Source organism: Vibrio sp. R10-SG-ISO4 (genome assembly GCF_059834135.1).
Map to the genome: position 1 here is coordinate 112,665 of NZ_JCBDHJ010000018.1, position 57,494 is coordinate 170,158.

Here is a 57,494-nt window from a genome sequence, read left to right on the forward strand (position 1 = left end):
CTTGGATATTCACTCGCGCTTCCTTCAATTCTCGGGAATTGGTTGGGTATGCATTCAATTTCGGCGAGCAGATGGGCATCTTGCTGCGCATAATATCCGTGGGGATAGGGTGAATGCATATCTCGATCTAGTTCATAAATTGGCGCACATAATAACAACTTTATCGCGGCGCTTATAGGGACTTAATTGGGAAATTTTCTACTTTTCAGCGCGAACTTGTTACTATTGCCGCAATCTCAACGTACTGGATGCAAAACCATGGCTCAATCCCTGTCAGACGCAGCGCTGTTGCCAGCGCAAATGAAAGCTAATTTGGATAACTTCATGCATAAAATTCGCGATTTAAGCGAGTTGCTGCATTTGGATTTGAGTCCTTACCAGGCGGATCACATCGCAATGCGCATCAATGACAATGCGTTGGCTGAACTTGCCCATCAGGCCTGGCGTGAAGAGGGTAAGGAAATCTCGACAGCGCGTATTAATGGCCGTCCCATCGTTGTGCTTGAGTTTCATCAACCTCTTGAAAGCTTGGGCTGGTCGATTGAGTGCTTAGAGCTCCCTTATCCGGCGCCCGGAAAAGTGTATCCAGAGCAAAGTTGGGAACATGTTGAATTTGTGGTTCCCTCACAGGCACAAGATGCCGAGGCTTACCTTGAAGAGATCAAGCATCGTTTTCCGCTATTGAAAGCGCATTGGGGGAAGCTGGATGAGATGGGAGTGAAAGTGAAATTGTCGAGTCCGAAAGGAGAGGGCGAGCGGCTCAGCAACCCGACGGTCGCCTTTAAATATCAAGGGGTGTGCATCAAGCTCCACCCCCATTCGTTAAAGGCCATTGTGGCGTCTGAGTTAGCCTAGTTCGACATCTTTAGGTCGGAGTTGGAACTGTTCGATAGATCCAATCTCTAGACCTAAATTGAGCGGCGGGGCATCACTGTGTGCGTTGCCTTGAGTGTGCATGATCAAACGATCGGCGGTGCGCGGTTTGAGTTTATTGACCACGAAGCGAATCATGTCCGTTCTGGTCAGGCTCTTAAGTTCACGCAGTACCACTTCTTTCTGATTAAACTCTTTGTCTTTATTACCAATCGCGACCCAAAGACGCTGCGCGCGGCCGCGCAATGTGGTGTCTGGGGTGGCGATTTGGTTCCAAAGCCCTTTCTTACTGCTGTGCCATTGGTACTCGTTCAGTTCAAGCAATACCATGTAAAAAGCATTAAGGAACTCGTCAATCGACGCAATTAAATCAATCGGAGCGGCATTGGGCGACTGTACGTACAACACAATACCGGGGTGTTTGTTGAGGGGCAGATTGCCGGTGCCCACCATATACCCCAGTTGCTGTTTGGTGCGAATTTCATGGAAAAATGTCGCCGACATCAAATGGTTTGCTAACAAGTAGAGGGCGATGTTTCTTGGCGAGGAATCCTCGCATTGGTAATAAAGCACCACCGCTGAGTCTTCTTGGTTGCAGTGCACTTCTCGTTGGAAGGTGCCGTTTTCGCCAAGCATGACCAATGGACGCAATGCTTCTTCATACTGCTGATTTTTAACGCGTAACGCATGTTTCAATGTCTCACCGAGGGCGAGCGCATCGCGTTTGGTCCAGTCACCATAGACGAACATCTCAACGTGCAACTCGGCTAAAATAGCATCGACAAAACGTGCTAGCTCGTCGACGTTAATGGTATCTAGCGCGTCAAGTAACGTCGCATACGGTGGGTTATTGGGTTGGAGTATGCCTGTTAGTGCATTGAACAACTGCGATATAGGGCGATCTTGCGCCGAGTTTTGCCAATTTCGTTTCAACTGCGCTTTGATGGTCTCAAAACGTTGAGCACTGAACTCTCGCGCTGCAAATCGTTTCAGGATCATCGCCATCAACTCGGGTTGTTTCTGGCTAAAACCGGAGAGGGTGAGCGTCACGCCCCCTTGATGTGCGTACATGTTGTAGCCAAGACCAGCGATTTCAGCTTGGTAGGTCTCTTTGGCCAGCGAGTCTAAAAACATCTCCACGCACAGACGCGTCATGACAATATTGCGCGGATTGGCGACCGCATGTGGGCTATCAATCGCCACATAGACAACGCCTTTTGGCACCCGAAACTCGCTGTCTTGCATGTGCCAGAGAGTAAATCCAGGCAAATTCTCAAGGATTTCAGGGACAAGCTGATGCTCAGCAATAGGCTGAGGATCGAGATCGTAGGCGATAAACGGGTTTTTCTCTGGCAGAGCAAACGTCAGCGTTGATGGCGCGTGATAGAACGCCATCTGTTCATCACTGAGTGGCTTAACCGAGTAGGGCGTGAAGTACCATTTGGCTTGCTGGTCACACGGCAAGTTTTTGGCAATCACGGTGATGCGCAGGTTCTGCGGCGTGAAATAGCCCATCAATTCGCGTAATAAAGCCTCATCGTAGCCCGCCATCATAAAGTCGCCGTAGACGATGTCTTGCGCATGATAATGCTGCATGTTGACGACCAAATGGCTGACTAAATCGAGGGGGCGAGTCGGCTCTTGAAAACGAAACGCTGACTCCAACACGGCGCGTTTTTCCATGTAGCGCCATTCGTCAAAACCGTGCGCTTTGATTAAGGTCAGGTAACTAAACACCGCCTGAACCAGTTCATCAATGTGCTCAAGCCCTTCTGGAGTCAGTGCGCAGCTGACGGTAAATTCGCGGTAGTTGCTGCCACTGGTGCCGCCCCCTGCGGACAACGAAGTGATCCACCCAGCGTCTTTGAGTGCCAACATCAAGCTGCCTTCGCCTTCATAGCCAAGCAAATGAGCGAAATAAGAGAGAGGCTTGGTTTGATAATGACTATCCATGCTTGGCATGGGGAAGGTGAGGATGATTTTTCGCAGATCTTTAACCGGTTCGACATTAACACGGATAGCGGTGGAACCCGGATGAGTGTAGGGCGCCTCGATCTGCTTGCCCGCCAAGCGCTGATTGCGCACTGTGGTGAATTTCTCTCGCACCCATTCCTCAAGTTGAGACAACGTTTGTGGGCCGACCACTGTGAGTGTCATGAGATCCGCTGAGTAGTGATCACGGTGAAAGGCAACGATTTCGTCGCGGATCGATTGGCCTTCTCGGTCGCCTAAGGTGTCGATATTACCCACTGAAAACTTGCTAAACGGGTGAGCAGGATTCACCAACTCTTTGTGGACTTGGTACAGTCGGCGCGAGTCATCATTGAGTTTCAGTTTGTATTCAGAGTCGACCGCTTGGCGTTCTTTATCGAGTGCTTCGGAGTTAAACAGTGGTGCGGTGAAGAACTGACTAAAACGATCTAGGCCAGATTCAAATGCCGTGGGAGAGACATCGAAAAAGAAGCAGGTATGTTCAGTGCCCGTCCAAGCGTTATTTGACCCGCCGTGTTGACTAATAAAACTTTGGAACTCGCCCACTTTAGGGTATTTATCTGTGCCGAGAAATAGCATGTGCTCAAGGTAATGGGCTAACCCTTGACGATCTTCAGGGTCGTCGAAGTGACCGACATTCACCGCCAATGCCGCAGCGGATTTCTGTGCGTTTTTATCGTGAATCAACAATACCCTCAAGCCATTGTCCAACTCGAGATAATGGTATTGATTGGTATCATTTGGGCTAATGTGCACGATGTTCTCCAAAAAGTGGGCGAGTGATGTGAATGGCGATTAGGGTAATGCAAATAGTCGTCGTTCTTTTTAACAATTATGAACGCGATGTGCCTGTCTGCAAACCATATCGTTAAGAAAAGTCATTGATTTTATAAAACGCTCGTCGGAACCTGCCCGAGATTGCGATCGTTTCGTCAACAATACATTAATAAAATCGGTGTCTTTAGCCACGCTCTTGATATACTTGAGAGTAAAAATGGCCAGCAGGACTGGCACGATAATAAATTCGCCACGTCGAATGGGCGCTGGCAGGGTAGTGTAGGATTTAGCCATGAAAATTTTTATTATGCGCCATGGGGAAGCAGAGCATTTTGCCGACAGTGATGCCCAGCGTGAGTTAACCGCGAATGGTCGCCAAGCGTCTCTAGCGGTCGCAAAAGCGTGTGTCGAGCAGGGCTATCGCTCTTTTGATAAGGTTCTTGTCAGCCCTTATATCCGTGCTCAGCAGACATGGCAGGAGATCGCTCACTGCTTTGACGCCAATAAAGTAGAGACACTGGATGACATCACGCCCTATGGGGACTCTGAGCAAGTCGCGCAGTATATTGACGCCTTGATTGATGTTGAGCAGCTAGAGTCTGTGTTGCTCGTCTCTCACTTACCTCTGGTCGGATATTTGACCGCGGAGTTTGTGGTGGATATGGCGCCGCCACTGTTCCCTACCTCAGGGTTGGCTTGTGTCGATTACCAACCTCAGACCAAACAAGGCGAGTTGCTGTTTAACCTCAGACCCTAACGCCGTCAGCAATATCCAGGCGTGAACGTCAGTCGTGCTACAGGTGTCACTTCGAAAGATGGGTCGCCTAGTTCTTGTCTCTAGCCAGTTTTTTGACAACATCACTGGACTAAAAATTGCATAAACAGCTGACGTTGACTCTTTTTCCATAGATTCTCATTACTTACCTATGAAGTTTTCTTTGCCGTTTGCAGATAAGCTGCCACCGATACCTCAGCGAGCCTTACCCGCGATAGGCGCGCCTGTCATGGTGCTGTCGACATTGGCGATGATCGTATTGCCGATCCCGCCTTTTTTGCTCGATTTGTCTTTTACCTTCAACATCGCTTTGGCGATGGTGGTGCTGCTCGTCACGGTTTACACACGCCGCCCGCTTGATTTTGCGGCTTTCCCCACGGTACTGCTGATTGCGACCTTGCTGCGTTTGGCGCTCAACGTTGCTTCAACGCGTGTGGTACTGCTGTACGGTCATGAAGGACCTGAAGCGGCAGGTTCGGTGATTGAAGCCTTCGGTAACGTGGTGATTGGTGGTAACTACGCTGTCGGTTTGGTGGTCTTTCTCATCTTGATGATCATCAACTTTATGGTCGTGACCAAAGGTGCAGGGCGTATCTCTGAGGTGAGTGCTCGCTTTACCTTGGACGCTTTACCCGGTAAGCAAATGGCGATTGACGCAGACTTGAACGCGGGACTGATCGACCAAGATCAAGCGCGTACTCGACGTCAAGAAGTGACCAAAGAAGCCGATTTCTATGGTTCGATGGACGGTGCGTCAAAATTTGTTAAAGGTGACGCCATCGCCGGTATCTTGATTCTGTTTATCAACATTATCGGCGGCTTATCGATCGGTATGGCGCAATACGGCCTCGGCTTTGGTGAAGCGATTCAAATCTATACCTTGCTGACCATTGGTGATGGTTTGGTCGCCCAGATCCCATCATTGCTGTTGTCGATTGGCGCCGCGATCATGGTGACGCGTCAAAATACAGACGAGGATATGGGACAGCAGGTTGTCTTTCAGATGTTTGACAACCCCAAGGCGCTGATGATCACCGCCGCGATTTTGTTTGTCATGGGCATCGTTCCGGGTATGCCTCATTTTGCGTTTTTGCTCCTCGCTCTGTTGGCGGGCGGCGGCGCGTACCTCATTCAACGCAAGCAGAAAAAACAGGCCGAGAGCAAGAACCTGCCCGCCACGCAAGAGACAGAAGCTCCCACGCCGAAAGAGCTCTCTTGGGATGATGTTCAGCCGGTCGATACCATTGGTCTTGAGGTGGGATACCGCCTGATCCCATTGGTGGATAAAGACCAAGGGGGTGAACTGCTTGAGCGAGTGAAAGGGGTGCGTAAAAAGCTCTCTCAAGATTTTGGCTTCCTCATTCCAGCTGTGCACATTCGCGATAACCTGGAATTGACGCCAAATAGCTACCGCATCACTTTAATGGGCGTTGCGGTAGGCGAGGCGGAGATTCGCCCAGATATGGAGCTGGCAATCAACCCAGGCCAAGTGTACGGGATGATTGAGGGTGAACCGACCATTGACCCCGCGTTTGGGCTTGAAGCGGTGTGGATTCGCGAAGAGCAGCGCGAGCATGCTCAGGCGTTAGGCTACACCGTCGTTGACTCGTCCACGGTGTTGGCGACGCACTTAAGCCAGCTGTTGACCAACAACGCCTCTCAATTGCTCGGTCATGAAGAAGTACAAAATCTCCTTGAAATGTTGGGTCGCAGCGCGCCGAAGTTGGTGGAAAACTTTGTACCCGATCAGCTGCAACTTGGCGTCGTGGTGAAAGTTCTGCAAAACTTACTCAACGAAGCCGTGCCCATTCGAGACATTCGTACCATCGTTCAGACCTTGTCGGAATACTCATCAAAGAGTCAAGAACCCGACATCCTAACGGCCGCTGCACGAATCTCATTGAAGCGCTTAATCGTTCAGGAAATCAACGGTATAGAGCCAGAGTTGCCGGTTATTACCTTGATTCCTGAACTGGAACAAATATTGCATCAGACAATGCAAGCTTCGGGAGGAGAGTCCGCAGGGATAGAACCTGGTTTGGCAGAGCGATTGCAATCATCACTGAGCCATGCCACACAAGAACAAGAGCTCAAAGGTGAGCCTGCTGTGCTCCTGACATCAGGGGTGTTGCGTTCAACCTTAGCCAAGTTCGTGAAGAATACGATTCCATCACTGCGTGTGCTGTCATACCAAGAAATACCTGACGAAAAACAAATCCGCATTGTTCAAGCTGTCGGTAACTAGAACAGAGTCGGTAAAACACGGTATCTAATTTGAAAATTAAACGATTTTTTGCAAAAGACATGCGTGGCGCTCTGCTTCAAGTGAAAGCAGAGTTAGGCGATGACGCAGTAATCATGTCGAACAAAAAAGTCGCTGGTGGCGTAGAAATCGTGGCGGCTGTTGACGGAGATTCCGCAGCGAAGCGAGCGGCGCCAAGTCACAGCTACAACTCCAACCCACGACATGTCCCTGCCTCTCAGTCCGCTAGCCAGCATAGCCAAGCCAGCCAGCATAGCCAAGCCAGTGCGAGCTTAGCCTCATCAAATCAGCGTCGCCTTGATGATGACAAGGTGAGCCTACAATCACAAGGTGATTCTGGACGTTCGATGACCAAACGTTTTGCCAATATGCTGGCCCAATATCGTGGCGGGACTCCGCCTCGTGATGAGGAAGAAGAAGACTCGCTGGCGGCGTTGTTGAAGCGTCAAAATACCTCTTATAAATCAGGTCAGGATAACGATGTTCGCGTACGTGAAGATTCGCCTTTGGCCAAGCTGATTGCAGAAGACCGCCGTATTGAAAAACCGGCTGCGCGCTTGGATCCTTCTCGTTATGAGCGTGGTCGCGCGCAAGAATCAGCGATGCCCAACGAAGATTTTGAAGAGATGAAAGAGGAAATGTCCTCGATTCGTCGTCTGCTTGAGCATCAAGTATCGGGGTTAATGTGGCAAGAAGTGGAGCGAAGAGAGCCCCTTAGAGCCATGTTAATTAAGCGCCTTGAGCGGATGGGCGTCTCTTCGGATTTGGCCGATCAATTAGCGTGTTACATACCTGAAGACACGCCGCCTACCAAAGCATGGAAAGCATTGCTGGGTTTAGTCTCAGACCAGATCCCTATCTCCAAACAAGACATCCTTAAACGCGGTGGCGTGGTCGCATTACTTGGCCCAACCGGTGTGGGGAAAACCACGACAGTGGCCAAATTAGCCGCACGCGCTGCCATGGAGTTTGGCGCGGACAACGTGGCGCTTGTGACCACAGATACTTATCGAATTGGTGCTCATGAACAGTTGGCTATTTATGGTCGAATTATGGGGTGCCCAGTAAAAGTTGCTAAAGATTCCAATGAATTAGCCGATGTTATTTATCAGTTGAGAAATCGTCGCCTAATTTTGGTCGATACTGCCGGCATGGGACAGCGCGATGTCCGATTGTCAGAGCAGCTTGACACCCTAATGCACGAAATTGGTGAAGTGATTCATAGCTACTTGGTACTGCCTGCCACGGCGCAGCGCAAAGTATTACAAGAGACCATTGATCACTTTAAACGTATTCCACTTTCTGGATGTATTTTGACCAAGCTCGATGAGTCACTGAGTTTGGGAGAGTTTGTCAGTGTTGTAGTGCAAAACGCATTGCCCGTCGCGTATATCGCGAACGGACAACGTGTACCAGAAGACATTGTGATTGCTCAGCCAAAATACATGGTAGCGAAAGCAAATGAGTTGCTAGAGAAGTCGACAGATAACGAACCTCACTATTGGAATAGTGACGCAGACAGGTTCTAGGCGGCGGACGATTATGACGAAGAATATGATTCAAGACCAAGCTAGCGGGCTACGCCGCTTAACCCAACCCTCGTTGACTAAAGTTATTTCGGTAACCGGAGGCAAAGGCGGAGTTGGTAAGTCAAACGTAACCTTAGGCATGGCGATTTGTATGGCGCGCCAAGGCAAAAAAGTCATGGTGCTCGATGCAGACTTAGGTCTGGCCAACGTGGACGTGATGCTCGGCATTCGACCTAAACGCAATTTAGGCCATGTATTGGCCGGAGAGTGTGACCTGCAAGACGCCATCGTTGAAGGGCCACACGGTATTCGCATCATTCCTGCAACATCAGGGACACAGTCGATGACTGAACTCTCCCACGCGCAACATGTGGGCTTGATTCGCGCTTTTGGCAGTCTCGAAGACGAAATGGATGTGCTGTTGATTGATACAGCGGCAGGCATTTCTGATATGGTAGTGAGTTTTTCGCGCGCGGCCCAAGATGTGGTTGTCGTCGTGTGTGATGAACCTACGTCAATTACCGATGCGTATGCTTTAATTAAACTATTGAACAAGGACCACCAAGTGCAGCGATTCAAAATTGTTGCAAATATGGTCAGAAGCTATCGAGAAGGCCGAGAATTGTTCGCAAAGTTGACCTTGGTCACAGAGCGATTCTTGAATGTGAGTCTTGAGCTCGTAGCATGTATTCCTTTAGATGATAAAGTTCGACAAGCTGTTAAAAAGCAAAAGATTGTTGTGGACGCCTTCCCGCGCTCCCCTGCTGCTCTCGCCATCGGTTCATTGGCCAGTAAAGCGCTAACTTGGCCAATTCCGAAAGTGCCGAGTGGACATCTTGAGTTTTTTGTAGAACGCTTAGTAAATAAGAATGAGATGCTAGAGGAACCGTTTGGTGAATAAGGCCCTGACCTACGACCAATATGCCAATCACGATAGCCAGCGAGCGTTTTTAGAAAAATACTCGGTGCTGGTGAAGCGTATTGCTCACCATTTGCTTGGACGTTTGCCTCCGAGTGTGCAGGTAGAAGATCTTATTCAGGCGGGCATGATTGGTCTGCTAGAGGCACAAAAAAACTACGATGGTAGTAAAGGCGCCAGCTTTGAAACGTATGCGGGCATACGGATTCGAGGCGCGATGTTGGATGACATCCGACGTGGAGACTGGGTTCCTCGCTCTGTGCATAAGAACAATCGAGAAATCAGTCAAGCTATCGCCTCGTTGGAAGGGCAACTGAATCGAGATCCAACCGATGCGGAAGTGGCGCAGTTTATGGGCATCAGCCTGGATCAGTACCACACGATACTAACGGACATTAACTGTTCACGTTTGGTTGGGATAGAGGATTTAGGTGTCTCGGAAGATTCGATTTCTCCTGAGGACCAAGAGGAAGACAATGTCCCTTTTAAAGGGGTGGCAGATGAGTATTTTCGCACCGCACTTGTCGACTCGATCAAATCTCTACCAGAACGAGAGGCACTAGTACTTTCGCTTTATTACGATGAAGAGTTAAACTTGAAAGAAATCGGTGAGGTAATAGGGGTTAGCGAGTCACGCGTTAGCCAGATACTAAGCCAATCAATGCAACGTCTACGCACAAAGTTGAGTGCTTGGACAAATAATGACTAACATCACTGATATCAAACTCAGTGGAGGCAATTTTGAATAAAAACATGAAAATCCTAATTGTTGATGACTTTTCAACAATGCGCCGAATCGTTAAGAACTTACTTCGTGACTTGGGTTTTAATAACACTCAAGAAGCCGACGATGGTTTGACTGCGTTACCTATGCTGAAAAAAGGTGATTTCGACTTTGTCGTGACCGACTGGAACATGCCAGGCATGCAAGGTATTGACCTGCTCAAACACATTCGCGCCGATGCTGAGCTTAAGCACCTTCCTGTTTTGATGATTACTGCGGAAGCAAAGCGTGAACAGATCATTGAGGCGGCACAAGCGGGTGTGAACGGCTACATCGTTAAGCCATTTACCGCGGCAACACTAAAAGAAAAACTAGACAAAATTTTTGAGCGTTTATAAGTCAAGGAATTGACGACGTGGCGCAATAGGCCAAATTCAGAATGATTTCATTAGAACAGGCAAAACAACTTGTCGAACTATTAGAAAACGGTCAACAGCAGGAAGCAGACCTTCTTGTTAAAGACATTCATGAATCAAATGCCAATCCGATGCTTCAAGAGATTGGCGAGTTAACCCGTGATCTGCACGAGTCTATCAAGCAGTTTACGCTCAGCGAACGAGTTAACGAAATCGCGAATGACGAAATTCCTGATGCAAGGGATCGCCTCCAATACGTCATTGACAAGACAGAAGTCGCCGCGAACAAAACCATGGATGCCGTCGACCGTTGTATGCCGATTGCAGACAATCTGCACGAAGGGCTACTCAAGGTACGTCCTCAGTGGAACGAATTGATGCACGGGCGCATTGACCTTGCAGAGTTCAAAGCCTTGTGCCATCGCATTGATGACCTCCTCGGTCAAGTCGAAGGCGACAGTTCAGAGTTACGCGGTCAGTTGACGGAAATACTGATGGCTCAAGATTTCCAAGATTTGACCGGACAAATTATTAGACGCGTGATTACTTTGGTTAGTGAAGTTGAAGCACGATTAGTTGAGATTCTCACTGCGTTTGGCGCAAGCCAGTTGGAAGGCAGCACAGATAACAAGAATAAAGCATCTACGGATCCGGAAGGGCCAATCCTTAACCCTCATGAAAGGGATGATGCCGTTTCATCACAAGACGAAGTGGACGACTTGCTCTCTAGTCTTGGGTTTTAGAGGTAACATATGAGCTTTGATTTAGACGAAGATATTCTTCAGGACTTTTTGGTAGAAGCGGGTGAGATTCTAGAACTACTGTCTGAGCAGTTGGTAGAATTGGAAAACAACCCAGATGACAGAGATTTGCTCAACGCCATTTTCCGTGGTTTCCACACGGTGAAAGGGGGCGCAGGGTTTCTCTCTTTGACTGAGCTTGTTGACACATGTCACGGCGCAGAGAATGTGTTTGATACGCTGCGTAATGGCCAGCGTCAGGTCGATTCTGGCTTGATGGATACCATGCTGCAAGCACTCGACACCGTCAATGAACAGTTTCAGGCTGTCCAAGACAGAGACCCGTTAACGCCTGCTGACCCTGCGCTTCTTGAGGAACTCCATCGTCTAAGCAAACCGGCTTCAGAAGATGAGGTGCCCCAAGCCGAAGCGCCCGTTGAGCCTGAGCCTGTCGTCGAAGAGCCGGTTGTTGTCGAAGAACCTGTAGTCGAAGAACCTATCGGGGAAGCGCCAACTGCAGATGCAGCCCCGTCAGGCTCTGGCGGTTCTATCGACGAAATCACCCAAGACGAATTTGAAAAGCTACTTGATGAGCTTCACGGCAAGGGCAGTGCACCTGGTAAAGAAGCCGAAGCGCAGTCATCAGCTGCTCCAGCGCCAAGTGCAGACATGAGCGGTGATATCACCGATGATGAATTTGAAAAGCTGCTTGATGAACTTCACGGGGTCGGCAAAGGACCAGGTGAAAATGAAGCGGCAGCGGCGTCTGCTCCGCCGCCACCTCCACCACCGAGCCCTGCGGCTGGTGATGGCGATTTAATGACTGATGAAGAGTTCGAGAAGCTGTTGGACAACCTGCATGGTGCAGGTAAAGGTCCATCAGTGGAAGAACTCGAAGCGGCCACGAAGCCAGTGCCACCTAAACCTGCTGCGACGCCATCTTCTGCACCAAGTCAACCGGCTCCAGCGGCGGCTCCGAAAGCGCAGCCTGCTGCAAAACCAGCCCCTGCCGAGAAGGCAGAGGCAGCGCCACCTCCAGCGAAGAAAGAGGCGTCTGCTCCGGCCAAGAAACCTCAAGCGGAAGCCACGGTCCGTGTGGATACTTCAACCCTCGATGTCATCATGAACATGGTGGGCGAGCTAGTGTTGGTGCGAAACCGCTTACTCAGTTTGGGGCTTAATAGCAACGATGAAGAGATGTCTAAAGCGGTCGCAAACCTAGACGTTGTCACTGCGGACTTGCAAGGCGCGGTCATGAAAACGCGCATGCAGCCGATTAAGAAAGTGTTTGGACGTTTCCCGCGAGTAGTTCGAGACTTGGCGCGTAGCCTGAACAAAGACATCACGCTGGAAATGCGCGGTGAAGAGACAGACTTAGATAAAAACCTAGTTGAGGCGCTTGCCGATCCATTGATCCACTTGGTTCGAAACTCGGTGGATCACGGTGTAGAAATGCCCGACGATCGCGTTGCCGCTGGCAAGCCGCGCACGGGTAAAGTGATTCTGTCTGCCTCGCAAGAAGGTGATCATATTGAACTGGCTATTGTCGATGACGGTGGCGGTATGGACCCAGATAAGCTCCGTGCGATTGCCGTTAAACGTGGCATGATGGATGAAGACGCAGCGTCTCGCCTCACAGACAAAGAGTGTTTCAACCTGATCTTCATGCCAGGTTTCTCAAGTAAAGAGAAGATTTCTGACATCTCTGGTCGCGGTGTGGGTATGGACGTGGTGAAAACGGCCATCAATACCTTAAACGGCTCGATCGATATTGACTCAGAGCTCGGTAAAGGCACCAAGATTACGATCAAAGTACCTCTGACACTGGCGATTTTGCCAACCTTGATGGTTGGGGTGGCCGGGCATCCATTTGCGTTGCCTTTGGCAAGTGTCAACGAGATCTTCCATTTGGATTTGAGCCGCACTAACGTCGTCGACGGCCAATTGACCATCATCGTTCGAGACAAATCCATTCCGCTATTCTATCTGCAAAACTGGCTAGCGCCGAGTGCGGGGAAAGTCGAGCTACGTAAAGGGCATGGTCATGTGGTTATCGTTCAACTAGGAAGCCAGCGTGTTGGCTTTGTTGTGGATACCTTGATTGGACAAGAAGAAGTCGTCATCAAGCCGCTTGATAAGTTGTTGCAAGGGACGCCGGGTATGGCAGGGGCAACGATTACCAGTGATGGTCACATTGCTTTGATTCTTGATGTGCCTGATCTGCTGAAACAGTACGCAGCGGCATCACGCATCTAACGGTGCGTAAATAGAAGGATTTATATGGCAATCAAAGTATTAGTTGTTGACGATTCGAGCTTCTTTCGCCGTCGTGTTAGCGAGATCATTAACTCTGAGCCTAAGCTTGAAGTGATGGATGTCGCAACCAACGGCAAAGAGGCGGTGCAAAAAGCACTGTCGCTTAAGCCTGACGTCATCACTATGGACATCGAAATGCCTATTATGGACGGCATCACTGCCGTCCGCGAAATTATGGCGCAAAGTCCTGTTCCGATTTTGATGTTTTCATCATTGACACACGATGGTGCGAAAGCGACCCTCGATGCGCTGGAAGCCGGAGCGTTGGACTTTTTGCCGAAAAAGTTTGAAGACATCGCGCGCAATCGAGATGAAGCGGTGACGTTACTGCAACAAAGAGTGTTGCAAATCGCTTCGCGTCGAACCTTTATGCGCCGTCCGGTGGCAAAACCGGCGACGCCCGCGCCAAGAAGTACGCCGACCTCATCTGCGCTTCGATCGACCTCAACAGCAAGAACGGCACCAAGCGCCGCCACACCGTCGCGTCCGGCGGTGAATGCGACGCGCTTTAAAGCCAGTGGTAAAAAATATCAGTTAACGGCTATCGGAACCTCCACCGGTGGCCCGGTCGCCTTGCAAAAAATTCTCACCAAATTGCCTGCAAACTATCCGCATCCTATTGTGCTTATTCAGCATATGCCTGCGACGTTTACCGCGGCGTTTGCTAGTCGCTTAAACTCGCTGTGTAAAATCACCGTAAAAGAAGCAGAAGATGGCGATATGCTAAGACCAGGTGTGGCGTATCTCGCTCCAGGTGGCATGCAGATGATGATTGATGGCCGCCCAGGCAGCGCTAAATTGCGTGTGATTGATGGCGGTGAGCGGATGAACTACAAACCTTGTGTCGACGTCACCTTTGGCAGTGCAGCCAAAGTGTATGGTGACCAAGTGTTGTCGATGGTACTGACGGGTATGGGGGCGGATGGTCGTGAAGGCGCACGAATGCTGAAAAATGCCGGCGCAACGATTTGGGCGCAGGATGAAGAGAGCTGTGTGGTGTATGGCATGCCTCAAGCTGTGGCTAAAGCCGGACTCTCCAGTGAAGATCTACCTCTAGACCGCATTTCAGAGCGAATGTTGGTTGAGCTTGGACTCGCGTAGAGGTGGCGACATGATAGTTTGGAGTATTGCAAACCAAAAAGGCGGCGTAGGCAAAACCACCACCACCATTACGCTGGCGGGCTTATTAAGCCAGCAAGGTAAACGGGTGTTATTGGTCGATACCGATCCGCATGCCTCTTTGACGACCTATCTTGGTTATGATTCCGACAGCGTACCTGCCAGTTTGTTTGATCTTTTTCAGCTCAAGGATTATACCCCAAGCACCGTCAACCCTTTGATCATGAACTCGGACATTGAAGGCATTGATCTGATTCCGGCGCACATGTCTTTAGCGACGCTAGATCGCGTGATGGGTAATCGCAGCGGTATGGGGTTGATTCTAAAGCGCGCCTTGCTCGCGATTCGAGATCAATACGATTATGTGTTGATTGATTGCCCGCCTATCTTAGGGGTGATGATGGTCAATGCTTTGGCGGCGAGCGATCGAATTTTGATTCCGGTTCAGACCGAGTTTTTGGCCATGAAAGGCTTAGAGCGCATGGTTCGCACGTTGGCGATCATGCAGAAGTCTCGTAATCGTGCATTCAAAGTGACGATAGTCCCCACCATGTACGACAAGCGGACTCGCGCGTCGCTGCAAACCCTGCAGCAGCTTAAGAAAGATTACCCGAATCAGGTGTGGTCTTCGGCCATACCGATTGATACCAAATTTCGTGATGCGAGCTTAAAGCATTTACCTGTCTCACACTTTGCGGCAGGCAGTCGCGGTGTGTTTGCCTACAAGCAGCTGTTGATTCATTTAGAGAGGTTAGCGCTCAATGAGTAACAACGCGTTGCTGTCAGGTGAACAGGCACTGGATGATTATTTTGCCGCTTTGCTCGACGAAGAGGTGGAGCTAGAAGAGACTCAGGTCGCCGCGCCACAAGATGAATCGTCGGACACAGTCGAGCCAATGCATGCGGTTGAAGCATCATGGGAGCCAGAGCCACAAGTGCAGCCCGTGGCTGAAAACAGCTACATCTTACAGTCGACGGTCGATTTGGAAGTGCCCAATCTTGAGGACGTAGAAAGACTGCTTAAACAGCTCGAGTCGACGAATCCTGTTGCTGACTTACAATTAGAAGAGGTCATGGAGCAGAATACGGCGGCGATTGCTCAGGTTGAACCTGACATTGTGAAGCCAGAAGTCGAAGAGATTCAAGATTGGGTGATCGATGAACCCCTAGCCCCAACACAAGAGGCGGAGGCGTTTGTCGAAGAGGACGTTGTGACGTTCGAACCGTCGCTGACTGAGGTGGTCGATGAGGCGCCCATCGCTGAGTTTCCTGTCGCAGAGGTGCCGATTGCTGAAGTACCTATTGCTGAAGTTGAGCAGCATATTGAATCCACGGTCGAGGTGCAGAGCGAACTCGAGACATCCAGTGGCAATGCGCTAGACAGCTGGCAAAGTACCGAGCGTCACGTATCGTTTCAGGTACTCTACTTTGAGGTGAATGGCGTGACCTTTGCGGTGCCACTCGATGAGCTTGGCGGCATTCACCGTATTGGCGATCTGAATCATTTAATTGGTCGACCAAGTTGGTATTTGGGTTTACAAACCAATCGGGATTCTCAGCTTGATGTGGTGGATACCGCGAAATGGGTGATGGCCGAAAAGCTGGAAGATGATAGCCATAAAGACGAATATCAATACATTGTCATGCTTGGTGAGAGCCTTTGGGGACTAGCAAGCACGCAATTGCTGGGTACTGAGTCGCTCAGCCCTGAAAAGGTCCGCTGGCGTGTGACGGCCGGGAAGCGTCCGTGGCTTGCGGGTATGGTAAAAGAAAAAATGTGTGCTTTGGTTCACGTTGAGGCATTGATAGCTATGCTTAATGCAGGACTTGATGTTAAAGCACTAGATAAATAAGTTCATTTAAGGCCAATTTGGGCAGAGAGGAATAGGTATGTCTCAAACGAATGAAGTCGAAGTAAGAAAAGACCAGTCCAATGACGAAGTACTTCAGTGGGTGACGTTCCAACTAGAAGAAGAAACTTACGGTATTAACGTAATGCAAGTGCGTGAAGTGCTGCGTTACACCGAAATCGCACCAGTACCGGGTGCGCCAGACTATGTACTGGGTATTATCAACCTTCGTGGTAACGTCGTCACTGTCATCGATACGCGTTCACGTTTTGGTCTCATGGAAGGTGAGATCACCGACAACACTCGCATCATTGTGATTGAGTCTGAGCACCAAGTGATCGGTATTCTGGTTGATAGTGTGGCTGAAGTGGTTTACCTCCGTTCTTCTGAAATCGATACAACTCCAAGTGTCGGCACTGACGAAAGCGCCAAGTTCATTCAGGGTGTGAGCAACCGTGATGGTAAGCTGCTTATCCTTGTGGACTTGAACAAGCTGTTGACTGACGAAGAATGGGATGAGATGGCTCACCTATAATGGATATCTTCGCTGTAGCTCCCGCACCTGTGTTAGCAGGGGCGGTGGCGTTCGTCTTTTTGTTTCTTTTGCTTGCGCTGTTTCGCCTCAAGCGAGGTCAAGTGAGAACGGCCGATCATTTTCGCCAGCAGCAACGGCATTTTGATAAAGAGCTGCAAAAGGCCAATAAGCAGCTTTTAGAAGTGCGCTCGGTTGTTGTTGGGCTTGGACAAAGGATCAGCGAGCAGCAGGACATCATTCAGCACCTCAATGAACGCGTGACAGAACTTGAGCAAGAGGACAGTGATGGGCGTCTCTATTCACGAGCGACCAAAATGGTTCAACTCGGGGCTGATTTGGATGAGTTGATTGAGCAGTGTGAGCTTCCCAAGGCGGAAGCGGAGCTGATGATGTCATTACAGAAGAAATTAGCGGGAGAGGAGAAGATTCCTCCACTCCAGAGCACACCAAGACGTCAAGAGGCGCGCAAACGCCCGGTACGAAAGTGACATTATCAAATTAACAGTGTCGCAAATAGTGAGGATGCCCATTCAGGCATCCTTTTTTCTTTCACCCTATCCATAAGGGGTAGAGTGTGAAATTCACATCGCTGTAAATCACAATTTTCACGCCGAAAGCATAAACATAATCAATTATTAACAGAATCTTACGTAGTTTCGTGAGCCTAGGTCAGTGTTGGTAGTTTTGTCGTGAAAAGGCTGTGGTAAACTAGCGGCTCGAAAATGGTTGATTGGTCATACATGTTACAAGTCTCGCAACTGACGGCGATCCGAGATGAAAGAGTGTTGTTTGAATCGCTCTCTTTCGATATAGAGCCAGGTGAATTAGTACAAATTGAAGGGCGCAACGGCACAGGCAAAACGACGTTGCTGCGTATTATTACGGGTCTTGGTGATAAAGAGTGCGGAAACATTACTTGGCGTGGTGAATCTGTGCTTTCCAATCGTGAAGCTTTCCATCAAGACTTGCTGTTTCTCGGCCACCAGACCGGTATCAAGCGCGAACTCACCGCGTACGAAAATTTGCGTTTTTATCTGGGCCTGCACAGTCAGCAAGCGCTCACGAAAACCGATATCTATAACGCTCTGGTCAAAGTTGGATTGGCAGGGCGAGAAGATGTCCCAGTGGGGCAGCTGTCTGCGGGGCAGCAGCGGCGCGTAGCATTGGCAAGGTTGTGGCTCAGTGAGCATAAATTGTGGATTTTAGATGAGCCTCTCACGGCCATCGATAAGCAAGGCGTCAAGGTGTTGGAAGCGCTCTTTCTGCAACATGCAGAGCAAGGGGGCATAGTGATTTTGACGACACACCAAGACATGTTTGCCGACAATCCCATCCTTAGAAAAATTAAGTTAGGTGACTAGCCATGCTCGCAGCTATGAACACGATAATTCGCCGTGAGTTGCTGATCGCGTTTCGCCGTCAAGCGGATATTTTTAACCCATTGTGGTTCTTTATTATTGTCATCACGCTCTTTCCGCTCAGCATCGGGCCTGAGCCCAATTTGTTGGCTCGCATTGCTGCAGGCATCGTTTGGGTCGCGGCACTGTTGTCGGCGCTGCTCTCCTTAGAGCGCCTGTTTAGGGATGACTTCCAAGACGGTTCACTTGAGCAGATGATGCTAATGCCCATTCCATTGCCGCTGGTGGTGATGTCAAAGGTGTTGGCACACTGGCTGTTAACGGGATTGCCGCTCATTCTGATTAGCCCGCTGCTCGCCATATTACTATCGCTGGATTTTAATACTTGGCTTGGTGTCGTGCTGACACTCTTGATTGGTACACCCACGCTGAGCTTTATTGGAGCGATAGGCGTTGCGCTGACCGTTGGTCTGCAGAAAGGTGGCGTTCTGCTGAGTTTATTGGTGCTGCCGCTCTATATACCTATTTTGATTTTTGCGACCTCCGCGATTGATGCGGCATCGCTTGGCATGGCGTATAACGGACAGTTAGCGATACTCGGTGCCATGCTGGTGGGATCGATGACGTTAACGCCATTTGCGATCAGTGCAGCACTTAGGGTAAGCGTGACTTGATTGTTTTGAATCAAGCACGAAAAATTCCCTTTCTATACATGACATAATGGTCATAAATAAAAAACATAACGACAATAAATAAACCGACCGAATGACCCGTTGATGAATTTTGCGGGACGGTGCCCAGAAGTAAGAGTGAGTAAAACGATGTGGAAATGGCTCCATCCTTATGCCAAGCCAGAAGCCGCTTACCGATTGTGCGGTAAGTGCTTACCTTGGTTTTCCGTTTTAGCCTTGGTGTGTCTCGTCGCCGGAACCTTGTGGGGGCTGGCCTTTGCGCCTTCAGACTACCAACAAGGCGACAGTTTTAGAATCATCTATATCCATGTGCCCTCTGCGATCTGGTCGATGGGCGTCTACATGTCGATGGCGATTGCCGCGTTTATCGGATTGGTGTGGCAAGTACGCTTATCAGATATGGCAGCCTCTGCGATGGCGCCCATTGGCGCGGTGTACACCTTCATTGCCTTATTAACGGGGGCCGTGTGGGGCAAACCGATGTGGGGTACATGGTGGGTATGGGACGCTCGCCTAACATCCGAGCTGATTCTGTTGTTTCTCTACCTTGGCGTGATTGCTCTGTATCACGCGTTTGATGATCAAAAAACCGCCGCCAAAGCAGCCGGTATTTTAGCGATTGTTGGTGTGGTTAATTTGCCTATCATTCACTTCTCAGTGGAATGGTGGAACACCTTGCATCAGGGCGCCACCATTACCAAGTTCGAAAAGCCTTCTATCTCGGCGAACATGCTGTGGCCTTTACTCTTGAACATCTTTGGTTTTGCGTTTTTCTTTGCCAGCCTGACCATGGTTCGCTTGAGAAATGAAATTTTGGCTAAAGAGAGCCACCGCCCGTGGGTGGTTCAACTCGCCACAGAACAGTCCGCCACAGAACCATCCGCCAAAAAAGAATCCAAGCAGGAGGCCTAACCATGCATTTTGATAGCTTAAGTGATTTTTGGGCAATGGGCGGTTATGCCGGCTATGTGTGGAGTGCGTTTGGAATCACGTTTTTGTCGATGTGGATACTCTGGGTGGTCAGTGTGAAGCGGGGCAAAGGCATCTTGCGCGATGTGAAAGCAAAAGTAGACCGCCAAGCACGAATCGAAGCGGCGAAAAATTTGGAGAACACCTTATGAACCCAAGACGTAAAAAGAGACTCAGTATTGTCCTCGCTATTTTTGTCGGCATCTCTGCGACCGTGGGTTTGATGCTCTATGCCCTAAACCAAAACATGGATCTTTTCTATACACCAACCGAGCTGGTCAACGGTAAGCCTGATGGCACCAAACCAGAAGTGGGTCAACGCCTTCGCATTGGTGGCATGGTGGTAGAAGGGTCAGTTAAGCGCGATCCGCAATCTTTGCGTGTGTCGTTCGATTTACATGATATCGGCCCGAAAGTGACTATTTACTACGATGGCATTTTGCCTGACCTATTTCGCGAGGGGCAAGGGATCGTGGCGCAAGGCGTACTAAAAAACGCGACCACCATTGAGGCGTTTGAAGTGTTAGCGAAGCACGACGAAGAGTACATGCCGCCTGAAGTGGCCGAAGCGATGAAGAAGACCCACGAACCGCTTCAGTACACTCAAGAGCAAAAACAAGGAAGTGACCAATGATTGCTGAGATTGGCCATTTTGCGCTGATTATTTCTCTCGCCATGGCAGTGCTCTTGAGCATTTTGCCACTGGTCGGTGCATCGCGTAACAATACGCTTTTGATGAACACTGCAAGACCACTCTCTTGGGGGATGTTCTTGCTGCTGTTGGTCTCGTTTGCTATCTTGTTGTGGGCGTTTTATACCAACGATTTCACCTTGAACTATGTGGCAAGCAACTCCAACACGCAATTGCCTTGGTACTATCGACTGACCGCGGTTTGGGGTGCCCATGAAGGATCATTGCTGCTGTGGGTTCTTATCCAAGCGGGGTGGACGGTTGCAGTGGCGAGCTTTAGTCGAGGTATGCCACAAGAATCGGTCGCACGCGTATTGGCGGTGATGGGCCTTATCACGGTAGGCTTTTTGCTGTTTATCATCGTCACCTCGAACCCATTTTTGCGTACATTGCCATACTTCCCAGTCGATGGCCGCGATTTAAACCCGTTACTGCAAGACCCGGGCTTGATCATTCACCCACCCATGCTCTACATGGGGTACGTAGGCTTTTCGGTTGCTTTCTCATTTGCGATCGCCTCACTGATGACCGGCCGACTTGATACGGCATGGGCGCGTTGGTCTCGTCCTTGGACAACCGCCGCTTGGCTCTTTCTCACACTGGGTATTGCGTTAGGCTCATGGTGGGCTTACTACGAGTTAGGTTGGGGAGGCTGGTGGTTCTGGGATCCAGTTGAAAACGCCTCTTTCATGCCTTGGCTTGCCGGTACTGCGCTGATGCATTCACTCGCTGTGACCGAAAAACGCGGCACGTTCAAAGCGTGGACGGTGCTACTGGCCATATCGGCATTCTCGCTCAGCTTATTGGGCACCTTCTTAGTGCGCTCCGGCATTCTGGTCTCGGTGCACGCTTTCGCCTCCGATCCTTCGCGTGGGATGTTTATCCTTGGCTTCTTGGTGTTTGTCATCGGCGGCTCGCTGCTGCTGTTTGCGCTCAAAGGCGCGTCGGTTCGTGTGCGTGGCAACTTCGAGTTGGTATCACGCGAAAATGCGCTGTTGGTTAACAACGTGTTGCTGATTGCGGCGTTAGTGGTGGTGTTGGTTGGGACCTTATTGCCTCTGGTGCACAAGCAAATCGGGTTAGGCTCTGTCTCCATTGGTGCGCCATTCTTTGACATGCTGTTTGCCTGGTTGATGGTGCCGTTTGCCTTCTTCCTCGGTATTGGACCGCTGATCCGCTGGAAGCGAGACAACCTCAAAACCGTCAAAATGCCGATGCTTATCTCTGGCGTGGCTTCTTTGTTGCTCGCTGCCTTGTTCACTGTGTGGTTGGCCGATCAGTTCTTAGTGATGGCGTATATCGGTTGGGTGATGGCACTGTGGATCATCTTGCTGCATGGGTTTGAGCTCTACCAAAGGGCGACGCACCGTCACCCTTTCTGGAGTGGTGTGAAAAAACTTCAGCGCAGTCACTGGGCAATGATGTTGGGCCACATCGGTCTTGCAGTTTCGATTATCGGTATTGCCATGGTGCAAAACTACAGTATCGAACGTGATGTCCGTTTGGCACCTGGCGAGCATTTCCAAATTCAAGGTTATGACTTCTATTTTGAAGGCTTACGAGACAAAGATGGCCCCAACTATGATGGCTATATTGCGGATTTTGAAATTACCCTTAACGGCAAATACATCAATACCTTGCATGCAGAGAAACGCTTCTACCGCACGGCGCGCTCTATGATGACCGAAGCGGCGATCGATCGAGGGATAACGCGCGATCTCTATATTGCGATGGGCGAGCAACTCGACGACAACAAATCGTGGGCCGTACGTATTTACTACAAACCGTTTGTGCGTTGGATTTGGGCGGGGGCTCTGTTGATGTCTCTCGGCGGTGCGATTGCCATCAGCGATAAGCGTTACCGATTTAGAAAGAATACCCAGCAGGAGGCATCATGAGTAAGAAGCTACTGTTTATTCCCTTGGTGGCCTTTTTAGGATTAGTCAGCGTTTTTGCCACCCAGCTCATCAAAAACCAACATGGTGATGATCCCACAAAGTTGGAGTCGGTCTTGGTCGGTAAAACGGTGCCAGAGTTTCGCTTAGAAGATTTAGCGGAACCGGGCAAACTGTACGATCAACAGATTTTTGTTGGCGAGCCTTTGCTACTCAATGTCTGGGCAACGTGGTGCCCTACGTGCTATGCCGAGCATCAGTATCTTAATGAGTTGGCTAGCCAAGGCGTTAAAATCATCGGACTGAACTACAAAGACGATCGCACTAAGGCAGTCGGCTGGCTCAACGACCTCGGTAACCCGTATCTCATCAGCCTGTTTGATGGCAATGGTATGTTGGGCCTAGATCTTGGTGTTTATGGCGCGCCAGAGACGTTCCTCATTGATGCAAATGGCGTGATTCAGTACCGCCATGTGGGTGATGTGAACGCACGCAACTGGGCAGAGAAGCTAGAGCCTATGTACCAACGTATGGTTGAGGAAGCAGTACAATGATTCGAAAGAGCGTTTCCCCCTTTCTGCTTTTAACTTTGATGTTAATGACGGCATTGACGCTCTCAATGGCAGCGAAAGCGGCCATCGAGGTGTATGAATTTGACTCACTCGAGCAAGAGCAGCAGTTTAAGGAGCTCGGGCACACCTTGCGCTGTCCGAAATGTCAAAACAACACCATTGCGGACTCTAACGCGGAACTTGCGGTCGATTTGCGCCAAAAAGTGTACGAAATGACCAAAGACGGCAAATCGAAGCAAGAGATTGTTGATTACATGATCGCGCGCTACGGCAATTTTGTGACTTACAAACCGCCGTTCACATTGGCCACCTCGATTCTGTGGCTTGGCCCGCTGTGTGTGGTGGTCTTGGGCTTTGCGCTGATTGTTCTTCGCAGCAGAAAAAGCAAAGTAAAGAGTGTGCCCGATGAGCAATGGAGCGCCGATAAGGAAGCGCGACTGAAAGCCCTTCTTGATGAACAAAATGATGGAGATAAACACAAATGACACTATTTTGGGTAGCCTCAGTCATTTTAATCGTCATGAGCTGCTTGCTGGTTGCTTTGCCTTTCATTCGCCGCACAGAGAACCAAGATGTCCGTCTGCGTGACGAGCTTAATAAAGCGTTTTACAAAGACCGTCTCTCGGAACTCGCTGAAGAAACCGATGAAGGCTTGGTGGAGAACCAACAAGAGCTCATCGACGATCTTAAGCAGTCCCTGCTTGATGACATCCCAACCAAAGAGGGCGGTGCTGATAGCGCAGCTATCAAGCCGGTATGGGTGCTAGTACCATCATTTTTGCTGGTCATTGCGCTCTCTTATGCGATGTATTTCCAGTTTGGTGGTGCTAATCAAGTCAACGAATGGCAGCAAGTGAGTGCAAACTTACCCGCGCTATCGAAAAAGCTCATGTCGCCGGAAGGCGCCAGCTTGAGCGACGACGAGATGAAAGACTTAACCTTGGCGCTGAGAACCCGCCTTCATTATCAACCGGATGATTCAACGGGCTGGTTGCTACTCGGTCGTATCGGCCTCGCTAATCGCGATGTGGATACGGCGATCGGTGCAATGAAAAAAGCCTATCGTCTAGAGCCTGAGAACACCGATGTTCAACTGGGCTATGCCCAAGCCTTGATGCTCTCTCAAGATGAGTTTGATCAAAACCGCGCTCGTACCTTGCTTTCCGAGTTGGTTCAGCAAGAGTATGTCGACTTGCGTGTGTTCTCTTTGCTCGCGTTTGATGCTTACGAGCGTCAGGACTTCCCAGCGGCGATTCGTTATTGGGGCGTGATGCAGCAGATGATCGGCCCTGAGGATAGTCGCTATGAGATGCTCTCGCGCAGTATTGACAACGCACGCAAGCAGATGGGGCAAGCGATAGGTAACGGCCAATCTGTGGCGGTGACGATTGCGCTTGACCCTAGTGTACAAGCCGATCCGAATGCTTCGCTCATTGTGTCAGTGCACAGCGCCGATGGCGCGCCTATGCCAGTCGCAGCAGCGCGCTACCCTGTGGGGAGCTTCCCGCGCACTGTGGTGTTGGATGACAGCAACAGCATGTTGGAAGCACGCAAACTCTCCTCGCTCGATGCGTTGATGGTGCGTGTGCGCATCGACAGCGATGGCAATGTTGCCACTAAAGCAGGGGACTGGTTTGGCGAGAGCGAAGCGGTTAAGATAGGGGAACCAGTTGAAGTGCTAATAGATAAGCAATACTAATTCCCAATGCTTATGGATTAACAAAAAGCCGGTCACGACCGGCTTTTTTCATGGAAAGAGATAATAATGATAGATAAAACGTCTCGAACCGGACTGTTACTTTGCTCAGCGTTAGTGATGTCAGGGTGTGCTAGCCAGCCTGATGCTTCCTCGGCTTATGACGACTCTGGTCCGTACGATCCCATCGAAGGGTTTAACCGAACCATGTGGACCCTTAATTACGATTACTTAGATCCTTACTTGGTTCGACCCGTATCGCTCGCCTACGTTGGTTATGTTCCGACGCCGATTCGTTCTGGTATAGGGAACTTCTTAGGCAACTTAGATGAGCCATCTAGCGTGATCAACAACCTTGTTATGGGCAATGGCGAAAAAGCGCTCGACCACTTTAATCGATTCCTGATCAACAGTACGTTGGGTTTGCTGGGTTTGATTGACGTGGCATCTGCGGCGGGTATCACCGACCACAACGAAAAAACGTTCAGTGATGCGGTGGGTCACTACGGGGTCGGAAATGGACCCTATGTCATGGTGCCGGGCTATGGCCCTTGGACAGTGCGAGAGACCGCCGATTTTGTCGACAGTGCTTACGTACCACTTTCGTTGCTGAATTTTTGGGGCGCGTTAGGTAAATGGGCCCTGGAAGGGATGGAAACCCGTGCAGCGCTGGTGAATCAAGAAGTGATGTTGGAAAACTCTCCTGACCCTTACGCACTGACGCGTGATGCGTATCTTCAACGCCAAGACTTTAACGCCGAGATAGAAAAAGAAGCGTTCAATGAGGAAGAAGAAGCTTATCTTGATGAATATCTACAAGATTTCTGACTACTTGACGTTGAGAAAGTAAAAGGGCTTGGTCACTGACCAAGCCCTTTTCGTATAAAGGAGAAGTATTTAAGGGTATGCGTTAGAAGGTGTAGTTCGCTTGTACACCGACGATGATTACGTGTCCCGATGTCTCGCCGACAAATTCGCCGCCAATGACCTCTGCTGCTTCATCAGATGGGTACCCGCGTGACTCTGTGATAGGTGCATCTTTTGCGAACACGTAAGTGAAGCCACCATCCAACGTGAACTGCTTGGTAAACGCGTAACTTGCTCCCACACTCAGCCAAGTACGGTCTGTTTCTGGAATAGTAATGGTGCGGTTTTTGTCACTCACCGCTGACATGTCATACGCGACACCCGCTCGTAGTGCCAACTTAGAATCCCATTGGTAGGTGGTACCGAGCGCAAAACGGTAGTTGTCTTCCCAGTTTTCCTCTTTGACCATCTTGGTGCCGTAGGTCTCAAGTTCTGCCTCGAGTTTTTCGAAGCTGCTCCAATCTGTCCAGTTAATACTCGCATGTATAGCGAGTTTGTCGTTCAACTGGTGGTAGCTGGCGATCTCTGCGGTAGCGGGTAGTTGAAGGTTCATGTAGCCATTGTCTCGATCAGCTGCGAGTGCAACATCGAACCCTAGTCCAGTGGCATAACCTTGAAGTTTAAGATCGACCGCTGATTTATAGGCAACACCGATACGATGACTTTGGTTAATCTGCCAAGCAGCACCAAGTTGCCAGCCCCAAGCGGTGTCATCGCCTTCCATATATTTGAGGGTCGTGCCTTGCGGGAGGCCATAAACATTGTTTGTTGGCGCCGTTGCGCCAAAGCTTCCTTCGCCCATCACGTAACGTAGGCCACCACCGATGCTCACCGCATCATTGATTTGATACGCAGCGTTTAGGTTGGCTTCCATCGTGATCACACTCGCTTCATTACCAAAGTGAGAAGCGGCGAAATCGGTACCCAGATCAGTCTCCATGCCGTAGTTGGTGCCGAATGCGGCGCCAACAAAGAACTGCTCAGAATACTGGTGAGAAACGTAAAAGTTAGGGATAACGGCATCGTGAGCAAAGTCAGACGACGTGGCATTCGAACTCGGTAACGTTGGATTAGCCGATGTTGAACCATCTACGGTACCGCTAACATCCACATTAGGGTCTACATACACAGCGCCCACGGAGAGCTGCGTCCCCTTCAGATAAGTCAGCATCGCTGGGTTGCGCCATTGCGCACTGGCGTTGTCTGCCATCGCCGCTTCACCGGCGTACGCTCGACCTAGGCCTGTTGCGGAGTACTCGGCGAGCTGAAAGCCAGCCGCAGACACGTGTGTGGCGCTGGTCATCAGAGTGCCAGCCACTGCAAGAGAAAGAAGTGTTTTATTGGTTTTCATTTTTATGTTCGCTGATTGTCGTTGACTTTGGTCGTGTGATGATAAAGTTAGAGCAAACACTTTAAAAATAAAAAACGAGCCATTGATGGTTTTTGGAATAAAAAACTAATCATTATAAAAATATATAGTTTAAATGTTGTTTGTTAATGGTGTGTTTCTAAAGTTGAGCGTACATCTGTAGGGTCAATCAGAGGGTTCAGGTTACACGTGTAGCCTGAATGGGAAGCGAAGTGATTGAATAAAAAATTAAAAAAGGCCGCGAGGGCGGCCTTTTAAGATATAGCGTGTTCGCTGTGCTTAGAAGCTACGGCTGTATTGTAGGCCGACCAGAATCGCGTCTGCGTGTGTTGTGCCGCTTACTGCTGAAACCGTCGTTCCATTGATGACAGTTGTTTCTTCGACTTTTACGTCATCACCTAACAAGTACGTAAATCCGAAGTCAACATTTGACTTGTTGTCGATATGGTAAGTAAAACCAGCGGATAACCAGTTTCTGTCCGAGTCTGGCACTGAGATTGAAGTAATCTCATCTTGAGCACTGGTATCATGCATATAGCCTGCACGGAGTGTCCAATCTTTGTTCATATAATAAGTACCACCAATGGAGTAGTGCATACCATTCTGCCACTCGTAGGTGTTCAGTACACCAGCGTTATCAGCTTCGAGTTTATCGAATGCACTCCAACCGATCCATTGAACAGAGTAGTGGACTGCGAATTTTTCGTCTAAGCGATGGTAACCAGAGAACTCAATAATGTCAGGTAAGGGCATGTTGAGCGTATCATTCTTATATGTAACGTTTACGAACTCACCTGTAGAAGGGTTAACTCCAAGGCCGGTAATATCACCTTTGGCTTCAAGTTTAGGGCTGTAGCGGTATGAAAGACCAAAACGATTTTCATCGTCTAACTCGAATACAGTACCGAGGTTAAATCCAACAGCCCATCCATCAGCTTTTGTATCTAACGCAGTGTAAGTATCTATACCTGTTACCAATGCGTCAACTGCATTGTTTGGCAGTGTTATAGAACGCTTAAGTTCGCCTTTTCCATATATTAGATCTATCCCAGCGCCAAAACTCCATTGGCTAGTTGCGCGATATGAACCAGCTAGACCCAAGTTGAAGCTCTTAACATCCGTCAAACCACCGTATTCTGAAGCTGAGTAGTCATCTGAAAATTCCGTTTTTGTGCCAAAGTTGGTGTAGGCATTAACACCCCATGCAAACTTTTCGTTTACAGGTACGATCAAGTGAATATTAGGAGCGATTGATGTATCGCCCGCATCGTCATAATTTGCACTAGTACCAGTAGGCGCAGAAGTTCCTGAATACACAGCGTCTTTAACTTCAATCATTGAGGTGATTGATACAAAGCCTAGAGATAACGATGTTTCATCAAACAGCGCCATCGCGGCAGGGTTTCGTGCCATTACAGATGCGTTATCAGCAATAACCGCATCACCTGCGAACGCTCGGCCAAGGCCGGTAGCAGATTGTGCGTTAAGTTGGAAACCGGCGGCCATCGCTTGCTGTGAAGCCATTGCCGTTGATGCGATAGTCACTGCTAACAGTGATTTTTTAAACAGACGCGTCTTGTTCATTTGTGCTTTTTCCTTTTTGTTCGTCTCTTTCGGACGTTATATTTGAGCAAAAGCTCAGTGGTGGCTGATCCTAGAGGCAATTATAGGAGATACATATCCGACCATTGCGTAGTTGGCGGATAAAATTAGCGAAATGACGGTTATCTGGCAGGAAAATCCTACAAAATGGCTGTTTTTAGAGTGTAAGCTCTAATTTTATGCTAAAAAAATGGCCCGAGAGGGAATCTCGGGCCATGATCTTGCTCACAAAATGTTATCAGGTTGTTAACTTATCGGCTTGATGATATCCATCAAAGTTTGCGCGATGTTCGCCACATCTTCGCCTTTGTCTCCAACCAGAATCAGACTGTTATTCCCAATCGGCTCAACAATGCCCGCCATACCTTGTTTCTCAAACGTAAAGGCGTTCTCACTGGCGATACCGGTTAAGAACAGTGTCACTTTGCCTTGCGTGCCTTTAAAGACCATATGCACCGCATTGGCATCGCCAAAGCCACAGTGGTTAAGATAGTAGACATGGTAAGGGAACTGCTCAATCAAGTGTTTTTTAAACGGCACCATTTTGGCATTGATTTGCGACGATTGGACTTGTTCATCCAACACAAACACGAAGCCTTTTTCATCAAACACATGTTGAATGGCGGTGTCCGCTAAATTGGCGTTCGCGGGTGATACCACTAAATTGCCCCAGTTGACTTGGCCAACCAGTAGACCAGCGACAAAGGCGACCGAAGCTGCCATTGCCATGGCACGTTTAACGAATGTCGGGCGAACGACATTGTCTTCTTTGATTGCCGCGGATTGATTAAACAAAATGCGGTCAGCGAGCCCATCGGGTACATCGACCTTCATGGCATTGGCAATGAGGGTATCGAGTTCAAGAATATCATCGGCAAACTTGGCATTCTTGCTGTCGGCTTTGATCGCTTCGTTGATTTGTGAGTCACGCTGTTTTGGGTCGGACATAATACGACGACGGAATTCTAACTCATCCATTTTTTTGCCCCCTTGCGCTGTCATCAGAATCTAACATCTCTTTAAGTTGGTTGCGCGCTCGAAAAAGCCGTGTCATGACGGTGTTTTTGTTCAAAGACAAAATCTCGCCTATCTCTTCACCACTGAACCCTCCTACCACTTGGAGGAAAAGGGGCTCACGGTATTCTTCTTCTAGCTTCATGATTTGCGCTTGGATCCACTGGGTTTGATGATGTGGGTCATCGCTCACTTTGGCTTCGCCGCTGTAATCATCGATATCCACGAGATCAAACTGCTTACGCTCAAAACGACGCGCGTTCTCACGGCGCAAGATGGTGATCAGCCAAGACTTGGCGGCTTTTTCATCTTGCAAACTGTCCAGTGACTTCCAAGCCCTTAGGCAGGTTTCCTGCACCAAATCTTCCGCGATGGTTGGGTCTTTGCAGAGCCAATACGCATAGCGGTAGAGATCTCGGTGATAGGCACGAACCAGCGCTTCATATTTTCTTTGTCTGTCCATATCCGAGTTGACCGGAGTGTCGGACTTTTTCTTTCCAAAAAACGAAATTATTGACACACGAGCCTCCTAGTATGCTCCGTGGTGCTCATTATGGCTGATAAAACCCTCTTTATATATTGAAGCAAAGTGGCGCACAGTGCGATAAAAAGAGAGAAATCCCATTAAAATTGATCTACTTCAAAAAGAGGCAAGCGGCAACAGGTATAGTAACTCCTGTCATCTAGTCGGCATCTGCTGACAAGTTGAGCAAGATGACACTTCCTTTTGAAGGCTGACTTTACTTTCTCCTAATCAGGAAACTGATTATTTTCAATTGGCGTTAGTTAATTGCTTTATACATTCCGACCACACAGTTCTGTGTGGTTTTTTTTTGCCTCGAGAAAATGCCCGGCGCAGCAACGCTGTTCTCCCGTTTAGGCGGCTGTGTTTGATGATCACAGTGTTTGGCAAAAGCCGACAACCTGGATTGTCACCCTACCTTGTCTGATGTTATAAACTGAGGATAAAAGTGATGCATTTGTTGCATTGCCTACAAGGAAAGTTGAGGACCGATGAGAATCTTGATAGTGGAAGATGATCGTTTGATCAGCCAATCATTGGAGCAGCGCTTCACTGATTTAGGTCATGGAGTTGATTGTGCCTACGATGGAAAAGTGGCGTATGCCTTGGTCGCTCACACTCAATACGACTTAATCATCTTGGATTTGAATCTTCCGCATCGTTCTGGAGAAGAGATTACAAAAAAAATTCGCCAACGTTACGATACGCCTATTTTGATACTGACGGCGAGAAACGAGGTGCTCGATAGAATCCAACTGCTTGACTTAGGTGCGGATGATTACCTTTGTAAGCCTTTTGACTTGGGTGAACTAGAGGCGCGATGCCGTTCTATTGTGCGCAGGAGTCAAGGGCAAGATCACAACCTTATCGAATTTGGTGACATCTGTTTTGACGCAGCGAGTGCCACGGTGCAGGTGAAGGGTAAGACGGTGGAGCTCAAACAGCGAGAGTATCGCTTGTTGGAAGTGTTTCTCGGTCACCCGAACCGCGTTCTCAGTAAAGAAGAGATCATCGACCATCTGTATGGCTATGACAATCCGCCGAATCTGAACGCAATTGAGACATACGTAGGGCGTCTCAGAAAAGCGTTGTCCGAGAGTGAGGTGGAGATCAAAACACTGCGTGGCCTTGGGTATGTGATGGCCAAAGCAGGATGATCGCCTCATTGCCCGTTTTTCAGGGATTTTCTACTCGTTCGTTACGTTTTCAGCTTGTTGTTTATGCGACGATGTTGCTGCTGTTTATTGGCTTGCTCTCTATGCTCGCAGTCAAGCGCTATGCGTATCAGACAGCGCAAATTGCGTTCGATCGTCCGCTCGCCAACTCAGCGTTACAAATTTTAGAGCAGGTAAGGTTTGAGCACCTGCAAGTCAGCGTTGACCTGCCTTTCTCTGCGTTTGCCGGTTTATCAGATTCTCCCAGAGACAAAGTATTTTATGCTGTTGTCATCAATCACGATGAATTTATCACGGGCTATGCTTCCTTGCTCAGCGATACAACAATTCAATCACACATTCAGCAATATCCCGTACAGTTAGAGATCAAACCCCATTTTTTCTACCACACCATGTTTGATGAGTATGTACGCTTTGCCTTGGTCAGCCGCTCGGTGAACACCAGTGAGGGGGCGCAAGTGGTCTCGGTATTGGTGGGTCAGACGGTTCAAGCCAGGACCCATTGGGAAAAAGAGCTATCAGATGTGGCATTCAAGCTATTGGTCGGTGTGGTCAGTTGTGCCCTTGTGGTGATTCTCGTACTGATTGCTATGGTACTTAAACCTTTAAACGTGATTAACCAGAAAATCGCCAGTCGCTCCAATGTGGATCTCACACCCATCGATATGGATGCACCTGAGGAAGTGTCCCACTTGATTGAGACCGTTAACACCTTTATGTCTCAGTTGGATGACACGCTGACAAACCTGAAAAACTTTACTGGAGAAGCGGCGCATCAGTTGAAAACCCCGCTTGCCGGCATGCGCGCGCAAGTCGGTTTGATTCTGAGTCGAGATCACAATGAGGCGACCGCACGATCGTTAGCGAACGTGCTCAAGGCGTGCGATGTGCTCGAACGGACCATTGATCAACTGCTTAATCACGCAACCATTAAGCACCGATATCGAAGTGTTGAGCCCCAGTGGGTGAACATGAATCAGTTAACGGCAGCTGTGTGTCGTTCGTTGGCGATGAATGCGTTGGCAAAGGAGATAGAGCTAAGTTATGACGCGGACACGGCCTTTTCTGTACGCGGGGATGCCTTTGCACTTGAGCAAATGCTGACGAACCTCGTTGAAAATGCCATTAAATACTCGCCAGCATCCAGTCGAGTGGAAGTGGAAGTCAGCCATATGGGTAGCAAAGCCGTCGTGGTGATACGTGATTTCGGCCCCGGTATTAGCGATGCTGATAAGCCTTTGGTGTTTGATCGTTTTTATCGTATCGCGGGGACCGACGAAGCCGGTACCGGTCTGGGGATGAGTATTGCGGCTGACGTAGCGAAGAAGATGCAAGCCGTATTGTTGCTAAAAGACAGTGTCCCAACGGGGCTGACGGTAGAAATACAGTTTCCTTATACAGCGTGGCAAGAGGTAAGCGAATGAAGCGTATCGGGTGGTTAGCGGTTGCGCTCCTATGGTCTGGTTTCAGTGCGGCTGATGAGGCTTCGTTGCCACTGCGGATCTATGGCGCGGCATATCAGTCAGAAATGAAGCCGATGCTGGATGATTTTAAAATGCGTCACCCAGAGGTTAAGATCGATTACCGCTGGATGAGCAGTAATGATCTAGACCGGTATGTTCGCGATAACATTCAGCCACAGCCCGATATCACCATCAGTTCCGTGATGGATTTGCAACTGCGGCTAGTGAATGATGGCTACGCATTGCCTCATCAGGTCGCGATGTCGAGCTACGGTACTTCGCAGAGTGTATTGCCGGAGTGGAGTCAATGGCGTGATGAGTTGTTTGGTTTTAGCTTTGAGCCTGCAGTTTTAGTGTTTAATAAAGCCTTCATTGACGGTAAGGTGCCCCCAATGAACCGCGTTGAACTATTGAGCTTTATCCGTCAATACAGCAGTGAGTTAGTCGGGAAAGTCGGCCTGTTTGATATCCGCCGAGTGGGGATCGGTTATTTACTTTGGTCTTTTGAAAGGCAGCAGGCAAGAAATTACGGTCAGTTTCTTGAGCTGTTTAATTCCGCCCAGGCACGCACTTTTGGTAGCACCCGTTCGATGCTTAAAGCGGCCAGTGAGGGTGAGCTTCTTATGGCTTACAACGTGCTCGGATCATACGCTAGAAGCTGGCAAGAGTTGGATGACAACATCGTGATCGTGTCGCTGACAGACTACACACCCGTAATCATTCGCAGCGCCTTTATCAATAAAAACACTCAACAGCCCGATACCGCAAAAGCCTTCATTGATTACATCTTGTCTTTGTCTGGCCAATGGGTCATGGCTGAACAAACCAATATGCCGCCGATTCGCACAGATATTACTAGTGAAAAATCCGCCGCATATTTACGTCAACACTATGCAGATCAACTGAACCCTATCCCTCTGGACGTGCGACTCATGGTGTTCTCAGATCAGAGTAAACGGGAGGTGGTGACGACAGAGTGGGAGAGCGCTCTCAAAAATTACGATTGAGTTGTCCACGCATGCGTGTGTCAGTTCGGTGACAGGTTCGTTTCGTAGCCTTACGCAGCCATTTCAAGCAGGAAGTGGTGTGATTGCTAAGGAGCGAAGGAATGACACACTCTCATCTAATTCCCTGCATGCTTATTCGGGGTGGCACCTCGAAGGGCGCGTATTTTCTTTCACAAGATCTCCCCAGTGACCCAGATGAACGTGATGCGTTGCTGATACGCATCATGGGATCAGGTGATGTCCAGCAAATCAATGGTATTGGTGGGGGCACCACGTTGACCAGTAAGGTGGCGATCGTCTCGTTGTCTGACTCGCTAGGAGTCGATCTTGACTATCTGTTTGCTCAAGTTGGCGTGGAGGAGAAGATCGTGGATACCAAACCCTCCTGCGGCAACATCTTGTCTGGAATCATTGCGTTTGCAACCGAAAAGAATCTTATCTCACTTCAAGACGGGACGACGACGGTCCGAGTCAAGAACGTCAATACCAACACCATCATAGAAGTCACAGCCGAAACGCCGAATCGACGCTTAAAGTTCGACGGGGATGTGACGGTTGATGGCGTCCCTGGCACCGGCTCACCAGTCTTGTTGAACTTTCTTGACGTGGGCGGAGCAAAAACCGGGGCGCTGTTCCCAACGGGTCAACGTCAACAACGCATTCTTGATGTCGATGTAACCTGCATTGATGCCGCTGTTCCTATGGTGCATATACCCGCATCAGCGCTGGGCATTATGGGTACAGAGAGCAAAGCCGAAATTGATGCGAATCATGATCTACTGGCACGCATCGAAGCGATTCGCATTGAGGCGGGTGAGCTGATGGGGCTAGGTGATGTTCGCTCGAGCGTGATCCCTAAAGTGTCCATTGTGTCCGCACCTCAATCCGGTGGAACCATTACCTCTCGCTATTTAGTCCCCCACAATTGCCATGCCAGTCATGCGGTGACCGGCGCTATTTGTGTTGCGTCTGCCTGTTTGATTCCCGGTACGGTCACTCACTCGCTGGCAGCGCCGAGCAAAGATGAGCGTGTAGTAGTTGAGCACCCAAGCGGAAAAATTGATGTGCAAATGAGTATTTTAGAAGGTGAAGGAGAGCCGATCATCGCTCAAGCGGCGTTAGTCAGAACGTCTCGGCCTTTGTTCAAGGGCGAGGTGTTTGTTAGCCACTAATGTGTCTGCTAGCAAACGGCTTCGCACTCTCGTCGTAAAGTCGATCTATGTAACATTTTTGTTAATGAGGTTGTCCTTGTCAGTTTGATGACAGGTTGAGTGATTAGTGTTAACGCATCGCAATATTGGGCGATAGATAACAAGATTAACGAGAAGCAATCAAAGGATTTGAGGAGGCATTCATGCCAATGAGCAAACCCACTTACCCCCAGTTTATTCGCCGTACTACGGCACTGTTTTCCGCAATGGTTGCCCTAGGGGTCGCCTCTCTGAGCCCGTCGGTACTGGCAGAGGATGTCTCCTTTGATGGCGAGCGTGCTCAAATTACCGTCCCATATAAAGAGGGAGGTGGTACGGATACTTGGGCACGATTTTTTGCTCCTTACTTTAGCCAAACGCTGCCTGGTGAGCCTGTTGTCGTGGTCAAAAATGTGCCTGGTGGCGGTTCAACTAAAGGGGCTAACCAATTTGCCCGCAGAGCCAAAGACAACGGTTTGGATGTCCTCGCGAGCTCCGCATCGACTCAGTTTACTTATCTACTCGGTGACCGCCGTGTCAAATACGATTACAACGATTGGGATGTCGTGATGGCGTCGCCTACCGGCGGTGTGATTTACGTATCTCCGAGTACTGGTATCAACAATGCGGATGATTTTGTTGCCAACCTAGGCTCAGTAGAGTTTCAGTATGCCAGTCAAGGTGCGACAACGATTGATTTGGTGCCTTTGTTAGCGCTTGATCTATTGGGTGCTGATGTCAAAGCTGTCTTTGGTATGAAAGGTCGTGGTGCTGGTCGCCTCGCTTTTGAACGTGGCGAAGTCAATTTAGATTCTCAGACCAGTTCTGCCTATTTGAAGAAGGTAACCCCGCTGGTAGAGGAAGGCAAAGCGATCCCCATCTTTAGTTTGGGTGTGTTGGATGACAACGGTCAACTTCAGCGCGATCCTAACTTCCCCGATATTCCACACTTCGCTGAGGTCTATCAGAAAGCCAATGGGGACATGAATGCCCAAGGTTTCAAAGTTTGGCGTTCTTTCTTTGTCGCAGGTTTCGTGGCTCAGAAAATGTTTTTCCTTCCTGATTCAACGCCAGAAGCGGTCAAACAAGCCTGGCGTGATGCAGCAAAAACCTTCGTTGCAGATGAAGAGTTCCAAGCTCGAGCTAAAGACGTACTGGGTAACTATCAACAGCTAACGGGCGAGGAGGCAGACAAAGCGGTAGAAGCGATTCTGTCACTCGATGAGAGCAGCAGAGAGTGGGTCGCTCAATGGCTTGCTGATAAGTACAACACCAAATTGTAACTCTCAATGAGCAGCGCTCTGAGCGCTGCTCTTCTCTCTCATTCCTCAATTTAGTTGTCCCTCTATTCTCCGTCTGACGACGTTGGCGTTCAAAGGTTCTACGATGTTTAGTGAATTGTTTTTGGCCCTAGAGACCATACTTACCGTCCAGCACATTACCTACATGTTAGGGGGCGTGATGCTGGGCTTAGCGATCGGTATATTCCCAGGTTTAGGGGGGATTGCGGGTCTTTCATTGTTGCTGCCGTTTCTGTATGGCATGGATCCGGTTTCAGCACTCGCGATGTTGATAGGTTTGGTTGCCGTTATCCCTACCTCTGATACCTTCACCTCTGTATTGATGGGAATTCCCGGTTCGAGTGGCTCACAAGCGACCGTACTGGATGGTTTTCCTATGGCAAAGAAAGGGCAAGCTGCTCGAGCGTTATCTGCGGCGTTCACCTCATCTTTGTTTGGTGGTTTGTTCGGTGCTGTGGTTCTGACTGGCTTTGTGCTGGTGGCTCGTCCGGTGATTTTAGCATTTGGCTCTGGTGAGCTGTTTATGCTGACGTTACTTGGTCTGACCATGGTGGGCTCTCTAGCAGGAAGAAGTTTAGTCAAAGGCTTATCGGCCTGTGGGTTGGGTGTGATGCTGGGTAGTGTCGGCAGTGCGCCAGCCACCGGCGAATATAGAATGGTGTTTGATAATTTCTATTTGATGGACGGCATTCCACTTGTTGTCGTGGGCTTGGGAATTTTCGCTTTGCCAGAGATCATCGATCTCCTTCGCCAAAACAAGCCAATAGCCAGTGCCAGCAAGCTCGGTTCCGGATGGCTATCGGGGGTAAAAGATTTCTTCGAAAACAAGTGGCTTGCTTTACGATGCAGTGTCATTGGCTGCATCATCGGTGCTTTGCCAGGTTTGGGGGGAAGTGTGGTCGATTGGATAGCCTACGGACACGCAGTGCAAACCACGAAGGACAAGCCTGATTTTGGCCAGGGGGATGTGCGTGGCATTATTGCACCTGAGTCATCAAACAACGCGAAAGAGGGCGGTGGTTTAGTGCCCACTCTGCTGTTTGGTATTCCTGGATCTGGTGGCATGGCGGTGTTTTTAGGTGGCATGGTATTGGTCGGTTTGGAGCCTGGACCAGCGATGGTCAGCACTGATTTAGACATTACTTACACGATTGTTTGGTCATTAGCACTTGCCAACGTGTTTGGTGCAGGTGCTTGTATGCTGATTTCGCCATGGGTTGCTAAGTTGACCACCATTCGCTATGCCTTACTCGCTCCTTTTATGGTTATGGTGATCTGTTTTGCAGCGTTTCAAGCTACCCGCGATTTAGGGGACTTGGTGACACTGTTAGCAGTCGGTGTATTGGGCGTGCTTATGAAACGATTTGATTGGCCTCGCCCTGCGTTTCTTATCGGCTTTGTTCTTTCTGCCGGAATGGAAACCTATTTATATCAAGCGGTTCAATTTGATGGTGCAGCGTTCTTACTTCGTCCCGGCGTAATGATCATTGGTGCGCTCACATTACTTTCACTCGTTTTTATGATCCGACAAAATATGAAAAAGCGCGAGCAATCGACCAACGAAGCGTCCTCCACTCCTGCTCCACGTACCCCTCAATTAGCATTTGCGGTCGTGGTGAACTTGGCTTTCGCTTACGGTATCTATGATGGATATCAGCAGAGTTTCCTAGGGGGCATTTTCCCGATTGTCGTGGCGAGTGGTATGTGGTTGCTTTCCGCTGTGGTGATTGTGCAGTTACTGACGCACACCTCATCATCACCGATTTACTTTGATAACGAATATGAGCAAGGCTACGCGTTTGATGACAACACGTCATCGATGATGCACTACCTCTACTGGTTGGCGGGTTTGGTGCTCGGGTGCTTTTTAGTCGGCTATGTCATCTCAATTAGTGTGTTCTTCTGTTTATTTTTGATGAATAAAGCCGGTCTGAGCTTATGGCGATCTTTCGCAACGACGACATTGGCATGCGGATTTCTACTTGGTTTGACCCATCTTATGTTGTTGGATTTGCCCATTGGCCTATTGCAGGACGCCGTGGATCTACCTTGGCCATTCGGAGGATAACCTAGATGTCTATTAAATCGATCATCATGCCTTTTGCCTCGCAAGAGGATGGAGATACCCGCCTCGAGGGAGGCTTACATGTGGCCAAGTTTTTTCTGGCACACTTGGATGTATTGCACGCACAAGTGGGGTCTGAGCAACTGATGCCCCACGAGCAGCGGCTCGTGTCACGCAAATTCTATGACCAGATAGGTAAAATTGTTCGCGACTACGTCAGTAATGATATGTCGCAAGCTAAGTTGCGATTTTCTGAGCTATGTCAATCACTTAACGTGGTGGAGGGCGAGTCGAGTCTCAACCAAACCAGTGCCACTTGGCATGATATTTTTGGCTATCGTGGTGAGGTGGTGGCGGAGCGCGGTAAAGTATCGGACATCATCATTATTCCTAAATCACTAACAGGGCGCACAAGCGTCAGCTTTGAAGCGGCGATAGAGCATGGCGGCAAACCGGTTCTAGTGATGCCGAGGACGCAGACGCATTTTGCACCTAAGACGGTAATGATTGCGTGGAATGGCGATGAAGCAGCAGCAAACGCAGTAAGTTCTGCATTACCGCTGCTCAAACTTGTCGATAATGTCGTGGTTGCGACCAGTGAGCGCTCATTAGCGAAAAAGCCGACGCAAATCGATCTCGCTACCTACCTTGCACGACACGGAGTGGATGCGGAATGTTTGACGTTTACCCGAGCGAGAAGAAACACAGCCTCGCAGTTGCTTGAGGTGGCCAGTGAAATCAAAGCGGATGTCGTCGTTGCCGGCGCGTTTGCACACCAGAAGCTTCATCAGAAGGTGTTTGGGGGCGTAACTAACCAATTGCTCTCAAGTGCCACGATCCCTTTGTGGATGATGAGTTAACTACGCGATTCACCGCATTGTTCAATGACAGCTGCGTGACAGCTTGAACGTGTACTCTAACTAAAAGACTGGTTAACACCTAATCCATCCGCCCAAGAAAAATGCAGGGTTTACTCCTCCTTGTGTTGTGTTAACCAGTCTTTTCCTTTTCCTTTTCCTTTTCCTGACTTTACTCCCATTTACCGCCTCTAAACCCTCTGCTACTTTTCCATCATAAATCACGTTTATTTAAACGGCCGTTTGATTGCTTTAACAATCTCGTTACAATGGCGTGGTCAGACCTCTCATGATTAAGGAGAAACAATGGGCAAGCAGGAATTAAAGACCCGCTCGGGCGAACGCATCGCCATCGTTGCCGGTTTACGCACGCCGTTTGCACGTCAAAGTACGGAATTTAGCCAGGTCCCTGCGGTGGATCTGGGCAAAATGGTGGTCAGCGATATGTTGGCCAAAACGGACATCGATCCTGCGTTGATCGATCAGGTGGTGTTTGGCCAAGTGGTTCAAATGCCAGAGGCCCCCAACATTGCCCGAGAAATTGTACTGGGCACCGGGATGAACATTCATACCGACGCCTACAGTGTGACTCGCGCCTGTGCGACCAGTTTCCAATCTGCCGTGAATGTGGCGGAAAGCATTATGTCCGGCACGATTGATATCGGTATTGCCGGTGGCGCGGATTCATCGTCTGTGCTGCCTATTGGTGTCTCGAAAAAGCTCGCCGCGAACTTGCTGGCGCTAAGCAAAACGAAGACGCTAGGTCAAAAGCTTAACATTCTTAAAACTTTGTCATTGAAAGATCTCATGCCGGTGCCACCAGCGGTCGCTGAATATTCCACCGGTCTTTCTATGGGGCAAACGGCGGAGCAAATGGCGAAATCACACGGCATTTCTCGCCAAGAGCAAGACGCGTTAGCGCACCGTTCGCATACGCTAGCGGCAAAAGCGTGGGAAGAAGGGAAAATTCGCGACGAAGTGATGACCGCTTTCCCAGAGCCCTACAAAAAATGGATCGCCGAAGACAACAACATTCGCCGCGATTCGACCTTAGAAGGCTACGCCAAGCTTCGTCCTGCATTCGATCGTAAGTTTGGTAGCGTCACAGCGGCAAACAGTACGCCACTGACGGACGGCGCCGCCGCCATTATGTTGATGCGAGAAGGGCGCGCTAAGGAGCTTGGGCTTGAGATCATGGGTTACATCCGTTCTTACGCCTTCTCGGCGATTGGCGTTGAAACCGACATGTTGATGGGGCCATCGTACGCCACACCGGTTGCACTCGACCGAGCGGGTATTACGCTGTCTGATTTGACCTTGATCGATATGCACGAAGCGTTCGCCGCTCAGGCGCTATCGAACGTGAAGATGTTTGCGAGCGCTAAGTTTGCCCAAGAGAAATTGGGTCGCTCAAAAGCCATCGGTGAGATTGATATGGATAAGTTTAACGTTCTAGGTGGTTCGATTGCCTACGGACACCCATTCGCGGCGACGGGCGCTCGCATGATTACGCAAACGCTGCGTGAGTTGCAACGCCGTGGCGGTGGATTGGCATTGAATACCGCCTGTGCAGCAGGTGGATTGGGCGCAGCAATGGTTCTGGAGGTCGAATAATGAGTGAGCAAAAAGCATTTAACTTAACCATTGATGAGCAAAACATCGCTTGGCTGGCGATTGATGTGCCCGGCGAGAAAATGAACACGCTGCAAGCGGCGTTTGCCGATGAAATGGCCGCTATCTTTGATGAGCTCGGTGACAAGCAGTCTACCCTCAAAGGCATGGTGGTCCACTCACTCAAGCCGGACAACTTTATTGCTGGCGCCGATGTACGTATGTTGGACGCCTGTCAAAGTGCTGCAGAAGCACAAGCGTTAGCGCAACAAGGTCAGCAGATGTTCGCGACATTATCGGATCTGCCTTTTCCTGTTGTCGCGGCGATTCATGGTCCGTGTTTGGGCGGCGGCTTAGAGCTTGCTTTGGCGTGTGATTATCGTGTTTGTAGTGATGATGATGCGACGAGACTGGGTCTACCTGAAGTTCAACTTGGACTTTTGCCAGGCTCGGGCGGCACGCAAAGACTGCCTCGTTTGATTGGTTTGCTGCCATCACTGGATTTGATTTTGACCGGTAAACAGTTGCGAGCGAAAAAAGCGGGCAAATTGGGCGTGGTGGATGCGGTGGTACCGCAGACTATCTTGCTCGATGTGGCGAAAGGCTTGATTGAAAAGTCATCGCCGAAGCAAAAAAGTGGCAAAAAAGCATCGACTAAAGAAAAGCTGATGGCGCACACCGGGTTGGGCCGCAAGGTGATCTTTGAACAAGCAGCCAAGAAAACCCACGCCAAAACGCGCGGCAATTACCCAGCGGCAGAGGCGATTTTAGACGTCATTCGCTACGGGCTTGAGCACGGCTTCGATAAAGGGTTACAGAAAGAAGCGCAGCGCTTTGGTGAGTTGGTGATGACTTCAGAATCGAAGGCACTGCGCTCGATTTTCTTTGCGACCACTGAAATGAAAAAAGACAACGGCAGTGATGCTACGCCGCGCAAGATTCAGCGTGCCGCCGTGCTAGGTGGTGGCTTGATGGGGGCGGGCATTAGTCACGTTAGTGTGGCGAAAGCGAAAGTTCCTGTCCGGATAAAAGATGTGTCAAACGATGGCGTTCTTAACGCTTTGCAATACAACTACAAGTTGTTCGACAAGCAGCGTCAACGTCGCATTCTTTCCAAAGCGCAACTGCAATCGAAAATGGTGCAGCTGTCGGGTGGCACCGATTTTACCGGCTTTAAAAACACAGACATCGTGATTGAAGCGGTATTTGAAGATTTGACGCTCAAGCAGCAAATGGTGGCGGATGTGGAAGCCAATGGCCATGCAGAAACTATTTTTGCGACCAATACGTCATCATTGCCGATCCACCAAATTGCCGCCGAGGCTAAGCACCCTGAGAAAGTCGTCGGGTTGCACTACTTCAGCCCGGTGGAAAAAATGCCGCTGGTTGAGGTGATCCCACACGAAGGCACATCGGATGAAACCGTCGCCACTGTGGTCGCTTTTGCTCGCAAGCAAGGCAAAACGCCGATTGTGGTCAAAGATTGCGCAGGCTTTTACGTTAACCGTATTTTAGCGCCTTACATGAATGAAGCGGCGCAAGTACTGATGGCGGGTGAACCGATTGAACAGTTAGATAAAGCGCTGCTTAACTTCGGCTTCCCAGTCGGCCCGATTACGTTGTTGGATGAAGTTGGCGTCGATATCGGCGCGAAAATTATGCCTATCTTGGTCAAAGAACTCGGCGCGCGTTTTCAAGGCCCAGATGTGTTTGACATTTTACTCAATGATGGCCGCAAAGGGCGTAAGAGTGGCAAAGGCTTCTACACCTACAAAGGGAAAAAGAAAGAGGTCGATAAGTCCGTGTACAAACTGCTGAAATTGACCCCGGAATCTAACCTTGCTGAGAAAGACATCGCCATGCGCTGTGTGCTGCCGATGCTCAACGAAGCGGTCCGCTGTCTGGACGAGGGCATCATCCGTAGCCCTAGAGATGGTGACATCGGGGCGATTTTCGGTATTGGTTTTCCTCCATTCTTAGGTGGCCCTTTCCGCTACATGGACCAAATTGGCGTGAAGAAGCTGGTGGATATCATGAACGACCACGCACAAAAATACGGGGACCGATTCGCGCCATGCGATGGGCTGTTAACACGTGCGGGGTTAGATAAGCCCTTCTACAGCAACTAGTTTTTGCTCAAAATAAAAAGCGAGCCTGGGTAATAGGCTCGCTTTTTTTGTTTGACGCGTTACTATTTATAACGATAAGCAGCCAACCATAGGCTGGCGAGTGTCTCGAATATAATCATTAAGGATATCAAATGGATGCGCTTGATTTACTGCTCAACCGTCGCTCAGTCGGCAAACTGTCTGCCCCGGCTCCTGAGGGAGTCGCATTAGAAAACATCATTCGCGCAGGCCTGCGCGCGCCGGATCATGCGGGGTTGACGCCGTGGCGTTTCGTGATTGCTCAAGGGGAAGGGCTCAATAAGCTGTCTGCGATTTTGCACCGTGCTGCGGTGGCGGACAACAGTGATGACGCTGTGCTTGAAAAAGTGAAAAATGCGCCTTTTCGCGCGCCTATGGTGATCACGGTGATCGCAAAAGTGACGGAGCACGACAAAGTGCCAGCACTTGAGCAGCACCTATCTGCAGGTTGTGCCGTGCAAGCGATGCAGATGGCGGCGGTTGCACAGGGCTTCCAAGGGTTCTGGCGCTCTGGCCCTTGGATGTTCCACCCGAATGTGCATCAAGCTTTTGGCTTGCAGGGAGAAGATCAAATCGTCGGATTCCTCTATCTTGGTACGCCCGATAGTGAGCCAATGAAAGTGCCCCATCGCGAGTTGAGTAAATTCGTCGAGTATTTGTAATCCTTGACGGACAAAGAAAGAAAAGCACCTGATTGAAAACAATCAGGCGCTTTTTTAATGCAGGTTGAACGCGATCACAAAGTCGATGAATAAACGGACTTTCTCGGGTAAGTGATCTTTGTGGTTATACAGCATATAAATATCACGAGGGTTAGCGATCCAGTCATCGAGCACTTGGACAAGGCTGCCATCCTCAATGTACTCGCGAATCATCACATCCGGCATGAGCGTAATGCCAAGCCCTTCAGAACACGCGCTGCGAACGACATTGAGCGTATTGGCTTGGAAGCGGCCTTTATCATTATTGACCACCACTTCGCCATTGTGATTTTTGAGTTGCCATTTGAGCAGCGGCGCACCTTTGAGCAGTGCATGCTGGCTCAACTCTTCGGCGTGTTTCGGTGCAGGATGTAGGCGCAAATACGTTGGACTGGCAACCAAAATGTCTTTGACCGAGCTAATTTTACGTGCAATCAGGCTTGAATCTCGCTGCGGCCCCACTCGGAAAATGACATCCCACTCGGTGGGGTCAAGGTGGTCGGATTGCGTGCTGGTATCAAGCTCTATATGGATATCAGGGTATTGAAGCATAAACGCATTGAACATCGGCATCATCATGCGTTTGGTTAGATTGGAAGGAGAGGTAATACGAATTTTACCCGCAGCGCCACGACATTCATCAGAGATCTCCTCTGCTGTCATCGTCAGACGGTTGAGCAGGGGAGAGCACTCATTGAAAAAGCGCTCACCCGCCTCAGTCAGTGACAGCTTTCTTGCATGTCGATTGAGCAAGCGAAGGTTAAGTGAGTCTTCCAGCGCTTGAATTCGTCGAGTGATCGTGGCGACCGGAATCATGGTTTTACGGGAAGTTGCGGTATAGCTTCCATTTTCTACCACCAGTCTAAATAGGTTGAGATCATCTAATTTCATTCTGTCGAACACACTTTGGTTACGAATTTAGGTAATTTATCTTTATATATCATGTCAAAGCTTGAGGCACATCAACAACTTCACCGATCTTACCGGATTCATACATATAGTAGCTATCCCTCATTTACGGTGGAATATTTGTATAAATGGGCCGTGGCGACTACTTTTTAAGAAGTGTTTCAAACAAGCAGTTAATAATAACAATAATGTTGATAATCCAAATTTGGGTGAGGCAAGGTTTATGCACAAATCAGTTCAGGTGGCCTCGGTGGTGAATCCGCGACTGGCTGCAAGTCAAAAGCTCATTATGGTCGTTGATGACGATCCTATCTTTCGTCGCATTACGACGGGATTCCTAACCGCACAAGGTTATGAAGTCGTCGAGGCTTCAGATGGCTTAGAAGGTTTAAAACAGTTGAGGGAACATTCCCCCGACCTCATTTTATGTGATCTGTCGATGCCGGTGCTTGATGGTATCGAGTTTGTCGAGGAGGTCAGCTTAGAGTACCCGTCTATGCCGCTTATTGTTGTATCGGCGACCGATGAGATGTCTGATGTGGCGAAGGCGCTGCGTTACGGCATCAAAGATTTCCTTCCTAAACCGATTTCCAATTATGAACACCTCGCCAACGCCATTGAAGTGACGTTGGAGGATTCTGACAACCACCTCAGTGATCTCAGGGATTTTTCCAGTCAGTGGTTTCGTGTCGATAGTGGGGATATGCCTGAGGAGCAAGAGCTTCATTGGCACTTGGAGTTTCTAGAGGATAACCCAAGTGCGGCCAAAGATTTACTCCATGCGCTGCTGCCAGACAAAGACACCGCACAAGGGGATTGGAAGTGCAGTTACCGCTTACTGCAATCGACGGATGTGATGCCTTTGGTGTTTGATTATGCCTGGCTTATGAACGGTCAATTTGCTTTCTATTTGGTGGATTCGGCCAGTAGCCATCATCATGGCCCAGCGGCGACGCTGCTGGTTCGCGCTTTGTTCCATGATTATCTGCGTAACCTCAAATCCTTCAATGCGGATTTGAAAGATCTGGCGGATATTCTAGAGAAAGGCATGCAGTGCTCCGACTGCGGCGTACCGGTGAAAGCCTTGTTTGGGGTGGCAGATCTTTGCTCAGGAAAGCTGTCTCTGCTGCCTGCCGGGCTGGATGCACAGTGGTCGAATGGGTACCAATCTCAACATATCCCTTCTGGCGTCAAGTTGGGAGAAAACTGCGCCAAAAACTTCATCACCACCGATCTCTTGATACAGTCGGCGTGTCAGTTATCCCTAAGCCGCCTAGGTTCTAGCAGCTTTACTTTAGACATCTTCCGTGGTGGCAGCGCTTAAACGCATCCATGTATTTCCCCAAATAGTGATCAATCCCAAAGGCCTAATTCGTCTTTGGGGTTGATGGGTTACTCCCTCTCATTTCATCAATAACCTTACACCTGCTCGGTGTTTATGCTTTAACCATTAAGGTATAGTCTCGCCAAACAAAAATAACCCTAAAACGCAGGGCAGCACTGCGTTAATGGGACTTTCATTATTGAAAGAAACGTATCGCCACCTACCAAAAGAGAAGCAGCCCATGGCAGACAAAGATTTTAAAGAACCGTATAATATTTTTTACTTTTTAGGCTTTATTGCAGCCCTGTTGATCCCAACGCTTCCCGCGACCTTGACTTGGATTCGCGTGTTCAACGGATATGCAGGCTTCTAACGCAGTTCTGGAGCATACCATTCCTCTACGCAGATTCTTTTTCTATGTTGTTGGTGTGCTCAGTTTATGCCTAGGCATACTGGGCATCTTCCTTCCCGTTCTTCCTACCACACCGTTTATTTTGCTCTCTAGCGCCTGTTTTATGCGCAGCAGTCCACGCTTTCACCGCTGGCTTCATCAACACCCGACGTTCGGGCCTATCATTATCAATTGGCATCAGAACCGGGCGGTAACGCGCGGTGTAAAACAGCGCGGCGCGCTCGCGATGGTACTCAGTTTTAGCTTCTCAATTTGGGTTGTCCCTCACCTATGGCTGAAAGCGATGTTGGTGGTGATGCTGGTGATTTTACTCAGTTGGTTCTTGCGTCTTCCTGTGATGGAGCCGCTTGCCGATAGAGAAGAAAATCACTAAGATTACCCAGAAGTGTGCCCACTCTATTGGTGGGCGTTTGTTTTTTATACGAACCGTATTTTAGTCAGTGATTTGGTCAGATACCGGATCCGAGTGGCACAAAACCCATTATTAAGTGGCCGATGATAACAATGATAGGCGCCCACTTAGCCAAAGTAAGTAATGAACTATGACAACTGAAACGATCGCATTCATCAAATCTAGCATCAAAAGCATTCCAGACTATCCAAAGCCAGGCATTCTATTCCGTGATGTCACGAGCTTGATGGAGAACGCCAAAGCCTACCAAGCCACGATCCAACTTTTAGTGGATAAGTATAAAGATCAAGGCTTTACCAAAGTCGTTGGTACAGAAGCACGTGGCTTCTTGTTTGGTGCACCGTTGGCGTTGGAGCTTGGTGTGGGTTTTGTCCCTGTGCGTAAACCGGGCAAACTACCACGCAACACCATCGCTCAATCTTATGAGTTGGAGTATGGCGTTGATACGCTAGAGATTCATACCGATGCCATCTCAGAAGGTGACAAGGTGCTGGTGGTGGACGATTTGCTCGCAACCGGCGGTACCATCGAAGCGACCACCAAACTGATCAGACAGTTAGGTGGCGTGGTCGAACATGCGGCGTTTGTTATCAATCTACCTGAAATCGGTGGTGATAAACGTCTGCAAGGTCTCGGCCTTACGGTTTACAGCATCTGTGAATTTGACGGTCATTAATCGGAATTATTCATGAGTTATCTTGCTTTAGCGCGAAAGTGGCGTCCAACCAAATTCAGTGAAGTGGTGGGTCAAGCGCACGTTTTGACGGCGCTTGAAAATGCACTCGCTCAAAATCGTCTCCACCATGCGTACTTGTTCAGTGGTACGCGAGGTGTCGGTAAAACCTCGATTGGGCGACTGTTTGCCAAAGGTCTAAATTGTGAAACGGGTATTACTGCCAACCCTTGTGGTCAGTGTGATACGTGTCAAGAGATAGACCAAGGGCGCTTTGTGGATCTATTAGAGATCGACGCGGCGTCGCGCACCAAAGTGGAAGATACTCGAGAGTTATTGGACAACGTCCAGTACAAGCCAGCGCGTGGACGCTTTAAAGTGTACCTGATTGACGAGGTGCACATGCTCTCTCGTCATAGTTTTAACGCGCTGCTGAAAACATTGGAAGAGCCGCCAGAGTACGTGAAGTTTATTCTGGCGACCACCGATCCGCAAAAACTGCCTGTGACGATTTTGTCGCGCTGTCTGCAGTTTCATCTTAAGCCGATCACGGTCGATGCCATTCATCAACAGCTGGATCATATCCTTGCACAGGAACAAGTGAGTGCAGAGGCACGCGCATTGGGTATGATTGCCCATGCGGCGGATGGCAGTATGCGTGATGCACTCAGTTTGACTGACCAAGCGATTGCTCTTGGCAATGGCAGTATCAGCCAAGAAAGCGTGGCGCACATGTTGGGTACACTCGACACCGATCAAGCCTTGCATCTGCTGCAAGCGATCAGCTCGAAATCGGTGGATGTGGTGATGTCGAGTGTGGAGCAAATGGCGCAAAACGGTGTGGATTGGGATGGATTGTTGCAACAACTCGCCAGTCAATTGCATCGATTAGCCATGGTGCAGGCTTTGCCATCCTCGCTTGATAAAGGCCAGCCTGACGCTGACAAGGTCGTGCAGCTGAGCAAAGCGTTAACGCCGCAAGATATTCAACTGTTCTACCAAATTGCGTTGAAAGGGCGTGAAGACATCGCGTTGGCGCCGTCAGAGCGCATTGGTTTAGAGATGGTGCTGTTGCGCATGGTGGCATTTAGGCCACAAGAGGTGTCGCAAGCCAATATAATCTCAACGCAGACATCCAGCGCACCTGTCGCAGAGGCGCCGGTGCCATCTGCAGCGCCACCAGTCAGCCATGCTGCGCCTCAAGCGCCGATGTCCTCTCCAGCGGTATCACCTCAGCCTGAAGCGACACCACCTCAGCCTAAAGCGCTATCGCAGCCAATGCCAAGCGCACCGTCGTATGAGCCACCGATGGCCGATTACGACATGCCACCGCATGACGATATGCATGACGCGTCTGGGTATGACAGAGATGAGTATGCACAGATGACGCCCGCTTCGGCCCCACAAGCCCCAGCAGCGCCAACACCGCCTCCAACGCAGAAGCCTGCGTCAAGCGGCGTGAGCGGCGGCATTAGTGGTTTGCGTCATCAATTGCGTTCACAGCGTCAAGGGCGCAGCTCGCCAGGCGCGTCAACAAAAAAGGCTAAAGCGGCATCTGCCAAACCTGAATCGGTGCTCGAACGTGTTGCGCAAAAACACGCCGGAGCGCCGCAGATGTCGCCTGCTGCACACATGGCTAGAAACGAGTCGGCAAACAACGCATCGCTTGAGAAGCCTGAGCCCTATCAATGGACGCCAAGCCAACCAGTCGTGGTTGAGCAAAAGCCGGAACTGAAACCCACGCAGCTGAAAAAAGCGCTCGAGCACGAGAAGACGCCAGAGATGGTCGATAAACTCGTCAATGAAAGCTTAGAACGAAGCGAGTGGGCGCAGCTCATCAGTCAGCTCAATACAGCTAAGTTGACTGAGCAACTCGCGCTCAATTCGGATTTCGTCAAAGATGGTCGCTCTATCCAACTGACGTTGCGTCCACAGCAGGCTCACCTCAACACGGATAAAGCGCAAAGTGAACTGCTCTCAGAGCTCAATCGAGTGTTGGGCGAAGAGTGCCAGTTAAGTGTCGAGATTGGTGACAAAGGAGAAACACCGCTAGAGTTAAGAGATAAGCTGTATCAAGGCAAGCTTGAGCAAGCTTTTAGCAGTCTAGCGGCTGATGAGTACGTGCAGTTTATCGAGCAGCGTTTTGGTGCTGAACTCGATAGCGATAGTGTACGACCGATATAATTTCCGGTGGTTGAATTCATTTGATTCAGCCCCCATTTAATTCGATATAGTGACAAACTAGAGAGATAAACATGTTTGGTAAAGGCGGTATGGGCAACCTAATGAAGCAGGCCCAGCAAATGCAAGATCGCATGCAAAAGCTTCAAGAAGAAATTGCGAATATGGAAGTGACTGGTGAATCGGGCGCTGGACTTGTGAAAGTGACCATTACTGGTAGCCACAGTGTTCGCCGCGTTGATATCGACGAGAGCTTGATGGAAGACGATAAAGAGATGCTAGAAGATCTCATTGCTGCTGCGTTCAATGATGCCGCTCGTCGTGTTGAAGAGACGCAAAAAGAGAAAATGGCGTCAGTGACAGGCGGTATGCAATTACCACCTGGTATGAAAATGCCGTTCTAATCTCGCTCTCTGCGCGTAACAGGTTTACGTGCAATCGACGAGAATGACGGACAATTCATAGAGAAAGAGAGTCAATGCGTACCAGTCACATGCTGGAACAATTAATGGAGGCCTTGCGCTGTCTACCTGGGGTCGGCCCCAAGTCGGCACAGCGGATGGCCTTTCATTTATTGCAGCGAGATAGAAAAGGCGGCGTGCAACTCGCCGACGCGTTAAGTCAGGCAATGACGGAAATCGGTCATTGCTCGGAATGCCGAACCTTTACTGAAGAAGAGGTTTGCCATATCTGTACCAATCCAAAACGCCAAGAGAATGGACAAATTTGTGTCGTAGAAAGCCCTGCGGATATCGCAGCGGTGGAAGCGACCGGTCAATATTCTGGGCGTTACTTTGTGTTGATGGGGCACTTATCGCCCCTTGATGGTATTGGGCCGAGTGATATCGGTTTGGATGTGCTGGACTTTCGCCTGCGCCGCGGTGATATCAGCGAGGTGATTCTTGCGACCAACCCAACGGTGGAAGGGGAGGCGACCGCGCATTACATTGCCGAGTTGTGTCATGAGCACCAAGTCACGGCTAGTCGCATTGCCCATGGTGTGCCGGTCGGTGGTGAATTAGAGCTGGTGGATGGCACAACGCTGTCTCATTCACTGCTCGGGCGACATAAGATTTAATGCCCTGCATTTTACACCCAGAAGTAATATCAATATGGCCGCATCTGCGGCCATGTTTTTATCTGTCACCCATGATAGAACGTGGTGCTTGGTTTGCTTTTGTTACCTCAGACGCCAAGTGTTATGTCAGACGCTCAAGCTCGGTGATATTGGTCATCGCTTGCTGGTTGGTCGCCCCGCACACCACAGGACACGGCTTGAAATCTGCGCACACTTTGGGACGCTCTGGTAAGCCAAACAGCTTGCAGAGATTGTCTTCATTGAGTTGAATGCAACGAACACCGGCAGGTTTGCCATTTGGCATCCCCGGAATCGGTGATGAGATACTGGGCGCAATACAGCAAGCCCCGCAACCGAGTCGACAATCCATCCTGATACCCCTGAGTAAAATTGAGGCGCGATAGTAGCAAAAATCATCAAGACGATCAGTACAAGATCTTGAAGTTTTTGCCGCTAGACGGTATAAATCGCCCCTTCTTTAACTAATCCAAGATGAGTCTATGAGCGCACCCTTTTGGCAAACAAAAACGTTAGAGCAGATGACGGAGCAAGAGTGGGAATCTCTGTGCGATGGCTGCGGCAAGTGCTGCCTGCACAAACTCATGGATGAAGATACGGATGAAATCTACTACACCAATGTGGCGTGTAGCTTACTCAACACGAAAACCTGTTCGTGCAGCGATTATGAACATCGCTTTGAGTCTCATGAAGAGTGCACCAAGCTGACTCGTGATGACATCGATGATTTCACCTGGTTACCGCACACCTGTGCCTACCGTTTAATGGCAGAAGGCCAGCCACTGCCCGAATGGCACCCGCTGCGCACTGGCTCTAAGTCAGCGATGCACGCCGCTGGGGAAAGCGTCAGAAATAAAGTGGTGTACGAAATCGACGTGATCAATTGGGAAGACCACATACTCAATCATCCTACGCGTGATTAAGCCAATGATTTGTCGTTGAATTGACAACAAGTCCTCGTCTTTAACCTCTTATCCGCCCTCTTTTGTCTCAATGGACCACGGGTTGCTCGGTGCGTGTTGGCGGAGCTAAATCAAAGCGGATGATGAGCCACTGCACGGGTTTTGGCAGTTGATTCATAATAGAGAAAAGTGGACCGGCCGTTTGACTGGGAAAGGTCGTGGTGACGGGCCAAGCCGAAGCGGGGGCTGGGCGGGTGCCACACTCCGCAACGGAGAAATGTATTGATGGCAATGATTTCATCTCTCTTACCTCACAATCCAAAGTGGAAGACAAGCGGGCAACGTCGCCCGCTTGTGTGCACTGACGCTCTAGAGCGCCAGTGAGAGAAGGTTAGGCCTCCTCACTCTCAACGTGGTCTGTGATCATGGCTTCGGTGGTGATCATCAAACCTGCAACTGACGCGGCGAATTGCAAGGCGGAACGGGTCACCTTAGCAGGATCCAAGATACCCATCTCAATCATATTGCCATATTCACCGGTTGCGGCGTTGTAGCCATAGTCCGCATCGCCTGATTTCACCGCGTTGGCGACAACGGACGCTTCATCTCCGGCGTTAATGGCGATTTGACGAAGTGGCTCTTCCATAGCACGTAGCGCGACACGAATACCGACGTTTTGATCGTCGTTATCAACTTTGAGATCGGCGAGCTCTTTGGCAATCTTGGTCAGCGCGACGCCACCACCTGCCACAATACCTTCTTCAACGGCCGCTCGTGTTGCATGCAGCGCATCATCCACTCGATCTTTCTTCTCTTTCATCTCTACTTCAGTAGCAGCGCCAATCTTGATCACTGCCACACCGCCAGAGAGCTTTGCAATACGTTGCTGGAGTTTCTCTTTATCGTATTGAGACGTTGCCGAAGCCATTTGCGCTTCAATACTTGCCACGCGGTCTTGAATTGCATGGTGCTGTTCATCGCTGCCTACAATGGTCGTCGCGTCTTTGGTGATGGTCACTTTCTTGGCCTGACCAAGCTGCTCCAAGGTGGTCTTTTCAAGCTCTAAGCCAATCTCTTCAGAGATAACCGTACCAGAGGTAAGCACCGCAATGTCTTCCATCATCGCTTTGCGGTTGTCGCCAAAGCCTGGCGCCTTGACAGCGGTTGCGCGAACGATACCTCGCATGTTGTTGACGACGAGTGTCGCCAATGCTTCACCTTCGATGTCTTCGGCGATAATCAGCAATGAACGAGAGGCCTTAGCGACTGACTCAAGAATCGGCAGCAGTTCACGAATACTGCTCACTTTCTTATCGACCAGCAAGATGTAAGGATTGTCGAGTTCGACGGTACCTGTGTCTTGATTGGTGATGAAGTACGGCGAGAGATACCCGCGGTCAAATTGCATGCCTTCGACAACTGAGAGTTCGTTGATCAGGCCCTGACCTTCTTCAACGGTGATGACGCCGTTGCGGCCGACTTTTTCCATCGCCTGGGCAATGATCTCACCGATAGCGCGATCGCTATTGGCCGAGATACTGCCAACTTGCGTAATCGATTCTTGATCGCTGCAAGGTTTCGCCATATCGCGTAATTTAGCCACAGCGGCTTCCGTCGCTTTGTCGATACCGCGTTTAAGATCCATAGGGTTCATGCCCGAGGCCACCGCTTTTAGCCCTTCATTGATGAAAGATTGCGCCAGTACCGTTGCGGTAGTGGTTCCGTCGCCCGCTTCATCGTTCGCTTTGGATGCTACCTGTTTGACCATTTGAGCACCCATGTTTTCGAATTTATCTTTTAGCTCAATGGCTTTGGCGACAGACACCCCATCTTTGGTGATGGTAGGGGCACCGTAAGACTGATCTAAAACAACATTGCGTCCTTTAGGGCCAAGCGTCACTTTGACCGCATTGGCTAAGACATTGACACCAGTGAGCATTTTTTGACGTGATTCGTTTGCAAATAGTACGTCTTTTGCAGCCATGATTTTCTCCTCAAAAAGATGACAGAACGAGATTATTCGACGATAGCCAACACATCTGACTCACTGAGAATCAGATACTCTTTGCCATCAATCTTTTCTGTTTTCACGCCGTATCCATCATTGAAAATGACGTGATCACCGACTTTGAGGTCCATTGACGCGCGGTCACCGTTATCAAGGCGTTTGCCTAAACCCACTGCGATGACTTTTCCGCGCGTGGATTTTTTCTCCGATTGAGAAGTTAGTACGATTCCCCCTTCAGATTTGTTTTCCACTTCTTGTCTTTCAACAATCAGCTTGTCATTTAAAGGACGAATATTCATTGGATTTGCCTCCTACTTAGGACAAAAAATAAAAGACACAATATGAGCGATTCCTTCGCGCTCGATGAAAAAATAGGGTCTCTCATGGCAACTTCAAGGGGGAAGTTCGATAAAAGATTTTTATGAAAGTAGCGAGGACAATAAAAAAGCTCACCGAAGTGAGCTTTAAAACTAGGAAGGAGTGGCGCAATGGCTAAGAAACCGGGATGCCCAATTCGGGATGCCCAATCGGGGATGCCTAATCTCTGCAATGCGAAATGATTATGAAGCCACAGCAAGTTCGACAACAAATTGAGATTTTTGTCGTCTCGAATCAAAGGCTTGTTCCCCAACTGATTGAGAGTCGTTTAGCGCTCAATGTTAGATTAGGGCCAGCAAAATGCCGCCAACGGTTGCCGCCGCGGAAAGATATTGCCCCGCAGAATAAGAGCCGTCTTCCTCTTCTTTGATCTTATCTGGGTGATCCATGCCTAGCGCACCGTGGGCGAAAGACTCTACTTTGTCACCGACGGTTTTTTCCGCTTTGTTGGCTTGGCTCTCTTTCTCAATTTCTTGCAATGCGGCAAGCAATGCTTTCCCTTCCTCTGAAAGGGTTACCGTGTTTTGCTCAACTTTTAAAGGTGCAGCGCCTTTATCTGCAACCGAGGTGTTGGCTTGAGGCTTAACCTGCTGGGTTGGTGCCAGCTTCGCTGACTCCATTCCTACTGGGGTCATAGTGTTCTCCTTACTTCATCCTCAAATAACGTATCGGCAGTGTGGTGTAAAACTTGTGCAAAATATGCGTTATTTGTATGAAAAGCCATCAAGCACAAATCATGCCTATTTATCGGTCGCGAGTGCAGGCGTTCAGCTAAGGTCGGTTAGGGGGCTTCAGTCGGCTGACACTCGTTGCTCCCATGACGTGTCGACATTTTATGAAACGCCGCCATTTGATTTTCCATTTTGACGAAGCGCACAGGTGGGGCTAAGACGTGCAATGGGTAATCCGTGTTGAGAGGCTGAGGTTCGCTGGCGGCATCGATGATAGATGCGATATCAGACATAGGTGTGATAACCACGACAGAGAGGTTGGGGTTGCGCGCGAAAATAGACGCTTTGGTTCCTAGCCCTTGTTCGGTATGAAACTTCCCTGCGACATGAATGACTTGGTGACCTGGGTGGTCATTGAGGTATTGGACGATGCTTTCTGCCATGGTTTCATCCCACGTCATTTGAGCAGCGTACTGTTTTTCGGTTTGGGCTGGCTCGCCATGATGCATTGAGGCCATGAATTTGCGTTTGTATGCGGAGTCCTCGGTGTTGATCTTAGCGGCCACGAGGCGGCGCTCATCGTCGGATAGGCTATCAAGGTAGCGTAAACCGACACGACCCACACAACGTACCGTTGATTTAGGTGCGTTGGCGGCAATGACAGGCCAGTTAAACGTTTTTGCTAGCTCGACTAATGGTCGATAGTCACTTTCATAGTTAGGCCAAGCGTTACCCGATGTGATCAGTGTTTGCTCTCCAATCTCACCGTTAAGGTAGGCGTTGAGATGGGGTTGGGCGTCTCTTGAAAACTGCTCCATCGACAAGGCGGTGTCTCGGCCTTGGCTCGCTATTGCCTTAATAAAATCGGCTTGAAAGCGATGGATAGCGGAATGAGTATGCCATTCACCAATCAAAATAACTTCTGCCTGAGTGAAGGTTTCAGGTAGTGCATTGAGTGACAGGGCTTTTCCCGATGGGTCGTATAGTTGATAGTCATAAAAACTAACGATAGGGGTAGCAGCGCTTGGATCAGAGGCCACTGAGTTTGAACGAGTGGATGGAGAGAGTGACGCTGCGCTGTATGAACAGGCGGTCAGAGTCATACAAGCACTAAAACAAACAAAACGGGTCAATATAAAACGGATCAGCATAAACCGTGGCCTCCTAATGGTCTGCTCGCATACTAAAGGAGGCTCGGGACATTTACAATGCAAATGAGAATTGTTATCTAGTTTGTGCCGGGTTACGCCTGCTTACGATAGATGCGAATCATAAAATCTGCCTCACATTCAAACATAGTGGAGTTTTTCAGTTCGTCACGCAAAGAATCGCTGGCTTTCCAAGCAAATGGGGTCATTTGCAATAGGTCGAACGCATCACCATCGGCGAGGGGGAGGAGGTAGCTGAGCTTTTCTTCCCGCTCAAGGTCGAAGCCTTCAATCGATTCGGCTTCTTCGCTGTGCAGTCGTACATCGTCATAAATTCGCTCTCGCAACTGGTAAAGATGACGTCCTGCTGGCGTGACTGTGATGACCACGCCATTGTCTCGCACGCAGCGTTGCAACTCTTGCGCTTTGCACGGCGCGTAGATGCGTAACACGCCATCGAGTGAGTGGTCGGCAAAGGGTAGGCGGTGGCTTGAAGCAACACTGAAAAGGCAGTTTTGGTAACGTTTCGCGGCATAGCGGATGGCGATTTTGGAAATGTCCAAACCGTATGTGTTTGCTGCTGCGTGTTGTTCGATTAACCGATGTGCTACTTGGGTCGTGTAGTAGCCTTCGCCGCAGCCGATATCAAGCAACTGGTGATCACTACCGACTAAGGCTTCGGCGCATAAGTCGGCAATGCGTTGTCGCAGGGGTTGGTAGTAGGCTTTTTCCAAAAATCGGCGCCGAGCTTGCATCATCTCTTTATTGTCGCCTGGATCTTTTGAACGTTTATGATGTACAGGCATCAGGTTGACGTAGCCTTCTTTCGCGACGTCGAATGAGTGGCGGTTTTCACACGAGTAGCGCTGTTTTTCTTGCGATAAAGGCAGATGACATAAAGGACAGGAGTAAGACATATCGAGCTCTGGGCGATTTCGGGGGCTGCATTTTATCAGCTTAGGCGAGCGAATCCCAGAAATAGGGTAGAGCGCCGCTCTACCCTCAACGATGTGTCACCCAAAGCCGCTACTTGTTCGCGCTGGAGAGTACGGTGACCAGTTGGTGAGTCTCACCTGGTTCAAGGCGTTGACCTGTCTCTAGAGAGGTCGCATGAAGGGTCGACTCGACACACAAAAAGTGCTGATAGCCGCTATCTTGCATGTCGGCCATCGCCGCCGCACCTTGCTGCCAAGGGTTCCAAAGGACAGCTGAATTGTGGCCTTGGTTCTCAACGGTAAGTGTGCGATGAAAGACTGGGTCTTCCACATTGATTTGGGGCTCAGGCTTGGTATAGACGCGATCGATGGTGTCGGTCAACTGTAACACGTCACCGCCTTGGCATACTTTCCCGTCTTGAAGGCTATCGATGTACGCTGCGCCCATACCTGTTGTCTGGACTTGGGTAATATCACCTACGTTGAGGTAGGTATGCAGCGCACCGGAGAAGGTCCATGCTTGATCATCAATATTGATAACCTTGAGGGTGACGCTCAGTGTTTCGCCAATCTCAATCAAAAGTCGGGCCTCAAACATATATGGCCAGATGTCGTGGGTCTCTTCACTTGAGAAAAGGGCCAGCTCAACGATGACACCGTTTTCATTTTCTCGATGCTCGACCAATTCCCATTCGCTCGTACGAGCAAAGCCGTGTGCTGGGGCCGCAATGCGTCCAAACCATGGCCAGCAGACCGGGATGCCACCGCGCAGAGCGGCCTTACCATCAAAGACCGCTTGCTCACTCATCCAAATGAGATCTTCTTGGCCTTGAGGTTTGAATGAAATGACAT

General features: G+C 49.6%; 56 protein-coding genes (2 of these 56 cut by a window edge). 42 read left to right on the forward strand and 14 right to left on the reverse strand.

Going from position 1 to position 57,494, the window contains the following annotated elements; translation table 11 throughout:
• Window positions 1-13 carry the beginning of an arginine--tRNA ligase gene (gene argS / locus AC6R03_RS13450; RefSeq protein WP_500631871.1) on the reverse strand. It extends 1,721 nt beyond the left edge of the window, so 13 of the gene's 1,734 nt are visible here — the first part of the coding sequence; it begins with the start codon at window positions 11-13; its stop codon lies beyond the left edge, outside the window.
• 245 nt (window positions 14-258) lie between these two features.
• Between argS and AC6R03_RS13455 the strand changes: the two genes are divergently transcribed.
• Entirely contained in the window at window positions 259-855 is a 597-nt protein-coding gene (locus tag AC6R03_RS13455; RefSeq protein WP_500631872.1) for a VOC family protein, read from the forward strand.
• On the opposite strand, the gene AC6R03_RS13460 is transcribed toward AC6R03_RS13455, so the two are convergent.
• Window positions 847-3,621 (reverse strand): insulinase family protein, encoded by a 2,775-nt coding sequence (locus AC6R03_RS13460; protein WP_500631873.1) that lies wholly within the window; start codon window positions 3,619-3,621, stop codon window positions 847-849. The genes AC6R03_RS13455 and AC6R03_RS13460 overlap by 9 nt on opposite strands.
• Window positions 3,622-3,934: 313 nt before the next feature.
• Here AC6R03_RS13460 and sixA point away from each other — a divergent pair, with 313 nt between their 5' ends.
• The 23 genes from sixA to AC6R03_RS13575 all read left to right on the forward strand — a co-directional run bounded on the left by sixA (window position 3,935) and on the right by AC6R03_RS13575 (window position 25,529).
• A complete protein-coding gene (gene sixA, locus AC6R03_RS13465) occupies window positions 3,935-4,399 on the forward strand; it encodes a phosphohistidine phosphatase SixA (protein ID WP_500625768.1) in 465 nt (154 codons plus the stop codon).
• A gap of 169 nt (window positions 4,400-4,568) precedes the next feature.
• A complete protein-coding gene (gene flhA / locus AC6R03_RS13470; RefSeq protein ID WP_500625769.1) occupies window positions 4,569-6,662 on the forward strand; it encodes a flagellar biosynthesis protein FlhA in 2,094 nt (697 codons plus the stop codon).
• A gap of 29 nt (window positions 6,663-6,691) precedes the next feature.
• Window positions 6,692-8,209, forward strand: a complete 1,518-nt coding sequence (gene flhF, locus AC6R03_RS13475) for a flagellar biosynthesis GTPase FlhF (protein WP_500631874.1) — start codon at window positions 6,692-6,694, stop codon at window positions 8,207-8,209.
• A gap of 13 nt (window positions 8,210-8,222) precedes the next feature.
• A complete protein-coding gene (locus AC6R03_RS13480) occupies window positions 8,223-9,110 on the forward strand; it encodes a MinD/ParA family protein (protein ID WP_334551112.1) in 888 nt (295 codons plus the stop codon).
• Window positions 9,103-9,837 carry an RNA polymerase sigma factor FliA gene (locus AC6R03_RS13485; protein WP_334551111.1) on the forward strand — a complete coding sequence of 245 codons (735 nt, stop codon included), beginning with the start codon at window positions 9,103-9,105 and terminating at the stop codon, window positions 9,835-9,837. The genes AC6R03_RS13480 and AC6R03_RS13485 overlap by 8 nt, the downstream gene beginning before the upstream one ends.
• 44 nt (window positions 9,838-9,881) lie before the next feature.
• Window positions 9,882-10,250 (forward strand): chemotaxis response regulator CheY, encoded by a 369-nt coding sequence (gene cheY / locus AC6R03_RS13490; protein ID WP_017635949.1) that lies wholly within the window; start codon window positions 9,882-9,884, stop codon window positions 10,248-10,250.
• A gap of 41 nt (window positions 10,251-10,291) precedes the next feature.
• Window positions 10,292-11,011, forward strand: a complete 720-nt coding sequence (locus AC6R03_RS13495) for a protein phosphatase CheZ (protein WP_500625771.1) — start codon at window positions 10,292-10,294, stop codon at window positions 11,009-11,011.
• A 9-nt stretch (window positions 11,012-11,020) separates the two neighbouring features.
• Window positions 11,021-13,264: a chemotaxis protein CheA gene (locus tag AC6R03_RS13500; RefSeq protein WP_500631875.1), complete on the forward strand. Its 2,244-nt coding sequence runs from the start codon at window positions 11,021-11,023 to the stop codon at window positions 13,262-13,264.
• A 24-nt stretch (window positions 13,265-13,288) separates the two neighbouring features.
• Window positions 13,289-14,425 (forward strand): protein-glutamate methylesterase/protein-glutamine glutaminase, encoded by a 1,137-nt coding sequence (locus tag AC6R03_RS13505; RefSeq protein WP_500631876.1) that lies wholly within the window; start codon window positions 13,289-13,291, stop codon window positions 14,423-14,425.
• 10 nt (window positions 14,426-14,435) lie between these two features.
• Entirely contained in the window at window positions 14,436-15,212 is a 777-nt protein-coding gene (locus tag AC6R03_RS13510) for a ParA family protein (protein ID WP_487903592.1), read from the forward strand.
• Complete coding sequence (locus tag AC6R03_RS13515) at window positions 15,205-16,296, forward strand: chemotaxis protein CheW (RefSeq protein ID WP_500631877.1); 1,092 nt, start codon at window positions 15,205-15,207, stop codon at window positions 16,294-16,296. Before AC6R03_RS13510 ends, AC6R03_RS13515 begins: the two co-directional genes overlap by 8 nt.
• A gap of 37 nt (window positions 16,297-16,333) precedes the next feature.
• Entirely contained in the window at window positions 16,334-16,828 is a 495-nt protein-coding gene (locus AC6R03_RS13520; RefSeq protein ID WP_006959436.1) for a chemotaxis protein CheW, read from the forward strand.
• Window positions 16,828-17,316, forward strand: coding sequence for a DUF2802 domain-containing protein (locus AC6R03_RS13525; protein WP_500628700.1), 489 nt, complete (start codon window positions 16,828-16,830; stop codon window positions 17,314-17,316). Before AC6R03_RS13520 ends, AC6R03_RS13525 begins: the two co-directional genes overlap by 1 nt.
• A gap of 252 nt (window positions 17,317-17,568) precedes the next feature.
• Window positions 17,569-18,189: a cytochrome c biogenesis heme-transporting ATPase CcmA gene (ccmA, locus tag AC6R03_RS13530; RefSeq protein WP_500631878.1), complete on the forward strand. Its 621-nt coding sequence runs from the start codon at window positions 17,569-17,571 to the stop codon at window positions 18,187-18,189.
• Window positions 18,190-18,191: 2 nt separating this feature from the next.
• A complete protein-coding gene (ccmB, locus tag AC6R03_RS13535; protein ID WP_500631879.1) occupies window positions 18,192-18,860 on the forward strand; it encodes a heme exporter protein CcmB in 669 nt (222 codons plus the stop codon).
• Between the two features lie 147 nt (window positions 18,861-19,007).
• A complete protein-coding gene (locus AC6R03_RS13540; protein WP_500631880.1) occupies window positions 19,008-19,790 on the forward strand; it encodes a heme ABC transporter permease in 783 nt (260 codons plus the stop codon).
• A gap of 2 nt (window positions 19,791-19,792) precedes the next feature.
• Window positions 19,793-19,999, forward strand: a complete 207-nt coding sequence (ccmD, locus tag AC6R03_RS13545; RefSeq protein ID WP_334551093.1) for a heme exporter protein CcmD — start codon at window positions 19,793-19,795, stop codon at window positions 19,997-19,999.
• Complete coding sequence (gene ccmE / locus AC6R03_RS13550) at window positions 19,996-20,481, forward strand: cytochrome c maturation protein CcmE (protein WP_334551092.1); 486 nt, start codon at window positions 19,996-19,998, stop codon at window positions 20,479-20,481. Before ccmD ends, ccmE begins: the two co-directional genes overlap by 4 nt.
• Window positions 20,478-22,436 carry a heme lyase CcmF/NrfE family subunit gene (locus tag AC6R03_RS13555; RefSeq protein WP_500631881.1) on the forward strand — a complete coding sequence of 653 codons (1,959 nt, stop codon included), beginning with the start codon at window positions 20,478-20,480 and terminating at the stop codon, window positions 22,434-22,436. Before ccmE ends, AC6R03_RS13555 begins: the two co-directional genes overlap by 4 nt.
• On the forward strand, window positions 22,433-22,987 hold the full coding sequence (locus tag AC6R03_RS13560) for a DsbE family thiol:disulfide interchange protein (protein ID WP_500631882.1): 555 nt from the start codon (window positions 22,433-22,435) through the stop codon (window positions 22,985-22,987). The genes AC6R03_RS13555 and AC6R03_RS13560 overlap by 4 nt, the downstream gene beginning before the upstream one ends.
• A complete protein-coding gene (locus AC6R03_RS13565; RefSeq protein WP_500631883.1) occupies window positions 22,984-23,490 on the forward strand; it encodes a cytochrome c-type biogenesis protein in 507 nt (168 codons plus the stop codon). Before AC6R03_RS13560 ends, AC6R03_RS13565 begins: the two co-directional genes overlap by 4 nt.
• Window positions 23,487-24,704 (forward strand): c-type cytochrome biogenesis protein CcmI, encoded by a 1,218-nt coding sequence (ccmI, locus tag AC6R03_RS13570; protein ID WP_500631884.1) that lies wholly within the window; start codon window positions 23,487-23,489, stop codon window positions 24,702-24,704. The genes AC6R03_RS13565 and ccmI overlap by 4 nt, the downstream gene beginning before the upstream one ends.
• A 66-nt stretch (window positions 24,705-24,770) precedes the next feature.
• On the forward strand, window positions 24,771-25,529 hold the full coding sequence (locus AC6R03_RS13575; RefSeq protein WP_500625782.1) for an MlaA family lipoprotein: 759 nt from the start codon (window positions 24,771-24,773) through the stop codon (window positions 25,527-25,529).
• Between the two features lie 82 nt (window positions 25,530-25,611).
• Here the strand turns inward: AC6R03_RS13575 and AC6R03_RS13580 are convergent, their stop codons facing one another.
• The 4 genes from AC6R03_RS13580 to AC6R03_RS13595 all read right to left on the reverse strand — a co-directional run bounded on the left by AC6R03_RS13580 (window position 25,612) and on the right by AC6R03_RS13595 (window position 30,016).
• Entirely contained in the window at window positions 25,612-26,919 is a 1,308-nt protein-coding gene (locus AC6R03_RS13580; RefSeq protein ID WP_500631885.1) for an outer membrane protein transport protein, read from the reverse strand.
• A 297-nt stretch (window positions 26,920-27,216) separates the two neighbouring features.
• Complete coding sequence (locus AC6R03_RS13585; RefSeq protein ID WP_500631886.1) at window positions 27,217-28,521, reverse strand: outer membrane protein transport protein; 1,305 nt, start codon at window positions 28,519-28,521, stop codon at window positions 27,217-27,219.
• A 264-nt stretch (window positions 28,522-28,785) separates the two neighbouring features.
• Complete coding sequence (locus tag AC6R03_RS13590; protein WP_500631887.1) at window positions 28,786-29,517, reverse strand: DUF3379 domain-containing protein; 732 nt, start codon at window positions 29,515-29,517, stop codon at window positions 28,786-28,788.
• The gene (locus tag AC6R03_RS13595) at window positions 29,510-30,016 is read right to left on the reverse strand and encodes a sigma-70 family RNA polymerase sigma factor (RefSeq protein ID WP_334551485.1); all 507 of its coding nucleotides are present in this window, start codon (window positions 30,014-30,016) and stop codon (window positions 29,510-29,512) included. The genes AC6R03_RS13590 and AC6R03_RS13595 overlap by 8 nt, the downstream gene beginning before the upstream one ends.
• Window positions 30,017-30,567: 551 nt before the next feature.
• Between AC6R03_RS13595 and AC6R03_RS13600 the strand changes: the two genes are divergently transcribed.
• The 10 genes from AC6R03_RS13600 to AC6R03_RS13645 all read left to right on the forward strand — a co-directional run bounded on the left by AC6R03_RS13600 (window position 30,568) and on the right by AC6R03_RS13645 (window position 43,554).
• Window positions 30,568-31,233: a response regulator transcription factor gene (locus AC6R03_RS13600; RefSeq protein ID WP_500625786.1), complete on the forward strand. Its 666-nt coding sequence runs from the start codon at window positions 30,568-30,570 to the stop codon at window positions 31,231-31,233.
• The gene (locus AC6R03_RS13605; protein WP_500631888.1) at window positions 31,230-32,675 is read left to right on the forward strand and encodes a sensor histidine kinase; all 1,446 of its coding nucleotides are present in this window, start codon (window positions 31,230-31,232) and stop codon (window positions 32,673-32,675) included. The genes AC6R03_RS13600 and AC6R03_RS13605 overlap by 4 nt, the downstream gene beginning before the upstream one ends.
• Entirely contained in the window at window positions 32,672-33,721 is a 1,050-nt protein-coding gene (locus AC6R03_RS13610; RefSeq protein ID WP_500631889.1) for an ABC transporter substrate-binding protein, read from the forward strand. The genes AC6R03_RS13605 and AC6R03_RS13610 overlap by 4 nt, the downstream gene beginning before the upstream one ends.
• A 101-nt stretch (window positions 33,722-33,822) precedes the next feature.
• Window positions 33,823-34,893, forward strand: a complete 1,071-nt coding sequence (locus tag AC6R03_RS13615; RefSeq protein WP_500631890.1) for a 4-oxalomesaconate tautomerase — start codon at window positions 33,823-33,825, stop codon at window positions 34,891-34,893.
• Window positions 34,894-35,075: 182 nt separating this feature from the next.
• A complete protein-coding gene (locus tag AC6R03_RS13620) occupies window positions 35,076-36,194 on the forward strand; it encodes a Bug family tripartite tricarboxylate transporter substrate binding protein (protein ID WP_500631891.1) in 1,119 nt (372 codons plus the stop codon).
• Window positions 36,195-36,297: 103 nt separating this feature from the next.
• A complete protein-coding gene (locus tag AC6R03_RS13625; RefSeq protein ID WP_500625791.1) occupies window positions 36,298-38,280 on the forward strand; it encodes a tripartite tricarboxylate transporter permease in 1,983 nt (660 codons plus the stop codon).
• Window positions 38,281-38,285: 5 nt separating this feature from the next.
• Complete coding sequence (locus AC6R03_RS13630; protein WP_500631892.1) at window positions 38,286-39,137, forward strand: universal stress protein; 852 nt, start codon at window positions 38,286-38,288, stop codon at window positions 39,135-39,137.
• Window positions 39,138-39,440: 303 nt separating this feature from the next.
• Window positions 39,441-40,748, forward strand: coding sequence for an acetyl-CoA C-acyltransferase FadI (gene fadI / locus AC6R03_RS13635; protein WP_500631893.1), 1,308 nt, complete (start codon window positions 39,441-39,443; stop codon window positions 40,746-40,748).
• The gene (gene fadJ, locus AC6R03_RS13640) at window positions 40,748-42,874 is read left to right on the forward strand and encodes a fatty acid oxidation complex subunit alpha FadJ (RefSeq protein WP_500631894.1); all 2,127 of its coding nucleotides are present in this window, start codon (window positions 40,748-40,750) and stop codon (window positions 42,872-42,874) included. Before fadI ends, fadJ begins: the two co-directional genes overlap by 1 nt.
• Before the next feature lie 131 nt (window positions 42,875-43,005).
• Complete coding sequence (locus AC6R03_RS13645; protein WP_487903248.1) at window positions 43,006-43,554, forward strand: NAD(P)H nitroreductase; 549 nt, start codon at window positions 43,006-43,008, stop codon at window positions 43,552-43,554.
• A gap of 54 nt (window positions 43,555-43,608) precedes the next feature.
• Here AC6R03_RS13645 and AC6R03_RS13650 read toward each other — a convergent pair whose 3' ends face one another.
• Entirely contained in the window at window positions 43,609-44,484 is an 876-nt protein-coding gene (locus AC6R03_RS13650) for a LysR family transcriptional regulator (protein WP_500631895.1), read from the reverse strand.
• A gap of 241 nt (window positions 44,485-44,725) precedes the next feature.
• On the opposite strand from AC6R03_RS13650, the gene AC6R03_RS13655 reads away from it, so the two are divergent.
• The 7 genes from AC6R03_RS13655 to recR all read left to right on the forward strand — a co-directional run bounded on the left by AC6R03_RS13655 (window position 44,726) and on the right by recR (window position 50,582).
• A complete protein-coding gene (locus AC6R03_RS13655; RefSeq protein ID WP_500631896.1) occupies window positions 44,726-45,826 on the forward strand; it encodes a response regulator in 1,101 nt (366 codons plus the stop codon).
• A 241-nt stretch (window positions 45,827-46,067) separates the two neighbouring features.
• Complete coding sequence (locus AC6R03_RS13660; protein WP_334551071.1) at window positions 46,068-46,199, forward strand: hypothetical protein; 132 nt, start codon at window positions 46,068-46,070, stop codon at window positions 46,197-46,199.
• Complete coding sequence (locus AC6R03_RS13665) at window positions 46,186-46,611, forward strand: YbaN family protein (RefSeq protein ID WP_500631897.1); 426 nt, start codon at window positions 46,186-46,188, stop codon at window positions 46,609-46,611. Before AC6R03_RS13660 ends, AC6R03_RS13665 begins: the two co-directional genes overlap by 14 nt.
• Before the next feature lie 169 nt (window positions 46,612-46,780).
• Complete coding sequence (gene apt, locus AC6R03_RS13670) at window positions 46,781-47,326, forward strand: adenine phosphoribosyltransferase (RefSeq protein WP_334551070.1); 546 nt, start codon at window positions 46,781-46,783, stop codon at window positions 47,324-47,326.
• Window positions 47,327-47,338: 12 nt separating this feature from the next.
• Window positions 47,339-49,507 carry a DNA polymerase III subunit gamma/tau gene (dnaX, locus tag AC6R03_RS13675; protein ID WP_500631898.1) on the forward strand — a complete coding sequence of 723 codons (2,169 nt, stop codon included), beginning with the start codon at window positions 47,339-47,341 and terminating at the stop codon, window positions 49,505-49,507.
• A gap of 71 nt (window positions 49,508-49,578) precedes the next feature.
• A complete protein-coding gene (locus AC6R03_RS13680; RefSeq protein ID WP_005380618.1) occupies window positions 49,579-49,908 on the forward strand; it encodes a YbaB/EbfC family nucleoid-associated protein in 330 nt (109 codons plus the stop codon).
• Window positions 49,909-49,982: 74 nt separating this feature from the next.
• Window positions 49,983-50,582: a recombination mediator RecR gene (gene recR / locus AC6R03_RS13685; protein WP_334551065.1), complete on the forward strand. Its 600-nt coding sequence runs from the start codon at window positions 49,983-49,985 to the stop codon at window positions 50,580-50,582.
• 121 nt (window positions 50,583-50,703) lie between these two features.
• Here recR and AC6R03_RS13690 read toward each other — a convergent pair whose 3' ends face one another.
• Window positions 50,704-50,952: a YkgJ family cysteine cluster protein gene (locus AC6R03_RS13690; protein WP_500625797.1), complete on the reverse strand. Its 249-nt coding sequence runs from the start codon at window positions 50,950-50,952 to the stop codon at window positions 50,704-50,706.
• A 130-nt stretch (window positions 50,953-51,082) separates the two neighbouring features.
• Between AC6R03_RS13690 and AC6R03_RS13695 the strand changes: the two genes are divergently transcribed.
• Window positions 51,083-51,523, forward strand: a complete 441-nt coding sequence (locus AC6R03_RS13695; protein ID WP_334551061.1) for a YcgN family cysteine cluster protein — start codon at window positions 51,083-51,085, stop codon at window positions 51,521-51,523.
• Between the two features lie 370 nt (window positions 51,524-51,893).
• Here the strand turns inward: AC6R03_RS13695 and groL are convergent, their stop codons facing one another.
• The 6 genes from groL to AC6R03_RS13725 form a co-directional block, all read right to left on the reverse strand.
• Window positions 51,894-53,486, reverse strand: a complete 1,593-nt coding sequence (groL, locus tag AC6R03_RS13700) for a chaperonin GroEL (protein ID WP_500631899.1) — start codon at window positions 53,484-53,486, stop codon at window positions 51,894-51,896.
• A 32-nt stretch (window positions 53,487-53,518) separates the two neighbouring features.
• On the reverse strand, window positions 53,519-53,809 hold the full coding sequence (locus AC6R03_RS13705) for a co-chaperone GroES (protein WP_500631900.1): 291 nt from the start codon (window positions 53,807-53,809) through the stop codon (window positions 53,519-53,521).
• A 360-nt stretch (window positions 53,810-54,169) separates the two neighbouring features.
• Complete coding sequence (locus tag AC6R03_RS13710) at window positions 54,170-54,523, reverse strand: hypothetical protein (protein WP_500629099.1); 354 nt, start codon at window positions 54,521-54,523, stop codon at window positions 54,170-54,172.
• A 146-nt stretch (window positions 54,524-54,669) separates the two neighbouring features.
• Window positions 54,670-55,662: a ChaN family lipoprotein gene (locus tag AC6R03_RS13715; RefSeq protein WP_500631901.1), complete on the reverse strand. Its 993-nt coding sequence runs from the start codon at window positions 55,660-55,662 to the stop codon at window positions 54,670-54,672.
• A gap of 140 nt (window positions 55,663-55,802) precedes the next feature.
• Window positions 55,803-56,624, reverse strand: a complete 822-nt coding sequence (gene rlmA / locus AC6R03_RS13720) for a 23S rRNA (guanine(745)-N(1))-methyltransferase (protein WP_500625803.1) — start codon at window positions 56,622-56,624, stop codon at window positions 55,803-55,805.
• Between the two features lie 109 nt (window positions 56,625-56,733).
• Window positions 56,734-57,494, reverse strand: partial view of a D-hexose-6-phosphate mutarotase gene (locus AC6R03_RS13725; protein ID WP_500631902.1) — the 3' portion only. The gene runs 130 nt beyond the window's last position; only the last 761 of its 891 coding nucleotides appear in the window; its start codon lies off the right edge, out of view — the gene reads right to left on this strand; its stop codon occupies window positions 56,734-56,736.

Bases quoted from the DNA above. Each gene is read 5' to 3' on its own strand.
- AC6R03_RS13660 (WP_334551071.1), top strand. From the start codon at position 46,068: ATGGCAGACAAAGATTTTAAAGAACCGTATAATATTTTTTACTTTTTA.
- AC6R03_RS13560 (WP_500631882.1), top strand. From the start codon at position 22,433: ATGAGTAAGAAGCTACTGTTTATTCCCTTGGTGGCCTTTTTAGGATTA.
- ccmE (WP_334551092.1), top strand. From the start codon at position 19,996: ATGAACCCAAGACGTAAAAAGAGACTCAGTATTGTCCTCGCTATTTTT.
- ccmB (WP_500631879.1), top strand. From the start codon at position 18,192: ATGCTCGCAGCTATGAACACGATAATTCGCCGTGAGTTGCTGATCGCG.
- rlmA (WP_500625803.1), bottom strand. From the start codon at position 56,624: ATGTCTTACTCCTGTCCTTTATGTCATCTGCCTTTATCGCAAGAAAAA.
- AC6R03_RS13615 (WP_500631890.1), top strand. From the start codon at position 33,823: ATGACACACTCTCATCTAATTCCCTGCATGCTTATTCGGGGTGGCACC.
- AC6R03_RS13580 (WP_500631885.1), bottom strand. From the start codon at position 26,919: ATGAAAACCAATAAAACACTTCTTTCTCTTGCAGTGGCTGGCACTCTG.
- AC6R03_RS13695 (WP_334551061.1), top strand. From the start codon at position 51,083: ATGAGCGCACCCTTTTGGCAAACAAAAACGTTAGAGCAGATGACGGAG.
- AC6R03_RS13455 (WP_500631872.1), top strand. From the start codon at position 259: ATGGCTCAATCCCTGTCAGACGCAGCGCTGTTGCCAGCGCAAATGAAA.
- AC6R03_RS13585 (WP_500631886.1), bottom strand. From the start codon at position 28,521: ATGAACAAGACGCGTCTGTTTAAAAAATCACTGTTAGCAGTGACTATC.
- AC6R03_RS13505 (WP_500631876.1), top strand. From the start codon at position 13,289: ATGGCAATCAAAGTATTAGTTGTTGACGATTCGAGCTTCTTTCGCCGT.
- AC6R03_RS13600 (WP_500625786.1), top strand. From the start codon at position 30,568: ATGAGAATCTTGATAGTGGAAGATGATCGTTTGATCAGCCAATCATTG.
- AC6R03_RS13520 (WP_006959436.1), top strand. From the start codon at position 16,334: ATGTCTCAAACGAATGAAGTCGAAGTAAGAAAAGACCAGTCCAATGAC.
- AC6R03_RS13705 (WP_500631900.1), bottom strand. From the start codon at position 53,809: ATGAATATTCGTCCTTTAAATGACAAGCTGATTGTTGAAAGACAAGAA.
- flhA (WP_500625769.1), top strand. From the start codon at position 4,569: ATGAAGTTTTCTTTGCCGTTTGCAGATAAGCTGCCACCGATACCTCAG.
- AC6R03_RS13680 (WP_005380618.1), top strand. From the start codon at position 49,579: ATGTTTGGTAAAGGCGGTATGGGCAACCTAATGAAGCAGGCCCAGCAA.
- AC6R03_RS13655 (WP_500631896.1), top strand. From the start codon at position 44,726: ATGCACAAATCAGTTCAGGTGGCCTCGGTGGTGAATCCGCGACTGGCT.
- fadI (WP_500631893.1), top strand. From the start codon at position 39,441: ATGGGCAAGCAGGAATTAAAGACCCGCTCGGGCGAACGCATCGCCATC.
- AC6R03_RS13565 (WP_500631883.1), top strand. From the start codon at position 22,984: ATGATTCGAAAGAGCGTTTCCCCCTTTCTGCTTTTAACTTTGATGTTA.
- AC6R03_RS13555 (WP_500631881.1), top strand. From the start codon at position 20,478: ATGATTGCTGAGATTGGCCATTTTGCGCTGATTATTTCTCTCGCCATG.
- AC6R03_RS13665 (WP_500631897.1), top strand. From the start codon at position 46,186: ATGCAGGCTTCTAACGCAGTTCTGGAGCATACCATTCCTCTACGCAGA.
- AC6R03_RS13525 (WP_500628700.1), top strand. From the start codon at position 16,828: ATGGATATCTTCGCTGTAGCTCCCGCACCTGTGTTAGCAGGGGCGGTG.
- AC6R03_RS13645 (WP_487903248.1), top strand. From the start codon at position 43,006: ATGGATGCGCTTGATTTACTGCTCAACCGTCGCTCAGTCGGCAAACTG.
- AC6R03_RS13690 (WP_500625797.1), bottom strand. From the start codon at position 50,952: ATGGATTGTCGACTCGGTTGCGGGGCTTGCTGTATTGCGCCCAGTATC.
- dnaX (WP_500631898.1), top strand. From the start codon at position 47,339: ATGAGTTATCTTGCTTTAGCGCGAAAGTGGCGTCCAACCAAATTCAGT.
- fadJ (WP_500631894.1), top strand. From the start codon at position 40,748: ATGAGTGAGCAAAAAGCATTTAACTTAACCATTGATGAGCAAAACATC.
- AC6R03_RS13610 (WP_500631889.1), top strand. From the start codon at position 32,672: ATGAAGCGTATCGGGTGGTTAGCGGTTGCGCTCCTATGGTCTGGTTTC.
- sixA (WP_500625768.1), top strand. From the start codon at position 3,935: ATGAAAATTTTTATTATGCGCCATGGGGAAGCAGAGCATTTTGCCGAC.
- AC6R03_RS13710 (WP_500629099.1), bottom strand. From the start codon at position 54,523: ATGACCCCAGTAGGAATGGAGTCAGCGAAGCTGGCACCAACCCAGCAG.
- cheY (WP_017635949.1), top strand. From the start codon at position 9,882: ATGAAAATCCTAATTGTTGATGACTTTTCAACAATGCGCCGAATCGTT.
- AC6R03_RS13500 (WP_500631875.1), top strand. From the start codon at position 11,021: ATGAGCTTTGATTTAGACGAAGATATTCTTCAGGACTTTTTGGTAGAA.
- AC6R03_RS13575 (WP_500625782.1), top strand. From the start codon at position 24,771: ATGATAGATAAAACGTCTCGAACCGGACTGTTACTTTGCTCAGCGTTA.
- AC6R03_RS13650 (WP_500631895.1), bottom strand. From the start codon at position 44,484: ATGAAATTAGATGATCTCAACCTATTTAGACTGGTGGTAGAAAATGGA.
- AC6R03_RS13595 (WP_334551485.1), bottom strand. From the start codon at position 30,016: ATGGACAGACAAAGAAAATATGAAGCGCTGGTTCGTGCCTATCACCGA.
- AC6R03_RS13515 (WP_500631877.1), top strand. From the start codon at position 15,205: ATGAGTAACAACGCGTTGCTGTCAGGTGAACAGGCACTGGATGATTAT.
- AC6R03_RS13605 (WP_500631888.1), top strand. From the start codon at position 31,230: ATGATCGCCTCATTGCCCGTTTTTCAGGGATTTTCTACTCGTTCGTTA.
- AC6R03_RS13590 (WP_500631887.1), bottom strand. From the start codon at position 29,517: ATGGATGAGTTAGAATTCCGTCGTCGTATTATGTCCGACCCAAAACAG.
- AC6R03_RS13620 (WP_500631891.1), top strand. From the start codon at position 35,076: ATGCCAATGAGCAAACCCACTTACCCCCAGTTTATTCGCCGTACTACG.
- AC6R03_RS13540 (WP_500631880.1), top strand. From the start codon at position 19,008: ATGTGGAAATGGCTCCATCCTTATGCCAAGCCAGAAGCCGCTTACCGA.
- AC6R03_RS13630 (WP_500631892.1), top strand. From the start codon at position 38,286: ATGTCTATTAAATCGATCATCATGCCTTTTGCCTCGCAAGAGGATGGA.
- ccmI (WP_500631884.1), top strand. From the start codon at position 23,487: ATGACACTATTTTGGGTAGCCTCAGTCATTTTAATCGTCATGAGCTGC.
- ccmD (WP_334551093.1), top strand. From the start codon at position 19,793: ATGCATTTTGATAGCTTAAGTGATTTTTGGGCAATGGGCGGTTATGCC.
- AC6R03_RS13495 (WP_500625771.1), top strand. From the start codon at position 10,292: ATGATTTCATTAGAACAGGCAAAACAACTTGTCGAACTATTAGAAAAC.
- AC6R03_RS13510 (WP_487903592.1), top strand. From the start codon at position 14,436: ATGATAGTTTGGAGTATTGCAAACCAAAAAGGCGGCGTAGGCAAAACC.
- ccmA (WP_500631878.1), top strand. From the start codon at position 17,569: ATGTTACAAGTCTCGCAACTGACGGCGATCCGAGATGAAAGAGTGTTG.
- recR (WP_334551065.1), top strand. From the start codon at position 49,983: ATGCGTACCAGTCACATGCTGGAACAATTAATGGAGGCCTTGCGCTGT.
- AC6R03_RS13480 (WP_334551112.1), top strand. From the start codon at position 8,223: ATGACGAAGAATATGATTCAAGACCAAGCTAGCGGGCTACGCCGCTTA.
- apt (WP_334551070.1), top strand. From the start codon at position 46,781: ATGACAACTGAAACGATCGCATTCATCAAATCTAGCATCAAAAGCATT.
- AC6R03_RS13625 (WP_500625791.1), top strand. From the start codon at position 36,298: ATGTTTAGTGAATTGTTTTTGGCCCTAGAGACCATACTTACCGTCCAG.
- groL (WP_500631899.1), bottom strand. From the start codon at position 53,486: ATGGCTGCAAAAGACGTACTATTTGCAAACGAATCACGTCAAAAAATG.
- AC6R03_RS13715 (WP_500631901.1), bottom strand. From the start codon at position 55,662: ATGACTCTGACCGCCTGTTCATACAGCGCAGCGTCACTCTCTCCATCC.